The organism is Rhodanobacter sp. C03 (assembly GCF_002001175.1).
In the GTDB taxonomy this organism is placed as follows: domain Bacteria; phylum Pseudomonadota; class Gammaproteobacteria; order Xanthomonadales; family Rhodanobacteraceae; genus Rhodanobacter.
In genome coordinates, this window is record NZ_MUNT01000011.1 from 286268 (window position 1) to 340632 (window position 54365).

Below are 54365 nucleotides of genomic sequence, written 5' to 3' on the forward strand. Positions count from 1 at the left end.
GATTGCTGCAGCGCCGCCGCGGATTGGCCGATCAGCTGCGAGGCGGCGGCACCGTTTGGCTTGCGTTTGCCCTGGCCATATTGCAGGTGAAACATCATCAGCGAGCTGATCAGGCCGGAATGGGTGCTGGTCGAGGAGGCCGACCACGGCTCCAGCCATAGCACCTGGCCGTTGTAGAGCTTCCCCCACACGGGCAGTCCGCCCAGCAGGCTGATCAACACCGCCGCCAGCACGCTGCCGGCCAGCAACCGTTTGCCGCGGGTACGCCGCGCGAACAGCGGCGGCTCATAGCGCCACATCGCGATGATCAGGGCCACACCGCCCAGCAACCCCAGGTACGGCCACGGGCTGTGCGGCAGGTAGCCGAACAGCAGATGCGCGCCGCCTTTGCGCAACTGACCCACCATGCGAAAGTCATCCGGCAGCAGCGGCGTGCCGAGGTTGGCCACCTTGAGCACGTTGACGGCGTACACCAACCCCTGCAGCAGGAAGGCCAGGCCGAACGACAACAGCACGCGGCGACTGATCACCAGCAGCACAGCAGCCAACAGTAACCCGGGCCACGCGTTGGCCAGCGGGAAGCGTGGTTGATCGAACAACTGCAACGGCGCCACACCGGCGCCACCATCCAGCAGGCCGGTCAGCAGCACGAACGCCAGCGCCAGCAACAGTAGCAGCGCGATACGCGGGGCCAGCACGCGCCAAGGGCGAGATGGGCTAGTGGAATTCAACAACATGGCAGTCCTGCGTTGCTGTCATGGGGTGGACACGAAAATGTAATCGGGCCCAGATGAACCAAGTGTTGGTGCCGGATCGGCGAATTTCGGGCTCACGGCTGGGTGGTACAACGCGCCGCCGGTCGCGTCGGTATACCCGCCTGAGGATGATCGTTCAGGCCGGCATCGGTTGCCGCACTGCGGCACAATGGCCGGATGCCCTTTCATGAATCTGCCGCGCTGCGTGCGCTGATTGACGACCGCTACGGCGAGCTTGCTGTCCGCTGCCGCGCCGCCGGCGTGCCGCTGCACGACGACGCCGGCGTGGCCGAACGGATCCGGCGCACCTTGCTGGCCAGCGATTTCGCGTTCGACGTGTGGTGCCGCCAGCCGCAACTGCTGGCGCCGCAGGGGCTGGAGCGACTGCGTTCGGGCAGCGATGCCAGCGCGCGCATCGATGCGCTGAAACTGCCCGGTGATGAAGCTGCCTGCATGGTTGCGCTGCGCCGCTTCCGCCATGCCGAGGCGCTGCGGCTGGTGTTCCGCGACGTCAACGGGCTGGACGAGCTGCCGGAAACCCTGTCCGCCACCAGCGTGCTGTACGAGGCACTTCTTAGCGTGGCGCTGGACTGGTCCGAGCGCGCGCTGGCGACGCGCTACGGCCACAGCCGCACGCATGACGGTGCGCGGCAGCGGCTGCTGGTGATCGGCTTCGGCAAGCTCGGCGGCAGCGAGCTGAATTTCTCTTCCGATATCGACCTGGTGCTGGCCTATCCGCACGGTGGCCAGACCGATGGCGTACGCCCGCTCGACAACAGCGAATGCTTCATCCGGCTCGGCCGCCAGCTGGTGCGGCTGCTGAACGAGCCAACCATGGACGGCATCTGCGCGCGGGTCGACCTGCGTCTGCGCCCGTTCGGCAATGCCGGGCGCCTCGCGCTGTCGTTTGCCGCGATGGAGCAGTACTACCAGAGCGAGGGCCGCGACTGGGAGCGCTATGCCTGGATCAAGGCGCGTCCGGTCGCCGGCGATCTTGCCGCCGGCAAGCAGCTGCAGGAACTGCTGCGGCCGTTCATCTACCGCAAATATCTCGACTACACCGCGTTTGCCGGCTTGCGCGAAATGAAGGCGTTGATCGATGCGGAAGTCGCGCGCAAGGATCTCGCCGACAACCTCAAGCTCGGCCCCGGTGGCATCCGCGAGATCGAATTCATCGTGCAGCTGACCCAGTTGATTCGCGGCGGCCGCGAACCGAGCTTGCGCGTGCGCGGCCTGCTGCCGGCGCTGACCGCATGCGAGGCGCGCGGGCACATCGGCGCTGCGCGTGCGCGGATGCTGCGTGAGGCCTATGTATTGCTGCGCCGGGTGGAAAACCGCGTGCAGATGCTGCGTGATGCGCAGACCCATGACATCCCCGATGACGCGCTCAGTCGCGAGCGCATCGCGCTGAGCCTGGACTATCCAGACTGGGACACGCTCAATGCGGCACTGGCGAAACACCGCGCGATCGTCAGCGAGGAATTTGCTGCCGTGCTGATGCCGCAAGGCGGCCGTGCCGCCAGCGTGCCAGCGGCCGACATGGTGCTGTGGCAACGCGCCTGCGATGAATCGCTCGATGCCGCTGTGCTGGAAGCCTCCGGTTTCGTACCCGGTGCCGAGCTGGCCGACGCCTTGTCGAAACTGCCGCAGGCCGCGCCGGTGCGGGCGATGTCCGCGCGTTCGCGCGAGCGGCTCGATCATCTGATGCCGCAGTTGTTCAGTGCCGCGCGAGGCACCACCGCGCCGGTGCCGAGCCTGCTGCGGCTGTGCCGGTTGATGCAGGCGGTGGCGCGACGCTCGTCGTATCTGGCGCTGCTGGAAGAGCAGCCGGCTGCACGCAAGCGGTTGGTACGCCTGTTCGGCGACAGCGCCTTCCTCGCCGAGCGCGTGATCGCGCAGCCACTGTTGCTGGACGACGTGCTCGATCCGCGCATCGATCAACTGCCGTTCAAGCGCGCCGACATCGCCGCCGAGATCGCCCGCGTGCTGACCACGCTGGACGAACGCGAGGCCGAGGCCGAACTCGACCGGATCAACGAATTCAAGGCATCCACTGCGTTCCGGCTCGGGCTCGCGTTCAACGATGGCCGCGCCGATGCGGTCGCCACCGCCCGCAGGCTCGGTGCACTGGCCGAATCGGTGGTGGGCGCGGTGCTGGCGCTGGCCGAGCGCGAGCTGATCGCCCAGCACGGGCGGTTGCCCGGCGAGGGTTCCGGTTTCAGCGTGCTCGGTTACGGCAGCCTGGGTGGCGAGGAGCTGGGCTTCGCCTCGGATGTGGATCTGGTGTTCGTCTTCGACGGCCGTCGCGCGCAGATGTTGAGCGACGGTGCACGTCCGATCGAGGGTTCGCGCTGGTACCAGCGCCTGGCCCAGCGGGTAATGAACTGGCTCACTGTGCTGACCCGCGGCGGGCGTCTGTATGACGTCGATACGCGATTGCGTCCGGACGGCTCCAAGGGCCTGCTGGTCAGCAGCCTGGACGCGTTTGTCGCGTACCAGAAAAGCCGCGCCTGGACGTGGGAGCATCAGGCCTTGCTGCGCGCCCGTCCGGTGGCCGGCGATGCGGCGCTCAACCGCGAGCTGGCCGACGTGCGTCGCGAAATTCTGGCGGTGCCGCGCGATCTTCCTGCGGTGCTGACCGACGTCAGCAGCATGCGGCAACGCTGGCGTGCCGAACGCGATCGTTCCGATGCGCGCCAGCTCGACCTCAAGCAAGGCCATGGTGGCCTGCTCGATATCGAATTCGCCCTGCAGGGCCTGGTGCTGGCACATGCGACGCAGCGACCCGACTTGCTGGGTGTCACCGCGAATGCCGGCCTGATCGAAGCGTGCCGCACGGCTGGCTGGCTCGATGCCGATCAGGCCGCGATCCTGAGCGTGGCGCATGCGGACCTGCTGCAACGTGCACTGGCCTGCACGCTCGACTTGCGTCCGCGCGTCGCACCGCGTGATGCCGAGCTGGAGCAGTTATGCAACGGCGTGCAAGAAGTCACGAATGCGCTAGGTTTTGCGTTTGGTATGCCCCGCAGCCCGGCGTAGCCATGCTGGACGTCCGCAACGCTTGTCGGGCACGTCGCCAACAGGGCAAGATCGCCGCAAGCCAGCGGCGTCACCCAGACCGATGTCGACGCGGCTTGCTCAAGGGGAAGCATGACACGGGCGTTGTACGCGGTCCTGTTCGCGTTTTCGATCTGCATATCCGGTATGCGGTCCGCCGCTGCATTGGATCCGCAAATGCCGTTCCACGCCTTGATTCTCGATCACTGGAGTGTCGAGCAGGGCCTGCCGCAGATCACCGTGCTCGGCATGGCCGAGGATCGCGCGGGCTTTCTTTGGGTCAATACGCAGATGGCGGTGGCGCGTTTCGATGGCACGCGGTTTGTCACGTTTGACCGCGCCAGCACCGGGGTCGACACCAGCATGCTTGCCGCGGTCTGGGCCGATCCACACGGAGACGTCTGGTTTGGCGGTGTGCACGGCTTGCTGCGCGAACGCGACGGGCACTTCACCGTCGTTGGCGGCAATGCGGTCAAGGCGATCATCGATGCCGGCGACGGTACTCCGCTGCTGGCTACTTCGCATGGTCTGGCGTGGCTGCGAAACGGTCGGATCACGCCCGTTACTGGCTACAGCGGTCCAGCGTTCAGTCTGTTGCGCGAAGGCAAGACGCTGTGGATCGGCGGACTGGGTCGTGTGTGCCGCCTCACGGGTACGCTGGATCAGCCGGACGTGGCATGTGTGCAGCAGGACGCCTCGCCGCATCAGCCAGCGGCGATCACCAGCATCGCCAGCACGCAGGGTGCCTTGTGGCTGGGTACGCACCTCGGACTGATGCGCCTGGACGGCAATCGCATCGTGCCCTCCGGTCTGGGTGACGGGCTCGACACCACGTCGATTGAAAGCCTGCTGCCCGATCGCGAAGGCGAGCTGTGGATCGGCACCGTGCCGGCGCTCTATCGACGCTTGCCCAGTGCCACGTTGGAACGGAACGACGACAACGATATCGTGCACCACCCATGGGTTCAGGCGCTGCATGAGGATCGCGCCGGCAATCTGTGGATGGGTACCCATATCAGCGGTCTGTATCGGGTCTGGAATGGCTGGGCACGGCGCGTGTCATCCCGCGACGGGGTAGTGGACTCCTTGGTCTGGAGCGTCGTGCACGGGCCGCACGACGAGATCGTGCTCGGCACTAATTCCGACGTGGAAACTTTCGACGGCCAGCGGGTGCACTCACTGATCCCGGGCAGCGCATTGCCCAACCCATCGGCCTACGAGTTGTACTATGACCATCGAGGTCGACTGTGGATCGGCACCCGTGCCGGCATCGCGGTTTACGACCACGGCAGCAAGGTCACGCCGGCTGCCTTGGCTGCGTTGGACAACTGGCAAATCAACGATATTTGCGAAGTCGCCGATGACGATTTCTGGATCGGTACTTCCGGCGGCCTCTATCACTGGCATGCGGATACGCTCAGCCGTGCCGATCCCGCAGCGTCGGTGGCCGCCGCGACGATCCGCTCGATTCTGCCGTTGGCGCCGAATCATCTGTATCTGGGCACTGAGGATGGTGTGCGCGAACTGCGCGATGGCAGCTTGACGCAACCTGCATGGGCGGCGCCGTTGCGCGGCCACTTTGTTTCCCGCGTGGCCATGCTGGACCGTGACAAGCTAGGCATTGCCACCACCGATGCCGGCATTGGCGTCATGCTGAACGGAAAGCTGCGCATGACCACTCAGAAGGATGGCCTGCCCAGCGACAATGCCTGGACGCTCGATGTGCTCGGCGGCGAACTCTACGTCGGTTCGATTGCCGGCGCATGGCGGCTGCCACTCGCGCAACTGCCGTTGCCAGGCTCACCGGCACGCCAGATCGCACCACAGCTGATTGCCGGTGAAGAGCGCGTCACCAGTCTGCACAACGTGCACTGCTGCAACGGGGGCGCAGGCGCACGCAGCCTGATCGATGGTGATGTCATCTGGTACAGCACGACCGATGGCGCGCTGGGGCTGAATACGCGCGAACTTGGCACGCTGCCGAAACCACCGGCGGCGGCGATTGAATCCGTCGAACATGCCGGACTCATGCTGCCGGGCGAACCCCTGGATCTGCACGATGATGCGCGTGATGTGGCGATTCATTACACGGCGCCGTATCTGCGGGTCGGCACGCTGCGGTTTCGCTATCGGCTCGAAGGTTACGACACGGACTGGCAGGATGCGGGTGTCCGGCGCAGCGCGTTCTACACGCACCTGCCGCCAGGCAAATACCGTTTCCGGGTCGCTGCCACGCTCGCCGGCGCGCCCGGATTCGGTCCCGAGGCGGAGCTGGCGATCCGGGTCGAACCGCTTTGGTACGAACGTGCGCTGGTGCGCGGCGCGGCGCTGCTGCTGTTGTGCCTGACGATCATCCTGCTGGTGGCGTGGAGCATGCGCACGCAACGCCGCCGCAACGCACGACTGGAAGAGCAGGTCATGCAGCGCACCGAGCAGCTCGCGCGCGCCGTCGAACGCTTGCGTGTGACCAACCTGGCGTTGGCCGAGGAGAGTCATACCGATGCCTTGACCGCACTGCACAACCGACGCTACCTGCTGAAACAACTGCCCCTCGTGCTTGCCGACGGCCAACCCATCGCGGTGCTGCAGATCGACATCGACTATTTCAAGCACGTCAATGACGGCTACGGCCATGCGGCTGGGGACGCCGTGTTGCGTGCGCTGGGTCGTCTTCTCACGGCGGCACGGCGCGACAGCGACATCACCGTGCGTTGGGGTGGCGAGGAATTTCTGTTGTTGCTGCAGAGCGTCGATGCTGCAGGCGCGCTGATCATTGCCGAACGTCTGCGTCGCGATATCGCCGCGCAGGACTTCGTGGATGGCCGTGGCGGCACGATCAAACTGACCTGTTCGATCGGCTTCAGCTTGCATCCCGTCGCCGCGCACGTTGATGACACGACGTTCGACGCGACACTGGAGCTGGCCGACCTTGCCCTGTACCGCGCCAAACAGGACGGACGCAACACCTGCGTCGGGCTGATCGCTACCGCGCCGGTACCAGCGGAAATCCTGCGCACTCCGCTGGCGCCACAACTCGAGGTACTGCTTGCTTCGGGCCAACTGTGCTGGGTACGCGAAGCGTCTTGAGGCACGTCTCCGACGGCTGCGATCGAGTCGCGTTGCTCAGCCTTGGTTGCGGCTTTCAATCCCTTTGCGCAAGATGCCCGCGATCGCGCCGGTCTCGCGCAGGGGCGGCGTGTGCTTCAGCGCCGCCACGTCGTCGATATCCTGCAGCAAGCCTGCGCTGCGCAGCGCGTGATGAAATCGTTCGATCTTTGTCGGTAGCGGCATAGTCACGAAGGTCTGCACCGGGCAGCCGACGGCGCAGGCTTCGCTGAGCATGTTCACTGAGTCGGGGGTGACGACGAGACGGTCGGCCCAGCCGAGTACGCCAGGGTAGGGATTGCGGCCGTCGTCGTGTCCGGCCCAGACCAGTCCGGGCACCTTCTGCAAGGCTTGTCGAAAGATCTCGATCAGCGTGGCTGGCGTGCGCCGGGAAGCCAGCACCAAGAGGCTGCCGCCTTCGTGTCGCCAACGATCAAGCAGGCGTCCGGCCAGCTGACGGGCATAGTCGGCATCGAGTGCGATGCCTTGGCGTGGGCCGCCAAGCAGCACGCCGACGCGTGGTTGCGGCAGCTCGGCGAAGTGCGGGCAGGATTCGCGGCCGTCGGCCAGCCACGCGTCGTCGACCGAATTCAACGAACCGAGTGGCTGCAGTACGTTGGCACCATCGACCCGGTCGTGCCGCGGTGCAATCACCGTGTCCCAATGTGCGGGGTCGATACGTGGGTCGAGGATCTGCACCGTATGACACTGGCCGGCGGATAACCGGCGCAGCATGCGGGTAAACAGGGCGGCGGCGCGACCGCAGCCGATCGCCACGCTGGGCCACGGTGGCGCAAACACCGCACGCTGGTCGACCGGCAACGCAAGCGTGCCGCCGATAGTGAGGCGCGGCGCCAGCCATGACCATGGCGCGCGCGGCTCCAGTACCAGATGGCGGAACGGCATCTGCAGCTGTTCGGCCAGCGCCAGCGCTTGCCGCTGGTTGCCGGCCGCCATGTCCGTGATCACCCAGCATTCGCCATGAAGCTTCAGCATCGGCGCAGGCGGCGTGGCATTGTTTCCCTGATCAACACAGTACGTTCCTCAGATCGTGATCTGCTGGTGCGCGGGCACCTATACACTTGCAGGGTGTAGCGTCATGCCGGCGCGCCTTCTGCAGAGGATACCCATGAGCGAGTTGCTTTCCGAGACCAGTCTCGATCAGTTGTTCCGCAACGCCCGTACGTTCAATGCCTGGTTGCCCAAGGACGTGAGCGACGAACAACTGCACCAGCTCTACGAACTGGCCAAGTTCGGCCCGACCAGTGCCAACGCCTCGCCGATGCGGCTGGTGTTCGTGAAGTCGAAGGAAGCGAAGGCGAAGCTGGCGCCGTTCCTGTCCGACGGCAACCGTGCCAAGACGATGGAAGCGCCGGTGACCGCGATCATCGCCACCGACCACGAGTTCTACGAGCATCTGCCGAAGTTGTTCCCGCACGCGGATGCGCGCAGCTGGTTTGTCGGCAACCAGCCGCTGATCGACACTACCGCATTCCGCAATGCGACCCTGCAAGGTGCTTATGTGCTGATGGCAGCACGCGCGCTCGGGCTCGATTGCGGCCCGATGTCCGGTTACGACCAGGCTGGCGTGGATGCGGCGTTCTTCGCCGGAACTGCAGTCAAATCCAACTTCCTGATCAATATCGGTTACGGCGATGCCAGCCGTAATCTGTTCCCGCGCAGCCCTCGTCTTGCGTTCGACGAAGCCTGCAAGATCGCCTGAAGCCGCGCCACAACCCATCATTCCCCAAGGAGGCACTCCCATGCGTGCACTGAAATATCTCGTACTCGCCGGCCTGCTCGGCGCCGCTGTATCGGCGCAGGCCGCACCGGTCACCTACAAGCTCGACCCGGGCCACACCATGGTCCTGTTCAGCTGGAACCACTTCGGCTATTCCAATCCCGTTGCCGATTTCGGTCTGGGCGACGGCACCGTGGTGTTCGACGAACAGCATCCGGCCCAGTCCAGCGTGGAGGTGACCCTGCCGCTGGCCAACCTCGACACGCATGTGCCCGCGCTCGACAAGCACCTGAAAGAGGCCGACTTCTTCGACGCCGACAAGTACCCGACGGTGACCTTCAAGAGCACCACGGTGCAGCCGCTGGGTGGCCACAAGTTCAAGGTCACCGGCGACCTGACCGTGCATGGCGTGACCAAATCCGTCGTGCTGGATGCCACGCTGAACAAGGTTGGCCCGCATCCGATGACCAAGGCGCAAGCGATCGGTTTCGATGCCACGGCGACACTGAAGCGCTCGGACTTCGGCGTCGGCGCCTATGTGCCGAACGTCAGCGACGAGATCAAGATCCGCATCACCACCGAAGGTGCGGTGCCGAAGGACGACGCGGCCAAATAAAGTCAATCGGACACAAAAAAACCGCGCCAGTGATAGCGCGGTTTTTTTGTGGACGGGATCCGGCGGGATCAGTTGGATTTCACGCCGGCATCCTTCATCGACTCCAGCTTGCTCAGGTCGACGCTGGCAACCGCCTGCTTCAGCTGATCGATGCTGTCCGCGTTTCCGGTCGCCTTGACCGTGAAACGCTGGCCGAGTACCACGCTGTATTCGCCGGATTTGGACTGGGTGTCCCATGCCTCGTGCACCAGGTTGCCGTCGACGGTGTGGGTCTTGTCATAGCCGTGGTCGGTCTCCTTGTCCTCTTCCGGTGCCATCGCAGCGGCCATCGCCACGAAGCCCTTGGCGCCGCCGGTGTCGGTAACATCCAGCGTGATGTGCTGGTTACTGTCGTTACTGTATTCGGCACTGGCATCGGACACCTGCATGCCCATCGCGCTGTTGCGCTGGGCCGAGATGCTGGTGCGCTTGAGGCTGCCCAGACTGTCGGGCAGGAAGGTCTTGATCTGATCCGGGGCGAGTGCCTCGACGCTGCCGTTGGTACCGGATACCGCGCCCATCATCTTGCCCATCGCCGCCGATTGCGCGGCGCTGTCGCCGGATTTCTGCGCGGCATCGAGTTGCTTGCTGGCCTGCTCCGCCTGCTGGCCCATCGCCGCGAGTTTGCCCAGCGCGCTGTTGCTGTCGATGCTGACGCTGCTGTTGTCGCCGTTGCTGCCGCTGATGTTCATGCCGCTCATCGCGCCGCCGGTCAGTGCAGCGGTGCCGATGACACCGGCGACGACCAGTCCGATGATCCAGCCGAGCACGATGGCCACCACCACGGTCACTGCGGTATAGCCGGCAGCCTTGTCCGGCGGGCACTTCATGGTGTGGGACAGGCCCAGGTAAAGCAGGTAGATCGAGTAGACGCCGCCGGCGATGCCGATCAGCCAGCCCAGCCATGGCACGATGCTGCCGATGGAGGCGATCCAGTAGGCAGTCCAGGCGTAGGCGATGGTCTTCAGGGCCTGGGTCTGGTCCTTCTGGCCGCCAAAGGAGGGCGCAAACGCGTTGACGATGAGCGCGACCACGTAGGTCATCACCAGACTCAGCACGTAGCCCAGCACCATGGCGGTGATGCCGAGGGTGAACGGCGTGCGTATGGTGATGCCGAACCCGCCGTAGCCGATCAGGCTGCCCTTGATGAACCCGGCAATCGACGGCAACGCGGCGACGATCGCGATGTAACCGGCATACAGGCCACCGACGCTGGCTGGTTCGGCGGCAGCGATTGGCCATTCAGTCCTGGGCGTGGTCAGGATGGCCTTGATGCGTTCAATGATCTTTCCGAAATCCATGAGTGTGTCCCCTCGATGCCGGTGGTTTCGATGCGAAACCGCACCCGGATTCTCGGCCCGGTTGAACACAATCTGTATTGACCGCACGGGCTATGTCCTTCGGTCTGTTCGGGCTTCCCGCACGCGGGCGACGGCAACGGCCTGCTACCATCGGCGGCCTGCTATCCAGTCTGGAGTTTGCCCATGTCGGGTTCCCCTTCTGCTGCCGCGCCGCTGGTGCCGGCAAATGCCGAAAATCGTTACGAAGTGACGCGCACCGACCTGCCCTTGTCCTGCCCGATGCCCGGCATGGAGTTATGGAATTCGCATCCGAAGGTGTATCTGCCGATCGTCGATGACGGCGGCGAGTCAACCTGTGCCTACTGTGGCGCGCATTACATCCTGCGCGACTGATCGACGGGCTGCACGCGGGTGGCGGGCGGCATTGTTCTTGCTTGTCTCGGTAAATGAAAGCGTCCAGTCCAGAGCTCATGTCCAGCATCGTCGTTCCCGCCAAGCTGCTGACTGTGGTCCAGTTGATCCCCGCACTGCATTCGGGCGGTGCGGAGCGCTCGGCGCTGGAGATCGGTCGGGCGCTGGTGCAGGTCGGCCATCGCTCGGTGGTGATCTCGGCCGGTGGCCGGCTCACCGAACAGTTGCTGGCCGAAGGCAGTGAGCACATCACGCTCGACCTCGGCCGCAAGTCGCTGAGTACGCTGGCCCGGCTAGGTTCATTGCGCCGGGTACTGCGTGAACTCAAGCCCGACATCGTGCATGCCCGTTCGCGGTTGCCGGCGTGGATGGGCTGGTGGGCGTTGAAGGGGATGACGCCGCGGCCGCATTTCATCACCACCGTGCATGGACTCAATTCGCCGAGCGGCTACAGCGCGATCCTGTTGCGCGGGGAACGGGTGATCGCGGTCTCGCAGACCGTGCGCGATTACGTGCTCAGCCATTACCCCTGGCTAGAGCCGGCGAAGGTGCGGGTGATCCCGCGCGGCATCGATCCGGCGGCGTTTCCGTATGGCCACCGCCCGGACGACAGCTGGCAGAAGGCCTTCTTTGCGGAGTTTCCTGCGCTGGCCGGCGCGCCGCTGCTGACCCTGCCAGGGCGCGGCACGCGTCTGAAGGGTCACCATGACGCGATCGAGTTGCTGGCCGACCTGAAGCGACGCGGGATCGAGGCACGGCTGCTGCTGCTGGGCGTGATCGAGCCCGGTCGCGAGGCCTACGTCGAGGAATTGCGTGAGCTGATCCGAGTGCGTGGGGTAACCGCGCACGTCGTACTGACGCCACCGCGCCACGATATCCGCGACATCTATGCGGTGTCGGCGCTGGTGCTGCAGTTGTCGAACAAGCCCGAATCGTTCGGGCGTACCGTGATCGAGGCGTTGTCGCTGTGCCGTCCGGTACTCGGCTATGCCCACGGTGGCGTCGGCGAGTTGCTGGCAGAACTTTACCCGGCCGGCCGCGTACCGCAGGGGGATCGCGAGCGACTGGTGGAGCGTGCCGCGGAGTTGCTGCGGGTGGCGCCGCCGATTTCGCCGCTGTCGAGCTATCGCCTGATCGACATGCAGCTGGCCACGCTGGCGCTGTACGACGAGGTGACCGGCGGCTGAGGTCGTTGTTTCGAGTCCACAGCTGTTTGTGCACGCCTACAATGGGTGATCGCCCTCGCCCGATTCGCCCATGACTTCTTTCGGTACCTCGCTCAAGGCCGCACTGCATTCGCCGCTGCTGCCGTACTGGCTGGTGGTCGCCCTGCTGCCGTTCGGGCGCAGCTCGGAGCTGGGCACGTTCCTGTGCCTGCTCGGCGTGATCCTGCTGTTTGCGCGGGATCCACGGGCAGTGCAGGAGCATCCCGGCGCGCAATTGCTGTTGTGGCTGCTGGCGGGCTACATCGCCGCCGCGCTGCTGTCGTCGTTCGACTCGGTGGCACTGGGCAAGAGCTGGGGTACCGTGGCAGCCCTGCTGCGCTATGTGCCACTTGGCCTGTATGCGTGTTTCGCGATCCGCCGTGAGCGCAAGCTGCAGGCACTGTATGTCGCCGTGGCCCTGGTGCTGGCGCTGTGGACTGCCGATGCCTGGGTGCAGGCGCTGACCGGCTGGAGCGTGGCCGGACATGCCGAGGCCGAACGCGTTTCCGGCATCTTCGGTGCCACCGATCTCAAGCTGGGTCCAACCCTGGCGGTGTTGTCGCCGTTTGCGTTGTGGGCGGCGCGGCGACGCTGGGGCCTGCCGGGTCTGCTGCTGGCGTTCGTGCTGGTGCTGGGGCCGGTGTTGCTGGCCGGCTCGCGTGCGGCATGGCTGTGCTATGCGCTGGTGGCATTGGGTTTTGCCTGGCGTGAAGCGCGCTCGCCGCTGCGCTTTGCCGGATTTTGCCTGATCGGCATCCTGCTGCTGGGGCTCGCCGGCGGTATCGCCTGGAAAACCTCCAGCCGCTTTCAGCTACGGATGGATCGCACCCTGCTTGCCCTGCACGGCAGCGATCAGTCCATCGATACCGCGCTCAGCGGCCGGCTGGACATCTGGCACACCAGCGTGAAGATGATCGCGGCGCATCCGGTCAACGGTGTCGGCGTGCGCGGCTTCCGCTATGCCTATCCGCAGTACGCGCCGGCGGATGATCACTTTCTCACCGCGGAGTCTTGTGGTGTGGGCGAAGGTGCCTGTCACGCGCATCAGCTGGTGCTGGAGATCCTCACCGAGACCGGTGTGCTCGGCCTGTCGCTGTGGCTGGCCGCGGTCGTGCTGGCATGGCGCATGTGGCGTCGGGTCGGTGCAGTGGCGCGCGCGCGCGCGTTTCCGGTCACGCTGGCGCTGGGTGTGATGCTGTTCCCGCTGAATACCCATCTGGCCTTCTATTCGGCCTGGTGGGGGTTGTTGTTCGCCTGGTTGCTCGGCTTGTGGTGTGCCGCGCTGTACGTGGTGGAGGGCGGCGATGAGCTCGCGTGAATCGCTGTCGGTGGTGGTGACCACGATGAACAACGCCGCCACCCTCGACGCCTGCCTGCGCTCGGTGGCCTGGGCCGACGAGATCGTGGTACTGGATTCGGGTTCGACCGATGCCACGCTGGCGATTGCCGCGCACTATGGCGCGCAGATCCATGCTCAGCCATTTGCCGGCTACAGCGCGCAGAAGCAGGCGGCGATCGACCTGGCCAGCCAGCGCTGGGTGCTGCTGCTCGATTCCGATGAATCGCTCACGCCGGCAGGCGCCATCATCCTGCAACAGGCGCTGCAGGCGCCGAACCATGCCGGCTATCAGCTGTGGCGACGCGAGTGGCAGTTCTGGCGCTGGCAGTCCTCGGGCAGCCGGCTCAATCATTACGTGCGGCTGTTCGATCGACAGCGTGCGCGGATGAGCGATCATCAGGTGCACGAGTCGGTGCTGGTGGACGGATCGGTCGGTGTGCTCGATGTGGTGATCGACCATGTCGGCGAGCCTGATATCGCCGGGCGTGCCGCCAAGGCCAACCGTTACTCCACCATGCAACTGGCTGATCTGGCCCAGCGCAAGGTGTCCTGGCTGCGCATGCGCATGGTGTTCTACCCGACCGCAGCCTTCCTGCGTTACTACGTGCTGCGTGGGCATTACCGCTCGGGCTGGGCCGGCTTCATTGCGGCCCGCATCCACGCGTTCTACGCGTTCCTGAAATACGCCAAGTTGTATGAGGCCCGTCACCAGAAAACACGCTGACGGGCAGCGCATGGCAAGCCGCGCGATGTGTGCGCGGCTTCGCATTTATCGGCATTCTTTCAATGTGTCGTCGTAATTTTGCCTCACTGTTCAGCATGAATTCATGATGGATTCATGCTCCAATCATTTCTCGATTTGAGATCGCAAAATATTGCGCATCCGTTGAGGGGGATGAATCCGCGCCAGCCCGCATTCTGGCAATAGATTCAATACGAATTCGCAAATAATTGCGATCAATCGCAGAATGGCAATACGCCTTCGCATATCCGCAACATATTACATATTATTGAATTTATTGTGATTTACCTCGCAATTTAACTGTGCGCTGATTATTGGCGAATGCCATTGCAGACTAGTGATGCCACGTTGCACACTCGACAAGGCACAACGGCGCATCAAGAGTGCGGGGGGTAAGGGGTATTAATGCCACGCTGTTGTATATCGAGGGGGCTTTGACCAGCTAATTGATCGCGCGCGGCTTATTTAGAGCCGCGTGTTCAGCTGGCTTATTCCTTTTGTTGATTGAGCGCTGGGTTGCCGCACGGTCAAGCGCTGTGGTGAGACAGAAACAGGCATGGACGTAGATGTTGATGCCAGGTGTCTGGATGGAAGACGGAAATTCAAAATCCGCCGAAGGGGCGTAGGTTCTGCACGCAATGTGCTGTTCGCAAAGTAGATCCGGCTAATGCGCCATCAACTTTTTGACCAACTTACAGGGTAGGGAGCTATACATGAAGCAGGGTTATCTCATTCTCAGCGCGTCCATTGCAGCTGCGCTGTCCGGCGCACCGGTTCTGGCGCAGCCGGTAGCCGCAAGCAATCTCGTCACGGCAGCCCGCACCAGCGAGGCGCCGCGCATCACCCAGACGATCAACAACCAGCTGGTATCCCCCGTTGCGAAGACTCACCTCAAATTCGTTGAAACGAAGGCACCGGCCAAGCGTCTGGCCGATACGTTCAAGATGAACCATCTCCAGCTGGTGCTCAAGCCCAGTGCCGAGCGTCAGGCCGCACTGACCAGCCTGATCGCCGACCAGCACAACCCGAAGTCGTCCAGCTTTCACAAGTGGCTGACCCCGGAGCAGTTCGGTGCATCGTATGGCGTGGCCGATAGCGATATCGCCGCCGTCACCGCATGGCTGAAGTCGCAGGGCTTCACCGTCAACAACGTCTATCCGAACAAGACCCAGATCGATTTCAGCGGCACCGTCGGTCAGGTGAACGCGGCGTTCCATACCCAGGAAAACATTTACGCGCTCGGTAAAACCGGCACAAAGAAACAGCACATCGCCAACGCCGGCGACGTCAGCATCCCGGTGGCGCTGAAGGATGTGGTGGCCGGCGTGATGGGCCTCAACGATTTCCATCCGAAGGCGATGAACAAGCCGATCAAGGGTGCCAAGTGGGACGCCGCGAAGAAGGGCCTGGTGCTCAGCCAGCCGAAGGCTTCCGGCAAGCTCGGTGGCAAGAGCCAGGCGATCAGCATCGGCTATTCGGGAAATAACCCGCAGGGCGTGATCCGTGGCCTGGTGCCCAACGATCTGGCGACCATGTACGGTATCCCCACGATCCGCGCCAATGGCGTGACGGGTAAGGGTGTCACCATCGCGGTGGTCGAAGACGACTCGATGGTGCCGGCCGACTGGACCAATTTCACCAGCACCTTCAACCTCGTCAAGTTCGGCGGCACCTTCAACCAGATCCAGCCGGCGCCGAGCAGTGGCGTCAACAACTGCGCGGATCCGAACGTGATCAACGGCGCTGGCCAGGACGACGGTGAAACCTTGCTGGACGCAGAATGGTCCACCGCCATCGCGCCGGGCGCGAACATCGTGGTGGCTTCCTGCGCGGACGAATACCAGAATAATGGCTATTACTACGACGCGACCTCCAACTTCTTTGGCGGTGTCTTCGTTGCTGCGACCAATCTGATCAACGAAACGAGCGGTCGCCCTGACATCATCAGTGCCAGTTATGGCTTCGGTGAACAATTCACCGACAGCGCCAGCAAGACGGCGATCGACCTGATGTGGGCGCAGGCCGACGCCGAGGGCATTTCGGTGTTCGTCTCCACCGGTGACTCCGGTTCCAACCCCAGCTTCAACGGCGGCCTGATCAACGGCTACTACGGCAACACCGCGGTCGATGCCAACTCGTTCGCGACTTCGCCGAACGACACCGCCGTCGGTGGTACCGATCTGGCCGACATCATCGATGGCACCACCAGCAAGTACTTTGCAGCCACGCCGAGCGTCGTGGGCGGCTCGGCACTGTCCTATGTGCCTGAGATTCCGTGGAACGAGTCGTGCGGCAACGGTGTGGCGGCACAGTCGATGGGCTACGCCAAGGTAGTCGGCTTCTGCAATGACGCCATGCGTTACGCGATGAACCCGCCGGCTACGCCGACCAATCTGCAGTACTACGCTGGCACGTTCGAGACCTCCGAGGCCGGCAGCGGCGGCCCGTCGTCCGTTGATCGCAAGCCGACCTGGCAGCGTCAGGTCTACAACACGGCAACGGACCAGTCGCGTGACCTTCCGGATGTGTCGTTGTTCGCCGGCTCGTTTGGCGATGACACCTTCGTGGCGGTGTGCTCGGCGTACTACGTGTGCACCCCGGATTTCACCCCGGGCGTCTCCGGCGGCACGTACGCACAAGCTAATCCGAGCGGCGTCGGCCTCAGCGGCGGCACGTCGCTGGCCTCACCGATGTTCGCGGGCATCCAGGCGTTGATCGATCAGGGTCTGGCGGCGCGTGGCCTGCCCCAGGATCAGGGCAATGCGGCACCGACGCTGTATGCGTTGGCGGCCAACGAGTACGGCGCCGCTGGGCACCCGAACTCGTCGAGCCTGACCACCTGCAATGCCGACAATGGTGCCACCGGCACGAGTGGCTGCGTGTTCCACAACGTGACCCGCGGTTCAATTTCCACTGCCTGTTACAGCGAGACGGCTGCCGTGGGTGACGTATTCAATTCGTTCATTACGCCGAATTGCTACTACTACAACTCATTTGTTGTCGCCACGTCGGGTGATGACACGTTGACCGTCAATATCGGCCTCACCACCAGCGACGCCAATCCCACCGGCTACACCCCGGCGAACAAGGCGTTCAGTGCCCAGCCGGGCTGGAGCTTTGCGGCCGGTCTGGGTTCGGTGAACACCACGAACCTGCTGATCGCATGGCGTGCCTTCGTGGGGGCTCCACCGGCGCCACCGGCACCGTAATGAAATAACGCTTGAAGGTGATGTTTGATTGAAGCCTCTGGCTGCTGAGCAGCCAGAGGCTTTTTTTATTCATCAAGAGAAAATATGGCGTTGAGGCAAGCTATTTGTGTAATTCGCAAAATATTGCGACTTGTTAATCAGATGCGCGACTTATTACGACTTCAAGCCACCCTGTTTCTTCACATAAATTCCATTGCAGATTGAGAAAACAGGTCGCACACTCAAAAACCGCAGGAAGTATTGTCATCAAGTTCGGGGAATGATAGGGCAGGCAGGCCGTAAGGGGTACGACGATTATGTGTTAAGGCCGTGGCAAGCCGCCACGGCTATGCGATTTCCATGAATCTGCCATTCAGGCAGATCCGGGGTTTGTATAACCCGGGGCAGGCAATGCAATGCGTAGGGCGTGTGCGCAACAGGGTTCAGTTGGTGCAAACCAAATGAGCGCAGAAGTTGGGTAGAAGGTGGGGGGGTGTAGCAGGGCGGTAATTCTTAATTCTTAAGAAGACATGGCAGGCAAGCATGTAAGCAGATGTCGTGAGTGCTGTTCGCAAAGTGGAGCTGGCAAGTGCGCCATCAACTTTTTGATCAACTTACACAGGAGCTTCATCATGAAACAAAGGTATTTAATTCTCAGTGCGTCGATCGCCGCCGCGCTGGCTAGCACCTCTACCATGCTGATGGCGCAGCCCGGTGCTGCAGGTATCGGCGAAGCACCACAGGTCACTCAGACCGTCAACAACACCAGTCTTTACACGATCCCGAAGACCCATCTGGGATTCATTGCCAAGGCAACGGCGAGCAAACCGCTGGCCGGCACGGTCAAGATGAATCACCTGCAGCTGATACTCAAGCCCAGCGCGTCGCGTCAGGCCGCGATGGAGACGACCATCGCCAGCCTGCACGATCCCAAGTCGGCCCAGTTCCAGAAATGGCTGACACCGCAACAGTTCGGTCAGGAGTTCGGCGCGAACCCTGCCGATATCGCCGCCGTCACGGCGTGGCTGACGGCGCAGGGCTTCACCGTCAACACCGTCTATCCGAACAAGACGCAGATCGATTTCAGCGGCACGGTCGCTCAGGTGAATGCGGCGTTCCACACGCAGGAAAGCGTCTACACGCTAAGTCAAACAGTCAAGGATAGTACAACCGGAAAGCTCACCCAGACGCAGGTCAAGCACCTGTCCAATTCCAGCGACATCAGCATTCCGACTGCGCTGTCGTCGGTGGTAGCGGGTGTGATGGGTCTGAATGACTTCCATGCGAAGCCCCTTGCCAAAAAGCCGAAGGTCGCGCAATGGAACGCGTCGAAGAAGGGTTTTGTCGCCAAGGACGCCACCACCACGGCTCCGAAGGGGATCGGCCAGGCTGTCTCGTTCAACGGCGGCACCTTGCGTGGTCTGGTGCCGAACGACATGTCGACGATCTATAACGTCAAGACGATCCGTGGCAACGGCCTCACCGGCGCCGGCGTGACCATTGCGGTCGTCGAGGACGGCGACATGGTGCCGGCGGACTGGGCCAATTTCGTCAGCACCTTCAATCTTGGCCAGTACGGCGGTACGTTCAGCCAGATCAATCCAGCCCCGCCCAGTGGCACGAACAACTGCATGGATCCGGATGCCGTTTTTGGTTATTCCCAGGATGACACCGAGACTGTGCTCGATGCGGAATGGTCTACCGCGATCGCGCCCGGCGCGAACATCCAGGTGGCTACCTGCGCGGACTATTACTACCAGGGCAGCAACTTCTACTACGCGACCACCAACTTCTTTGGTGGTGTTTTTGTTGCGTCGACCAACCTGATCAACGAGTCGAGCGGCCGTCCGGACATCATCAGTGCGAGCTACGGCTATGGCGAGTACTTTACGGACCCCGCCAGCAAGACGGGTATCGATCTGATGTGGGCGCAGGCCGATGCCGAGGGTATTTCGGTGTTCGTCTCCTCCGGTGATTCCGGCTCCAACCCGAGCTTCAACGGTGGCGTCATCAATGGCTATGCCGGCAACACGGCGGTCGATGCCAACTCGTTCGGCACCTCGCCGCATGACACCGTGGTCGGTGGCACGGACTTCGCCGACTATCTCGAAGGCACCACCAGCCAGTACTTCGCACCGACACCGAGTGCGGTGGGTGGTTCGGCGCTGTCGTATGTACCGGAAATTCCGTGGAACACGTCCTGCGGCAACGGCCTTGCCGCGACGGCGATGGGTTTCAGCAGTGCCGTGGCGTACTGCCAGGAATACCTGAAGTACGATCCCAATGGTGACTACCTGACTTCCGAAAGCGGCAGCGGTGGCCCCTCTTCGGTGGATGCGAAGCCGGCGTGGCAGCGGCAGATCTACAACGCGGCGAAGGATACTTCGCGCGATGTTCCCGATGTCTCGCTGTTCGGCGGCTCGTGGGGTGACCACACATGGGTGATCCTCTGCTCCAACAAATATCCATGCACGCCGGGCTTCACTGGGGCTACCGCTTTGGAGGCGGGGACCTCGTTGTCGTCGCCGATGTTCGCCGGTATCCAGGCATTGATGGATCAGGGGCTGCACGCGCGCGGCCTGCCGTTGGATCAGGGCAACGCGGCACCGACGCTGTATGCGCTGGCTGCACAGGAATACGGCGGTTCGAGCGGAACACCGCCGGCCACGCTGGCCGCCTGCAACGCCAACAATGGCACCACGGGAACCAGCGGCTGCGTGTTCCACAACGTCACCAGCGGCTCGAACTCCACGAACTGCATTGAGGAGCAACCGGCATACGCCTTCACTACCAACAACTGTTATTTCTACGGAACCGTGGAAAACAACAATGTACAGGTCGGCTTGACCAGCGCCGTCGGTACACCCACCAGTTACACGGTGGCCAACAAGGCCTTCACGGCCCAGCCGGGCTGGAGCTTTGCCAATGGCCTGGGCTCGGTGGATGCCACCAACCTGTTGATCGCATGGAGGGCCTTTGACAACGCGCCACCAGCCGCACCGGCTGTAGTTACCATCAAGTAACGGTACCTTGCTTCAACGATGCCCTGGCCGCTGATGCTGCCAGGGCATCGTCCGTTTTGTGGCCTGGTCGCGGCCAGTTTCATTTTTCTGTCACATGCGTTTACCCTTGCCGGCCAGCGTAGCTTACGAAGCCTGCCGACTTGGGAATCGAATGACCATCATCTCGTTGCATTTGCCAAAGACGGCGGGAACGAGTTTCGGCATGTCACTGTCGACCCATTTCGGCGATCGATACCGGGAGGATTACGCCGATCAGGGCATCAGCAAACCCGTGGCTCAGCGCTGCGAGGCGGCGCTTGCGGCAGGTATCGAGATTGCTGCGCAAGGGCTGGGTGAGATCGAGTGCGTGCACGGGCACTTCCTGCCGGTGAAGTATCTGCCGTTGGCGGCCACGCGCGAGCTTACCTTCGTGACCTGGATGCGGGAGCCTCTGGCACGAATGATCTCGCATTATTACTACTGGCAGGAAAGCTACGATGAGAAAGCCTCCGCGCCCCATCATCGACAAGTCATCGAGCAGGGCTGGACGCTGGAGCAGTTCTGTCTGAGCGAACAGTTCAGAAATATCTATACCCAATACCTGTGGAATTTTCCGCTGGATAATTTCGCCTTTATCGGCATAAGCGAGCATTACCGGGAGGACTTGCAGGAGTTCTCCCGGCGCTACCTGTCCGTGAGCCTGGAGCCGCGATCGCGAAACGCGACGAAATACTCGGGCTTGCGTGATGCACCGGATGCCGCCTTCCTGGACAAGGTGCGTGAGTTCCATGCAGCCGATATAGAGCTGTATCAACGGGCGTTGTTGCGGCGCGCGCGAAGGCCACGCGGCTAGCGCGAGTGATGGTGCCGGGATTCGATCGAGTTCCTGAAATACACCAAGCTGTATGAACTGCAGCACAGGCAGCAAGGTTGATCTGGCACAGGATCAATCCTCGCTCAGAATCCGCTGGAATTCTTCGGCGATCACCGGCGTGCTGAAGTGCTGTCGCACGTAATCCTGCGCCGCCGCGCCCATCGACCTGCGCAGTGCGGGGTCGCACAATTTAAGGATGGCCTCGCGCCACGCGGTGACGTCGCCTGGCGGCAGCAGCAGACCGCTCACGCCGGCGTCCAGAGTCTCCGGAATCCCGCCGATATCGCTGCCCAGCACGGGAACGCCGGCAGCCTGCGCCTCGACCGAGACCCGACCGAACGTTTCGGTCGCGATCGACGGGAAGGCCAGCATGGAGAATGCGCTGTAATAGGGGTGGACGTCATGGATCCAGCCCGGGAAGTGATGCCGGCTCGCCGTTGGATGCGCGGCCGCGCGGTCACGCAGGGTCGGTGCATCCGGGCCATCGCCCAGCCACAGGCAGTGCAGTCGCGGCTGTTCCGACATGGCTGCGGTGACGGCGTCGAACAGCGGAAAGATGCCCTTGCCGTGGTGCATGCGGCCGGTATAGCCGAGCACGATCGCATCCTCGTCCACACCGAGCGAGCGCAGGATCTCGCTGCGCTGCTGCGGATCAAATCGGCACAGCTCCAGGTTCACCGGGTTGTACAGCACGCGCACCAGATGGCCCGGGGTGCCGCGATCCAGATAGGCCTGACGAGCATGTTGCGAGACGGCAAGGAAGCGCTGCGCCAGACGCGGGATCAAGTAGGCCGAAACGGGCTTCATCGCCGGCGTGCGATGTCGGAACAGCGCGACCGGCACGCGCAGCAGCCGTCCGGCCAGGATCAGCGGCCAATATTCCTTGCCGAAGTTCCCGACCAGCCAGTCGGGTTTCAGATCCCGCGCGGCCTTGAAGACGGCGGCATAACCGCGCAGGTCGAGCACGTTGCGGAATTTCGCCTTGTACAGCCGCACACGGGACTGCGCCAGCCCCTGCCAGATCAGGCTGTCGGGATGGACCACCGCACTGACTTCATGCCCGGCCTCGGCCATCGCCTGCACCAGCGCGACGAAGTGGCTGGCGGCCCCGGTGTTCTCAGGGTTGGTGCCGACAAAGAGCAGTTTCACGCGCGCCGATCCTCGTACCCCGACATCACGCGCATGGCGAACTGTGGCAACAGGTGATGGCGTGCGATCTGCACCCGCGGTAGTTGCCACAGGTCCATGCCAACACTGGCGCGCCCACGTGCCGTGGTGGTGGCGGCGGCGAAGCCCGCTTCGCGTACCACGCCGGCCACGCGATCGTCGGCATCGCCGTACGGGTAGCAGAACTGCGTGACCGGTGTGCCGAGGTGATCCTCCAGCGTCGACTTGCTGCCGTGAATCTCGTCGCGCAGTTGTGCGTCGCTGCATTGGGTCAGGCGGGGATGGCTTCGCGTATGCGCGCCGATCTCCATGCCGCCGCGTTGCCACTCACGCAGTTGCTCCACCGACATCAGCGGTTTGCGTACGCCCAGCCGCTCGGCATCCCACTGGTTGTATTGGCCGATGCCGCCGCTGACGACATAGCAGGTGGCGCTGAAACCGTAGCGCTGCAGTACCGGCAGGGCAGACTGCAGGTTGTCCACGTAGCCATCGTCCAGCGTGATGATCGCGATGCGACCGCTGCGCTCGCCTTGCAGGTAAGGCATCGCGGCGGACATGGACAGCCCGGTGTAGCCGAATCGCCGCAGCAGCCACATCTGTCGCGCGAATGTGCCGGGGGTTACATACAGGCTGCGCCAGCGGCGGATGTCGCGCGGGGCGTTCGCGATGTTGTGATAGGTGAGGATCGGCAGCGGCGTTGCCGGTGTATCGCGGCTCATGCCATACCCCATGCATCACGATGTGCCGGCTGCGTACCAGCCAGGGCGCAGGATTGGCTGAAAGAGGCGCACCCGCACCGGCGGATGTGCGGCCGATACGGGCAGGGATGAGTCGACATGGTGTGGAAGCCTTCGGATACAAGTGCAATTTCACACAGGGCATCCTTTCGGCGGCCTGTCGGGCTCAATAAGGTGCAGGGGTGTCCGCTGGTCGCGTCTTGAAGCGCTTGTGCACCCACAGATACTGTTCTGGCGCCTCGCGCACCATCTGCTCGATGCAGACGTTGACGCGCGCGGTGTCGGTCAGTACATCGGTGCCCGGAAAATCTTCCAGCGGCGCGCCCAGGCGCAGGGCGTAGCCCTGGCCGTCCGGCAGCCGGCGATGGAAGAACGGGATCACTACCGCGCCGGACATCCGGGCCAGATGATGGGTGGCGGTGATGGTAGCCGCCGGCACGCCGAAGAACGGCACGAACACACTGTCCTTGCTGCGCATGTCCTGGTCCGGCGCATACCATAGCGTTCCGCCGCCGCGCAGGTGTTTGACCGTGCCGCGGATGTCGTCCTTGTCGAACATCGCCTCGGCGTAATGCAGGCGCGAGCGCAGCACGATCCACTCGAACACGGCCGAATCCATCTTGCGGTACATGCCGGCAATCCGGATGCGCTGCGAGACCAGCCGCGCGCACAGCTCCAGATGCGAGAAGTGGCCGCCGACCAGCAGCACGCCCTTGCCGTGTGTACGCGCGGCTTCCAGATGCTGTAGTCCCTCGATGCGGGTCGGGATGCGTGCCATGCGGCGGTCGCTGCCCATCCAGCCCAGTGCGAACTCGACCAGCATCAGGCCGATGTCGCGCAGGTTGGCATCGACCAGTGCAGCCTGCGCAGCTGCATCGAGTTCGGGAAAGCACAGCGCGATGTTCGTTTCGGCGATATGCCGTCGTTCCGAGGGAACGCGCAGCACCAGGGCGCCGAGCCGGCGGCCGAGCCATAGCAGCGCAGCCTGCGGCAGCTGCGCGATCAGCCAGATCACGGCTACGCCCAGCCACGCCGGCCAGTGGCGCGGTGCAAGCAAGGAACGGGTGAAGGTGGGGCGGGGCGTGCCGGGCATCGTGCGTATTGTAGCGGGCTGCCCCGAATCAGGCGTGCTTCGATCCGGCTCGTGCTGGCCGCTCTCGCTATACTCCCGCGTTGCCGGCAAGGATCGACCGTTGCGCTATCTCTATACCCTCGCGATGTTCCTGGTGACGCCTTTGCTGGTGTTGCGTCTGCTCGCGCGCGGCGTGCGCTCGCGCCCGTACCCGCGACGCTGGCCGGAGCGTTTCGGCTTCTTCGACGCACCCGGTTTCAGCGGCAGCCTGTGGGTGCATGCGGTATCGGTTGGCGAGGTGAATGCAGCCGAGCCGCTGATCAAGGCACTGCGCCAGGACTATCCGGACGCGCCGCTGGTGATCACCACGATCACGCCGACCGGGACTGCGCGGGTGCATCAGCTGTTTGGCGACAGCGTGTTCCATGTCTATCTGCCATACGACCTGCCGTTTTCGGTGAGCCGCTTCCTCAGCCGGGTGCGGCCACGGCTGGCGCTGATCGTGGAGACCGAGATCTGGCCGAACCTGTATTTCGCCTGCCGTCGCCGCGGCATCCCGCTGATGATCGTCAACGCGCGCTTGTCCGAGCGATCGATGCGTGGCTATCGGCCGCTGCGCGCACTGGCACGTTCGGCGTTGCGCTGCGTACACCAGATTGCCGCGCAGTCACGCACCGATGCCGCGCGCTATCGGTTGCTGGGTGCCGATCCGCAAAAGATCGTGGTCACCGGCAACATGAAGTTCGACATGCCGATCCCGGAGGGCGCCGTGGCCGATGGTGCCGTCATGCGCAATCACTGGGGGCCGCGACGACCGGTATGGATGGCCGCCAGCACGCATGAAGGCGAGGAGCTGGCCGTGCTGGAGGCGCATCTGCAGGTGCTCAAGCGCTTGCCGGACGCGTTGCTGTTGCTGGCACCGCGTCATCCGGAGCGCTTCCGTCTGGTCGAGCACTCGGTGCGCAGCCTCGGCTTCACGGTTGCCACGCACAGCGCCGACGGCATCCCGTCGCCGTCGAACCAGGTGTTCGTGATCGATGCCATGGGCCAGTTGATGCCGTTCTTCGCGGCTACCGATGTAGCCTTCGTCGGCGGCAGTCTGGTGCCGATCGGCGGTCACAACGTGCTGGAGCCGGCGGCCCTGTCGGTCCCGGTGCTGGTGGGGCCGCACACCTTCAACTTCGAGGAGATCACGCACAGCCTGATCCAGCAGGGTGGCGCGGAGCGGGTGCAGGACAGCGGGCAACTCGGCCACGACGTGTTGCAGTTGCTGCGCGATGCCACCAAACGCGAGCGGATGGGACTTGCTGCACAGCAGGTGTTCGCGCGTGAACGCGGCGCGGTGCAGCGGATCATGCAGATGATCGACTGCCTGCTGCAGGAATAACGGCAAAAAAAACGGCCGGGTTCGAACCCGGCCGTTTCCATCCGCGGCATGCGCGAGTGCGCTTTACTGCAGCAGCGCGTTGATCCCTTCGATGTCCTTCAGATCCGCGGTGCCGGCGGCCTGTTGCAGCAGCAGTTTGTTCAGCACGAACTGATGCCGCGCCTGCGAGTAGCTGCTCTCCGAGGAGGTCAGGGTCTGGATCGCCAGCAGCACATCGGTCATGGTCTGGGTGCCCACCGAATAGCCGGCGCGGGTGGCGTCCAGTGCCTCCTGACCCGACTGCACCGAAGCCTTGGCCGACTGCACCTGGGCGATGCCGGCCAGCACCGAGCGGTAGTAGTTCAACGCACTGGCCTTGACCTGGCGACGTTCGGATTCCAGCGCATCCTGGGCAGCATCGCGCTGGTAGATCGATTGGCGTACCTGCGACTGGGTCAGGCCACCAGAGAAGATCGGCACGCTCAGGGTCAGTCCGATCGTGGTCGAGGCGGGCGTGTTCGAGTGGATGTCGGAGTTCTGATACCAGCTGGCGCTCTTGCCGTAGCTGACATTGGCGCTGATCGTCGGCAGGTGACCGGCACGCGCCGCGCTGATGTTGTGCTCGGCAGTCTCGACGTTGTCTCGCTGTGCCTGCAGGCTGGGGTTGGATTCCAGCGCGGTCTTCACCCAGACGTCCGGATCGGTTGGCACGGGCGGATCGAGCGGCAAGTCGTCGCGCAACTTCTTCAGGTCGCCGGTGGGCTTGCCGGTGATCTGGCTCAGTGCCTCACGGTCGTTGTCGAGAGTGTTCTGCGCGACCACCGTCTGTGCCTTGGCGGCCTCATAGGCAGCCTTGGCCTGATAGGAGCCGGTAATCGCTGCAATGCCGACCTTGTACTGCTGGTCGGCCTGGTCGTACTGCCGCTTGAGGGCTTCCTCGTTGGCCTTGGCAAAGGTCAGCTGATCCTCATCGGTCAACACGGTAAAGTAGGCGGTGGTGACGCGCACGAACAAGTCCTGCAACGCAGCCTGGTAGGTCTGGTCCTGTGCGTCTGCGGCCGAGTGGGCCGCCTTGAGGTTGGCGTACTTGCTGAAGTCGAGCACGCTCTGGCTGAGCTGGGCGTTGACGTCGCGCGTGCGGGTGTGGCCGAAACCGCTGGTGCTGATGAACTGGCCCGGGTTGTTCGGGTCCTCGAAGGTCTGGCTGCCGCCCGAGCTGCTGCTCTGGCTCAGCGACAATCCGGCGGAGATTTGCGGCAGCAACAGCGCACGCGCCTGATCCACGCCTTCGCCGGTGGACAAGCGGGTGGCGTCGGCTTGCGCCAGCACCGGATCGTTGGCGCGCGCTTGCTGATAAGCATCGAGCAGATCCTCGCCATGGCTGGGCAGCGAAGTGGCGGCCAGCGCCAGGGCCAGGGTGAGCAGCTTCAAACGCATGGGTTGCCTCGTGGGAATCGGTCGGGGAGCGTCATCAGAACACGAACCGCGACGGCGGTTCGGCGTGGGTCAGATAGGGCAGGTCGGTCTCGAACAACGTTTCTTCGCGGTAACGGCCAGCACCTTCATGGGTCAACAAAGTGGCCTGCTGCACGGGTGACTGACCGTGCACGATCAGCGCGCGGCCACCAGGTTTGAGCCAGGTCAGCCAGCGAGCAGGAATCGTAGCCACCGCACCGGTCACCACCAGCGCGTCGAACATGCCTTGCGGCTGCCACGCGTTGACCGCTTCACCGGTGATCAGGGTCGCGTTGGCAATGCTTGCCGCGTGAAGACGCTGGGTGGCGGCCACGGTGAAGTCGGCGTGGATGTCGACACTGGTCACCTGGCCCGACAGGTTGGCCATGCAGGCGGTGAGATATCCCGAGCCGGTGCCGATTTCGAGCACCTGGTCGGTCGACTGCAAGTCCAGCGCCTGCAGCACGCGGCCTTCCACCACCGGTTTCATCATTACCTCGCCGTGACCCAGCGGCAGGCACAGGTCGGCAAAGGCGAGCTGGCGGTGGGCTGCGTCGACGAAATCCTCGCGGCGTACACGGCTGATGACATCCAGCACGCGAGCGTCCAGCACCTCCCACGGGCGCACCTGGTTTTCCACCATGTTCAGCCGTGCCTGCTCGAAGTTCATCGCCATCTGCTGGTGTCCCGTACGGATCGAAAAAGGTCAAAAAGGATAAGCGCTTGAGCCCGGCCCCACAACGATGGTCTGCGATCATGACAAGCCTGCCGGTTGTCCGTGGGGTCACGAAGTGCCGGAAGTCATCGCAAGCAGCTGACGGGCGTCACCCGGCACAAGGAGCCTGGAAACGGAGCATCGGAATCGCGAGAGAAGTGCCGTTCTGGAAAATAATTGAACCGGCTCGTATAATAAAGTCTGGAATTCCATTTGTGAAGGTGTCCCCCATGGCTGCCAGCGCGCAAAGCAGACCCCAGCAAGGCCCAGGCCGTCCCAAGGACATGGAGAAGCGTGCGGCGATTCTGGCGGCGGCTAAGGCACTGTTCATCCGCAATGCGTTTGCCGGTACCAGCATGGACGCTATCGCCGCCGATGCCGGCGTATCCAAGCTCACCGTGTACAGCCATTACGGTGACAAGGACAACCTGTTCCGCGAAGTGATCCGCTCGCGCATCCAGGACCTGCTGCCGGAAGAAACCTATTTCTTCGATGCGCAGGTGGATATCAAGGAAACCTTGCTGCGGGTGGCGTTGACCCATGCCCATCTGGACTGCAACGCCGAAACCGTGGGCACCTTCCGCGCCATCCTCAGCGATTGCCGCCAGGGCAATCCGCGCTATGGCAAGCTGATCTGGGAGGAGGGCGCCACGCGTACGCATGGCTTGATGGAACGCCTGCTGCAACAGGCGGTTGACGCCGACCAGCTGGAGATCGAGGACGTGCCCCGTGCCAGCGGACAGTTCCTGGCACTGATCAAGGGCAACCTGATGATGCGTCAGATGTTCGGCTGCGCCGATTGCCCCGAAAGCTACGCCGAGGAAATCGAAGCCACCGCGCGTGCCGGTGTCACCATGTTCCTGCGCGCCTATCGGCCGCGCTGAGCCGCGCAGCCACCTGTCGCATACATGCTCCAGTTGAAGCGCAGGTACCGACCGATAGTCAGTTGAGATTGTCTCTTCGGATCTGATCCGGCGAATACCGGTGTAGAACACATCGTCGCACGATGTCACCCGTCGCGCGTCCAGCACCGTCGCGTACCTATTGTTTCATTTGCGCTCCTCGCAAAGGAGCCTCGCATCCCTGTGCCGGCGTTTGAACAGAAGCCGGAACCACGCCGATCAATGTCCTGCCCTACGATCTTGCGCACAGACCAGGGACTCCACGCGGCCGTTGTTCGCTCGATTTCAGGTTCGTGCAAGATCTACGTGCAGGGCGGTCGGTTCAGCCTGCACGTGTCACAGCGTGAAATCTGCCAGATGCCGATCCTGCTCGATGGCGAGAGCAGTCTGTGGATCACGGTCTGCGCCACTTCCTGGACGTTGCCAAAGGTCGCACGCAAAGGTGCACACTTTCCTCCATGTGTGGCCCGAAGTTCTACTCGATAAAGCTCGTCCAGGACGTACGCGGCTATGCTGCGGGACACGGCATTCAAGCATGTCAGGCAATCGACAAAGGCATGGGCGAGAAAGCTGCGCAGTTTCGTGCCACTGGCAGCGAAATCTATTAACGCTAGTAAGGGTCGCCGATGAAACTTTCAGTTCCGTTCGTCCAGTTGCCGCTGCATTTCGACGCTGAACGGTTGTCTGAGGAAGTGCGTGCTTTCGACACATCCTGCTGGCGCCTACATCCACAGAAGTTTGCCGGCAATTTTGCGTTGCCGCTGATTTCGGTGAACGGCAATCCCGATGTTGACGCCATCAACGGCCCAATGGGGCCAACACCCTATCTCAAGCAATGCCCCTACCTGACCCAGGTGCTGCATCGGATTGGCGCCGTGTGGGGGCGCACGCGCCTGATGAAGCTGAGCGGTCACGCCGAGGTCACGCCGCACGCCGATGTCAGCTATTACTGGCGTGAACGCACGCGCGTCCACGTACCGATCGTGACCAAGCCGACGGTTCGGTTCATCTGCGGCGAAGCTGAAGTCAATATGGCAGCCGGTGAGTGCTGGATTTTCGACACTTGGCGCGTTCACCAGGTGATCAATACCGACGGGGATGAGCGAATTCACCTGGTGGCAGACACGGTCGGCAGTGATGGATTCTGGGATCTGGTCAGCCGCGGCCGGGCGCCAGGGCATGCCGGCTTCGAGAGCTGGCGCGAAGAGGCTGTTGCGGCGACATCCGAGGTTCGTTCCGAGCTGGCATATGAGTCAGTCAATGTGCCCGTGGTGATGACTCCATGGGAACTACAGGAACATCTGATCTTCCTTCTCGGGGAAGTACATCCCCACCAGCAACTGGCTTCAGCGCAGCGAGTAGCGTCGCAATTCATTGCCAAATGGAAGCCGTTGTGGATGCAATACGGCACTGCTCGCAGTGGGTGGCCGTTCTATCGTGAAACGTTGAACGCATTCGAGCATGCCATGGAACAGGTTGCGGCACCGCTCACAGCATTGAATGGCGTAAAGGTCATGAACATCCTGCGCCCCATGCTGCTGGATGTGGCTATCGCTGATTCCGGCAAAGATGTGGGTGCCTATGAGCCACGGAAACCCGTGATGTCCGGACCACGCGCTGCCGTCGATGATCGCGATGAAGTATTCGATCGTCCGGTGTTCATCGTCTCACCGCCACGTTCGGGCTCGACCTTGCTGTTCGAAACATTGGCGCAGGCGCCTGGCCTGTTCACGATTGGCCAAGAGAGTCATGCCTTGATCGAGGGCATCCAGGGTCTGCATCCGAAGCAGTATGGCTTCGACTCCAATCAGCTTGATCCGGTCGTGGCGACACCGGCCTTGAGCAAGGAGTTGCGCGATCGCTTCCTTGCCGAATTGCGCGACAGAGAGGGACGGCCAGCGGCACAGAGGCCCGTCCGCCTGCTGGAGAAAACTCCAAAGAATTCATTGCGTGTGCCGTTCTTGATGAAAGTTTTTCCGGAGGCCAGGTTCGTCTACCTTCATCGCGATCCGCGCCAGACGCTGAGCAGCATGATCGAGGCCTGGCAGTCTGGTCGTTTCCGCATGTACCCGGACCTCCCTGGCTGGAATGGCCTGCCGTGGTCGCTGCTGCTCGTGCCGGGCTGGCGTGAGTTGATCGGACTACCGCTGCAGAAGATCGTGGCAGCGCAGTGGGAGACCACCACGCGTATCCTGCTGGATGATCTCGAAGCGCTGGCGCCCGGTCGTTGCCATGTGGCGCGATATGATGCCTTCCTTGTGGATCCGGCGGCCGAGATGACTCGACTGTGCGGCGCGCTCGAACTTGAATGGGATCGTTCGCTCGATGGGGTGCTTCCGCTTTCGCGCTATACCGTCACCGAGCCTGCTTCCGACAAATGGCGTCGGCATGAGGAGCTGATCGAACAGGTTGTTCCGGACCTGCAGGCCACGCTCGATCGGGCCGAGCGGTTCGCTGCGCGCTGAACGATCAAGTCCTGCAGGCGCCAACCGGCCTGTTGCAAGCCTTTACGAGAGAAGCCAGCTGAAGTGATCTTCACCTGGCTTTTCCATGCGCATTCCTACGCTGTCCTGACTTTCGGCGGAAATACTCGCCAATGCCCATTCCCACGTCCCGCAGGAGCAAGCCATGGCCAAGATCAAGCCGTTCGTCAGCGACATCGAGAACATCCGCAAGCGCGCCCGCAAGGACATCGAGAAAGGCGCGATGACCGCGGGCTACAGCGCCGACCGCGCCACTGTGGTCAAGCTGCTCAACCATGCGCTGGCGACCGAGCTGGTCTGCGTGCTGCGCTACAAGTATCACTACTACATGGCGTCGGGCATCAACTCGCAGAGCGTCAAAGCCGAGTTCCTGGAACACGCCAACGAGGAACAGGGCCATGCCGACCTCATCGCCGAGCGCATCACCCAGCTCGACGGCAAGCCGAACCTGTCGCCGGAAGGCCTGCTCAGCCGCAGTCATTCCGACTACGTCGAGGGCGACGATCTGGTCGACATGATCAAGGAAAATCTGGTCGCCGAACGCATCGCGATCGACAGCTATCGCGAGATCATCGACTACATCGGCACCGACGATTCGACCACCCGTCGCATGCTGGAAGGCATCCTGGCGATGGAAGAGGAACACGCCGAAGACATGAACACGCTGCTGGAACAGCTGGGCAAGAAAGGCGAGCCGGCCAAGCCGGCGCCAGACAAGAAGTCGGCGACCAAGCGCGGTTGATCGGATGGGTACGGATGGCGCGCACCTGCGTGCCATCCGTCAATTGACAGAGATCACCAGCCGGCCAGAGCCAGCTTGCCGATCGTCGTGCCCGATTCCAGTCGACGATGCACCTCGCGCAGATTAGCGGCATTGATCGGTGTCAATGTCGCGGTGCGCGTGCCGCGCAATTCACCGGCATCGATCAAGGCGGCCACGCGTTCGAGGATGTGCCCCTGCTCGGCCTGATCCGGCGTCTTGAAGCGCGGGCGAGCAAACATCATTTCCCAGTGGATGCCGATGCACTTGGCTTTGTACGGGTCACCGATCTTCAGTGCGCCGCTGGGTTCCACAATCAGGCCGACATGGCCTTGCGGCGCCAGCAGTTCGCCCAGCGTTTCCCAGTAACGGTCGGTGTCGGCGAGATTGATCGCCGCGTCGATCTGCGTGAAACCCGATGCCGCCAGTTGCGGCGCCAACGGTTGACGATGATTGATCACATGTTGCGCGCCCATGCTGCGGCACCAGTCGATGCTTTCCGCGCGCGATGCCGTGGCGATCACCGTGAAGCCGGCGCGTCGCGCCAGCTGGATCGCGATCGAGCCGACCCCGCCGGCACCGCCGATGATCAGCAGTGACTTGCCCTCGCCGCCGTGCTCGCTGTCGAACGGCATGCGCTGGAACAGCAGTTCCCATGCGGTGATCGTGGTCAGCGGCAGTGCTGCCGCGTCGGCCAGCTCGATCGACTTCGGCGCGTGGCCGACCAATCGCGCATCGACCAGCTGGTACTCGGCATTGCTGCCGGCGCGAGTGACATCGCCGGCGTAGTACACGCGATCGCCCGGCTTGAAGCCGCTGACCGTTTCACCGATCGCTTCGACGGTGCTGGCGGCGTCGTAGCCGAGCACTTTCGGTTGCGCCTCGACCTGTGGTTTCGGCGAACGGATCTTGGTGTCGACCGGATTCACCGATATGGCTTCGACGCGAACCAGCAGGTCGTGTCCGCCGGGTACCGGCTTGGGCAGTTCGACATCGGTCAGCGACTGCGGATCATCGATGGGCAGATAACGGGTGAGGGCAACGGCTTTCATGGCGACTCCATAACCTGAGGTGTGGCTGATTTCGGACGGTACTTGCTCAGCGTTCCGTAACGGAAACATGAAGCATAAGCCGATGTGCGTGAGTGGCGATGTTGGCAAAACCGAAGCTGTTCTAAAGCGCTGTGTCAGTACATGCCAACGCGATGGTGCGGCGCGATCGGTGGATGTCCAAACGCACACTCCACAGCGCGACGGCAAGTCCAAGCACTGGCAGCAGCGCTGCCACCCAGGTCACCGCGCCGAGGCCTGGCCCGTGGCTGATCACCACGCCGCCCAGCCATGCACCGATCGCGTTGCCGAGGTTGAATGCGGCGATGTTGAAGCTCGAAGCCAGCACCTGGCCGCCGGTGGCCTTCTGCAACACACGCAACTGCAGCGGCGCCACGGTGGCGAATGCGGCGATGCCGAGCAGGCCGCTGAACGCAATCATTGCCGGCTTGCTGTGCAGCGCGAACGTCATTGTGCCGAGCACGATGGCCAGCGCGGCCAGCGATCCCAGCAGGGTCGCCACCAGCCGTTTGTCCGCCAGCCGGCCGCCGAGCAGGTTGCCGACCACCATGCCGCCGCCGAACACCAGCAGGATCGGCGACACCGCAGAGTCGTCGAAGCCGGTGACGCGGGTCAGGATCGGCTGGATATAGGTGAACACCGCGAACACGCCGGCGAAGCCGAGCACGGTCATCAGCAAGCCGAGCAGCACCTGTGGATGCGCGATGCCCTTCAGCTCCTCGACGAACTTCATCGGCGCGCTGTCGCTGCGGTCGGCCGGCACCAGCGTGGCGATGATCACGGTGGCCAGCACACCGATTGCACTGACCGCCCAGAACGTGGCACGCCAGCCGAAGTGCAGGCCCAGCCACGCGCCGGCCGGAACGCCGAGCAGGGTGGCCACGGTGAGGCCGGTGAACATGATCGAGATCGCCGAGGCCTTGCGGTCCTCCGTGACCAGTCCTGTCGCCACCACCGCGCCGACGCCGAAGAAGGTGCCGTGGGCCAGCGAAGTGATCACTCGCGCAAGCATCAACACGCCGTAGCTCGGTGCCAGTGCGCTGGCCAGGTTGCCGATGGTGAAGATCACCATCAACGCGATCAGCGCCGTCTTGTGCGGCAGCCGGCTGGTTGCGGCGGTCAGCAGTGGCGCGCCGACGAACACGCCCAGCGCATAGCCGGAGATCAGCAGGCCGGCCGCGGCGATGCTGACGTGCAGGTCGGCGGACACCTGCAGCAGCAGGCCCATGATCACGAATTCGGTAGTGCCGATGCCGAACGCGCCGGCGGTCAGCGCGTACAGTGCCAACGGCGTGCGGGGCCGGGTGGTGGAAAGGGGGGGCATGACGACAGTCCGGGCAGAAACGATGCTTCAGCTTAGGCGGTTGCCTTTTCGCTAAAAACCGCCAAGATGGCTAATCATTATCAATAGACGTTTGATAATTATGGATCGTGTCGGCGACCTCAGCCTATTCCTGCGCGTGCTCGACCTGGGTTCGATCAGTGCGGCTGCGCGTAGCCTGGATCTGTCAGTGGCGGTAGCCAGCCAGCGCCTGAAGCGGCTGGAGCGCGACCTTGGCGTGCGCCTTCTGCACCGGACCACGCGCCAGCTGCACGCCACGCCGGAAGGTGCCGCGCTAGCCGAGCAGGGCCGTGCTTTGGTGGAGGATCTGGAAGCGTTGACCGGCGGCTTGCGCCAAGGTGCCACCGAAGTGACCGGCACTTTGCGCGTTACCTTGCCGGCCTCGTTCGGGCGACAGTACATCTCGCCGTTGCTCCCGGAATTCCTGGCGCAGTATCCGCGCGTGAAACTCAGCGTGAATCTCAACGACCAGATGCTGGATCTGGTCGGCTCCGGTTTTGACCTGGGCATCCGCGTCGGCGCACTGGGCGACTCTGGCCTCGTGGCGCGCAAGCTGGCGACGAACCGGCGCGTGCTGTGTGCGTCCCCGGATTACCTGCGCCAGCACGGCACGCCACGCACGCCGGCGGATCTGGCCGAGTACGACTGCCTGCTGCTGGTCGGCAGTCAGGGGCGACAGGACGTGTGGCATTTTGGGGATGGTCACGGCGGTGACATTGCGCAGCGCGTGCACGGCCGCTTCGAGAGCAATCAAGGCGAGTTGCTGCGTGATGCGGTGGTGGCCGGGTTGGGCATCGCCCTGCACTCGATCTGGCACGTGCATGAGGAGCTACGTGCAAAGCGGCTGCAGGTCGTGTTGCCGGATTATCCGATCGCCGAAACCGGGATCTACGCGGTGATGCCGCAACGCCGACTGGTGCCGCCGCGGGTGCGTGCCTTCGTCGATTTTCTGGCCGAACGGCTGGGCGAGAATCCGCCGTGGGAGCAAGCGCGCCACCGTCGAAAGTGACGCGCCGTCAACTTAGGCCTTGGCAGGCTGACTTGCCAGGTAACGTTCGACGCCGGCCACAATCTCGGCCTTCGCCGCGTCGGCGCCGACCCAGCCGTCGATCTTGACCCACTTGCCCTTCTCGAGATCCTTGTAGTGCTCGAAGAAGTGGCCGATGCGCTCCAGCCAGTGCGGCGAGACGCCCTTCATGTCGGTGATGTGCGCATAGCCCGGGAAGATCTTCGGCGCAGGCAGCACGATCAGCTTCTCGTCACTGCCGGCCTCGTCGGACATCTTCAGCATGCCGACCGGGATGCAGCGAATCACCGAACCGGGGATCAGCGACAGCGGCAGGATCACCAGCGCGTCCAGCGGATCGCCGTCGCCGCCCAGCGTGCCCGGCACATAGCCGTAGTTGCACGGGTAACGCATCGGGGTGGACAGGATGCGGTCGACGAAGATCGCCCCGCTTTCCTTCTCCACCTCGTACTTGATCGGCTCGGCATCCTTGGGGATTTCGATGATGACGTTGATTTCGTCCGGCACGTTGCGACCGGCGGGGACAAGATGCAGACCCATGGGATGTCCTTGCACTGATGAGAAAGTTGGCCTGCAAGGATACGCCAAACGCTGCTGCGTCGCAGCAATGACCACATCAAGCCGGGCTTGGACTCATGCTTGGCGTTGCTTCCGGAAAGGCCGTTCGCGCAGCCATTTGGTGGCGATCCATTTCTCGCCACGCAGTACTGGCAGGCCGGCATGCAGTGAACTGCGGTCGCCGCCTTCATAGGCGAAGTAGATGGCCGAGCCGCGGCGGGCGGTGATGGTCAGGCCGATCTCCGGGAAGGCGGTGCCACCGCCTTGCTCGGGCGTATTCAGATACATCACCACACTGGCGACGCGCTGGCCGCCGGTCGCGGTCACCGCGCCGTAGCCGGGCTGATCGGGATCGAACCAGTCGTAATGCGGCTCGTACGCCTGCCCGGGCAGGTAATGCAGGATCTGCAGGCCCTCGCCGTGATTCTCCGGTACGCCGAGCAAGCTCGCCAGGCGCTGCTCGATCCGGCCGATCAGCGGCAGTTCGTTCGGCGTGAAGAACATCCCTTCACTGGTGCGCCGCTGATCCACCTGCTGCCTGCCCTCGGTGTCGACGGTGAGTGCACGCTGCAGGCGTGGCCGCGCCAGCGCGATCAGCTCGGCGCATTCCTGGTCGGTGAGGATGCCGTCCAGTACCCGCAGTGCTGGTGTGTCGACGCTGAGCGTGACGTGGACGGTGTGGCCGTCGATCGTGACATCGGGTGCTTCGGGATGTTGCGTGCGCAGCCCCTGCGGCACCGGCTGGTCGGTGCTGGCGTGCAAGGCGGCCAGTGGCAGCTTCAGCACTTCGGCGACGATGCTGCGACTCTGTCGCGGGTCGTAGCCGCTCTCCTTCATCAGCCGCAATACGTCCGGCACGCCATGCCCGGCCAAGGTCGTGGCAAGAATCCATTCGCGCAGTTCGGGGCTGATCGTGGTGCGAGGGTGCATGGTGGCGTGCGTGAGGCGAGGATTCTGAAAGACTACTTCACTGGTGGCTTAGGGCGAAATCCATCGTGGCTGCCAATGACGCGAGCCGGCAAAAGCCGGCTCGCGGGTGTCGCATGAGGTCGCTCGACTTACTTCAACTGATCCCACAGGAAATCGTAGGCCAGCGCATGCATCAGTGCCGCCTGCTTGTTGTCGGCACCGGCGCCATGGCCGCCTTCGAGGTTCTCGTAGAACCACACGTCTGGAATGCCCATCGCCTGCATCTTCGCCGCCATCTTGCGTGCCTGCACCGGGCCGACGCGGTCGTCGCTGGTGGTGGTGTAGAACAGCACTGGCGGGTAATGCGTTTCCTTGTGCAGGTTCTGGTAGGGCGAGAAGGTCTTGATGAAGTTCCAGTCCGCGGTATCCGGATTGCCGTACTCGGCCATCCACGAGGCACCGGCGGAAAGGTGGGTGTAACGCTTCATGTCGAGCAGCGGCACTTCGCAGGCGATCGCGCCGAACAGCTGCGGATACATCGTCAGCATGTTGCCCATCAGCAGGCCGCCATTGCTGCCGCCTTCGGCACCGAGATGCTTGGCGGAAGTCACGCCGCGCTTGACCAAGTCTCCGGCAACTGCCGCGAAGTCCTCATAAGCACGCGGACGATTTGCCTTCAGTGCGGCCTGGTGCCATTGCGGGCCATATTCACCACCACCGCGGATATTGGCGACTACATAGACACCGCCACGATCCAGCCACGCGCGCCCGACGCTGCCGCTGTAGAACGGCTGCAGCGAAACCTCGAAACCGCCGTAGCCGTACAGCAAGGTGCGGTTGGAGCCGTCCAGCTTCATGTCTTTCGGGGCGATCTCGAAGTAGGGCACGCGGGTGCCGTCCTTCGAGCTGACGAAGTGCTGGCTGACCTCGAATTTCGAGGCATCGAAGAATGCAGGTTCCTGCTTGATCGTCTCGGCCGGCACGCTGCCGAGCACGCCACGCTGCAGCGATGCCGGGGTGAGGAAGCCGGCGACGCCGAGCCAGTATTCATCGCTGTTGTCGGGATCGGTATCGACTACGCTGACCGTACTCATCGCCGGTGCACCGGGCATGGTTTCGCGTTTCCAGTCAGCCGTGCCCTTTTCCGGCGGCGTCAGCACTTCCAGCCGGCTCTTGACGTCGTCCAGCACATCGAGGATCAGATGATGCCGGGTCCATGTGCCCGAGGCCAGCGAAGTGTGCGCGTCAGGCTTGAACAGCACGGTGAAATGCGGCTTGCCGGCCATGAAGTCATCGAACTTCGTCGCCAGCAGCGCACCGGACGGATAGGTGCTCCCGCCGATCGTCCACGTTGAGCGCGTCTGCACCAGCAGCCATTCGCGATGGGCGTCGGCGCTGGCATCGGTCGGCACGTCGACGCGGATGAGCTTGTCGCCGACGCGCTGGTACAGCTCGCTGTGGAAGAAATCCTTGGCGACGGAAACGAAGTCGCGCTCATAACCTGGCGTGCGGTCATGCGAGGCGCCAATGGCGAGATCGGTCGGCTTGCCGGCATAAACCGTGGTGGCTGCAGTCAGCGGAGTGCCGCGCTTCCATTCCTTGACGATGCGCGGGTAGCTCGATTCAGTCATCGTGCCGGGACCGAAATCGGTGCCGACATAGATCGTGTTGTCGTCGATCCAGCTGGCTTCGGTCTTCGCCACCGGCAACTCGAAGCCGTCCTTGACGAAGGCTTTGCCGGGGATATCGAATTCACGCACGGTCACCGCGTCACCACCGTCCGGCGACAGCGAGATCAGGCAGCGTGCGTAGTTCGGTTTCAGGCATTGCACGCCCTTGAACACCCAGCGCTTGTCCTCGGCCTTGTTCAGCGCGTCGATATCCAGCACGACGTCCCATTTCGGTTCGGCCTTGCGGTACTCGGCCAGCGTGGTACGCCGCCAGACGCCGCGTGGGTGCGCCTTGTCACGCCAGAAGTTGTAGAGGTAGTCGCCCATGCGGCCGACGTCGGGAATGCGTGCGTCCGAGTCGAGCACTTCGAGGATGCTGTCGCGGGTCTTGACGAATTCGGCGTTGTCGACGAACTGCTTCGTCGTCACCGCGTTCTCTTGCTTTACCCAGTCCATCGAGCGGGTGCCGCGGATGTCTTCCAGCCACAGGTAGGGGTCGTCGGTCACCTTGGTGTCCGTGGGAGCCTTGGTGGGTTTGTCGTTCTGGGCATTGGCGTTGCTCATGCCCGTGAGTGTGACGCCGAGTGCCAGCATCAGCCAGACCGATTTCATCGTGTGCCCCTCGTGTGCGGATGGATGCAACGGGCGTGGCCCGCGACTGATCGAGCGTAGCCGCATGATCATGCGGGCGCCTGTGACTAAAGTCAGGGTGAGCTGACTGCGTTGCCTTGAAACGAAAAGTCCCGCCGGAGCGGGACTTTCGCTGTCGCGAGACGTTTGGCTTACAGCAGCGGAATCAGCAGCAGCGCCACGATGTTGATGATCTTGATCAGCGGATTCACCGCGGGACCGGCGGTGTCCTTGTACGGATCGCCGACGGTGTCACCGGTGACCGCGGCCTTGTGCGCCTCGGAACCCTTGCCGCCGTGGTGGCCATCCTCGATGTACTTCTTCGCGTTGTCCCATGCACCACCACCGGTAGTCATCGAGATCGCCACGAACAGACCGGTGACGATGGTGCCGATCAGCACGCCGCCGAGCGCCTTCGGCCCCAGCAGCAGGCCGACCACGATCGGCACGGCAACCGGTAGCAGCGAGGGCACGATCATTTCGCGGATCGCCGACTTGGTCAGCATGTCCACCGCGCGCGAGTACTCCGGCTTGGCCGTGCCGGCCATGATGCCGGGAATGTCGCGGAACTGCCGCCGCACTTCGACCACGACCGCACCCGCCGCACGACCGACCGCCTCCATCGCCATCGCACCGAACAGGTAAGGGATCAGGCCGCCGATCAGCAAGCCGATGATCACCATGTGGTCGGACAGATCGAACGCGAAGGTCTGGCCTGGATGACTGGCCTGCAGGTTATGCGTGTAATCGGCAAACAGCACCAGCGCGGCCAGTGCGGCCGAACCGATCGCGTAACCCTTGGTCACCGCCTTGGTGGTGTTGCCGACCGCATCGAGCGGATCGGTGACACCGCGCACTTCCGGCGGCAGGTCGGCCATCTCGGCGATGCCGCCGGCGTTGTCGGTAATCGGGCCGTAGGCATCCAGCGCCACGATCATGCCGGCCATCGAGAGCATGGCAGTGGCGGCGATCGCGATGCCGTACAAGCCACCCAGGGCGTACGCCCCCCAGATCGCCACGCAGATCACGATCACCGGCATCGCGGTCGACTTCATCGACACACCGAGGCCGGCGATGATGTTGGTACCGTGGCCGGTGGTGGAGGCAGCAGCGATGTGTTGCACCGGCTTGTACTGGGTGCCGGTGTAGTACTCGGTGATCCACACGATCAGGCCGGTCAACGCCAGTCCGATCAGCGAGCAGCCCCACAGGTTCATAGCACCACCGGTGAAGCCGCCCATCAGCTGCATGGTGATCGGATAGAACGCGGCAGCGGCGAGCACCGCCGAGACAACCACGCCCTTGTACAGCGCGCCCATGATCGAGCCGCCTTCCTTCACCTTGACGAACAGCGTGCCGATGATCGAGGCGATGATCGACACCGCGCCGAGCAGCAGCGGGTACAGCACCGCGTTGGGCCCCACGTCACTGACCATCAGGCCACCCAGCAGCATGGTGGCGATCACGGTCACCGCATAGGTTTCGAACAGGTCGGCCGCCATCCCCGCGCAGTCGCCGACGTTGTCGCCCACGTTGTCGGCGATCACCGCCGGGTTGCGCGGGTCGTCCTCGGGAATGCCGGCCTCGACCTTGCCGACCAGGTCGGCACCCACATCGGCACCCTTGGTGAAGATGCCGCCACCCAGCCGCGCGAAGATCGAGATCAGCGAGCTGCCAAAGGCGAGACCGACCAGCGCATGCAGCGCCGCTTCGTCGGTGAGGCCCATGCATTTGAGGATCAGCCAGTAACCGGCGACCCCCAGCAGGGCCAGCCCCACCACCAGCATGCCGGTGATCGCGCCGCCGCGGAACGCCACGTCCATCGCCGGGCTCAGGCCGCGCCGGGCCGCTTCGGCGGTGCGCACATTGGCGCGCACCGACACGTTCATGCCGATGTAGCCGGTCGCGCCGGACAGCACGGCGCCGAGCAGGAAGCCGATCGCGGTCGGCCAGTTCAGAAAGAAACCGATCAACAGCAGCAACACCACACCGACGATCGCGATGGTGGTGTATTGACGGTTGAGATAGGCGCGGGCGCCTTCCTGGATGGCTGCAGCAATTTCCTGCATCCGCGCATTGCCCGGCGATTGCGCCAGGACCCAGCGCGACGAAAACGCGCCATACAAAACCGCCACTACCGCACAAGCCAAAACGATCCACCAGCCATACTGCTGCAGCATCGGAGCCTCCCCATGGGTTGTATGCGGCCGCCCGGAACGGGCGGTCTCACGGAGTATAGGCAGACCTTGTTGCACAGGCTGTTGTGCGGCGCAGCGCGTTGGTGTTCGTCCATTGCGGAAAGAAAAAGGCCATGCGCAGTGGCATGGCCCTGGGTCATTCGGGTAAACGCGGACTCAGTGCAGCGCGACGTCCAGAATGATGCCGGTGGCAACCGCGACCAGCAGAAAGTCGTTGTCCGCACGCACCCAGCGATAACCGCGCGGTGGTGGACGCAGGCGGTAATAACCGTAGTTGCGCACGACATAGGTCGGGCCGTTGTAGCGGTGGCCACGTTCCCAGCGCGAGTGGCGCGGGCCGCCATCGCGATAGCCGTAGCGGCGATGATCATCGCCGTGACCGCGGTGGTCATCGTGACCGCGGTCGTGGCCGCGATGGTCGCGATCATGGCGGCCGTGGTCGTCATGATCCGGGGCGGCCAATGCCAGGCTGCCGGTGCTAAGCAGGGCGGCAGCAATAAGCAGGCGGTTGATGAATTTCATCGTGGTTTCCTCCACGGAGATCGTGGCCGCAACGGCGCGGACATCGACTCGGGCGTGGTGGATCGTAAAAACATTCGGCTGAACGCAGGGCAGCCGGGCCACAGCCGTTTCAGGCTGGACTCAGCAGGGCGTGACGCGTCGCAGGTAATTACGACTCAGCGCTGGAACGCCGGCAGCTTCTGCGCAACCGCCACGTTCTTCAGTTGCACATAGCGCGGCAGGCCATCCTTGCCGTAGGGCAACGGCGCTTCGCCATGAATCAGTGGAGCAAGGTAACGGCGCGCGGCGGCAGTGATGCCGAAGCCGTCGCGGCTGATGAAGTTCTTCGGCATCTTCTTCTCGCGATTGGCGATCTTCGCCAGCGGTGCCGGCTCGATCTTCCAGCGATAGGGCGCATCGCTGGTGCGCACGACCACCGGCATCACCGCATTCATGCCGGCCAGCGCGAACTCGATCGCAGCCTTGCCGACCGCGTAGGCCTGCTCGGCGTCGACCTTCGAGGCGGCATGCCGGGCGGAGCGCTGCAGGTAATCGGGCAGCGCCCAATGGTATTTGTAGCCGAGCTTTTCCTTCACTAGCGCGGCAAGCACCGGCGCCACGCCACCGAGTTGTGCATGGCCGAAGGCGTCGCGTGTGCCGGCCTCGGCGAGGAACTGACCGGCCGCATTGCGCACGCCTTCAGAGGCGACCACGGTGCACCAGCCCACGCGCTCGACGGTGGCCTTCACCTTGGCCAGGAACGCGACTTCATCGAAGGTGTTCTCGGGAAACAGGATGATGTGTGGTGGCGCATCCGCGCCTTCGCCGGCGAGCCCGGCGGCGGCGGCGATCCAGCCCGCGTGGCGCCCCATCACTTCGAGAATGAACACCTTGGTCGAGGTCTCGGCCATTGAGGCGACATCGAGACTCGCTTCCAGCGTGGAGATCGCGGTGTACTTGGCCACCGAGCCGAAGCCGGGGCAGCAGTCGGTGACGGCCAGGTCGTTGTCCACGGTTTTCGGCACGCCGATGCAGCGGATGTCATAGCCCATCGCCTTGCCCAGCTGCGAGATCTTCAGTGCGGTATCGGCCGAGTCGTTGCCGCCGTTGTAGAGGAACCAGCGGATGTCGTGTGCGCGGAATACATCGATCAATCGCGCGTACTCGGCGCGGTTGTCCTCCAGCGAATTCAGCTTGTAGCGGCAGCTGCCGAACGCGCCGCCCGGCGTATGCCGCAGCGTGGTGATGGCCGTCGTCGACTCCTTCGAGGTGTCGATCAGCTCCTCGCGCAGCGCGCCGAGGATGCCGTTGCGCGCGGCGTACACCTTTACACCCTTGGTACGTGCGGCCTCGATCACGCCGGCGGCGGTAGCGTTGATCACCGCGGTGACGCCGCCGGACTGGGCGTACAGCAGGTTGCCGGTAACGGCTGGCGGACGACGGTTCGGGCTCATGGGCATCCTCAATCGGGCAGTAGCGGACGGGTCGACGATCAGCGGCAAAGCTTTTCGCAACAATCACTTGGCGGCGGTCGGCGGCAGCCGCCGTTTGACGGCATCCGGTGCAGCGGCTAATTTGACGGTCAATTCTGGGAATCTGGCGAGCTGCCGCAGTGTGCGGCAGCTCGCCAAACTTGTGGAGCATTATGCGACTCGTCCTACTTGGTGCGCCCGGCTCGGGCAAAGGTACGCAGGCTGCCCGGCTGAAGGTGGAACTGGGTGTGCCGCATATCTCGACCGGCGACATGTTGCGTGCCGCGGTTGCGGCAGGCACCGCGATGGGGCTCAAGGCCAAGGCGGTGATGGATGCCGGCCAGCTGGTCTCCGACGACATCCTGCTCGGCATGCTGGAAGAGCGTCTGGCCCAGGCTGATGCGAAGGCCGGTTTCATTCTCGATGGTTACCCGCGCAATCTGGTCCAGGCCGATGCACTCGATCACCTGCTGGCCAAGCTCAACCAGCCACTGGATGCGGTGGTGAAGCTCGATGTGCCGAACGAGGCGATCATCGCCCGCTGTGAAATCCGCTTCAAGGCGGAAGGCCGTGCCGATGACAATCCGGACACCGTGCGCAAGCGCCTGGCGATCTATGCGGAGCAAACTGCGCCGGTAGCCGACTTCTACGCAAGGCGCGGCAAGCTGCAGGTGGTCGACGGTGTCGGTGAACTGGCCGATGTTACGGTTCGGGTCAAACGTGCGCTCCAGCAAGAATCGGCGGCGGCGAACGGCTGAGCCGGATTCTCCGGCGGGCCGAGAGTTTCAAGGATTTCTTCCAGCATGCGTATGCACATCCTCGGCATCTGCGGCACCTTCATGGGCGGTGTCGCTGCGCTGGCGCGCGAGCTGGGCCACACGGTCGAAGGCTCCGACGCCAACGTCTACCCGCCGATGAGCAACCAGCTCGAAGCGCTCGGCATCGAATTGATGCGCGGCTATACGGCGGACCATCTGAAGCCGGCACCGGATCTGGTCGTGGTCGGCAATGCGATGACTCGCGGCAACCCCGCCGTCGAATACATGCTCGATGCGCAGCTGCGCTACATCTCCGGCCCACAATGGCTGGGCGAGACGCTGCTGGATGGGCGCGAGGTGCTGGCGGTGGCCGGTACGCATGGCAAAACCACCACCACCAGCCTGCTGGCGCATCTGCTCGAAGAAGCGGGACTAGCGCCGGGTTTTCTGGTTGGCGGCGTGCCGGGCAATTTCGGCGTGTCGGCGCGGCTGGGGCACGGCAAGCCGTTCGTGATCGAGGCGGACGAATACGACACCGCGTTCTTCGACAAGCGCAGCAAGTTCGTGCACTACCGGCCGCGCATCGCGATCCTCAACAACCTTGAATACGACCACGCGGACATCTTCCCGGATGTCGCGGCGATCCAGCGCCAGTTCCATCATCTGGTGCGCACCGTGCCGGGCAATGGACGCCTGATCGTCAATGCTGAAGATGCGCGGCTCGCCGAAGTGCTGGCGATGGGTTGCTGGACGCCAGTGGAAACCTTCGGCATCGGCTGCGGCGACTGGCAGGCCACACTGGTCGAAGCGGATGGCTCGGTCTTCACCGTGCATCGCAACGGCGAGCCGATCGGTGACGTGCGCTGGTCCCTGCTCGGCAACCACAGCGTGATGAACGCACTGGCGGCACTGGCGGCGGCGACGGCGGCGGGTGCCGATCCGCGCGCGTTGCTGCCAGCCTTTGCCACATTCGAGAGCGTCAAGCGCCGAATGGAGCTGGTCGGCGAAGTGAATGGCGTGCGCGTCTACGACGACTTCGCCCATCACCCCACGGCGATCGCCACCACGCTGGCCGGGCTGCGTGCGAAGGTTGGCTCGGCACGCATCCTGGTGGCACTGGAGCCGCGCTCGAACTCGATGCGCCAGGGTGCGCATGCCGAGGCGCTGGCGCCATCGCTGAGCGACGCCGATGCGGTGGTGTTCCTGCATCGCCCCGAGTTGCCGTGGGATGCCAGCCATGTCACCGCGGCGCTGGGTGGGCGCGGCAGCACGGCACCGACCGTGGACGCACTGATCGAGGCACTGCACGCGCAGGCACGACCAGGCGACCAGGTGATCTTCATGTCCAACGGTGGCTTCGAGGCGGCACCGCGGCGTTTCGTTGAGCGTCTGCGGCAGGATTGAGTCGACGGCGCGCCGTGCGCTGACCGGATGCGCTGGCACTCGTTACACTCGCCGCATGGCCACCCAGTCGCCACTCATCGAGATGCCGTTGTTTCCGCTGGCCAGCGTGCTGTTTCCCGCCGGCCAGCTGCATCTGCGCATCTTCGAACCACGCTACCTCGACCTGGTGCGCGAGTGCACGCGTCATGGCACCGGCTTCGGCGTATGTCTGATTCTTGAGGGGCATGAGGCGGGCTCTCCCGCGGTGCCGGCGGCGATCGGCACGATCGCGCGGATCAACGATTTCCATCGTGGCGAGGACGGCCTGCTCGGCATCGTGGCCGAGGGCGGTGCGCGCTTCCGCGTCGCGCGCAGCCGGGTGCGCGCCGATGGCCTGTTGCGTGGCGATGTGGAAGTCTGGCCAGCCGAGCCGGAGCTGGAAGTGCCGGTGGAGTTTGCCCTGCTGCAAAGCATCCTCGAACGGCTGATCGAGACGATGGCGCCGCATTGGCGGCATGCTCCGCGCAGCGCGTATGACGATGCCAGCTGGCTGGGTTTTCGCCTGGCCGAGCTGCTGCCGCTGGACGCGACCGAGCAACAGCACATGCTCGAGTTGAACGATCCGCTGCTGCGGCTGGCGGAGCTGCGTGACATCCTGCCGCGCTTCCAGAAGCCGTGAACCGGCGACCGGTACACTGACGTCTTTCAGACGGAGTCGATGCGCATGGCCAATCTTGCCGGCAAGACCTTGTTCATCACCGGTGCCTCGCGCGGCATCGGCCTGGCGATCGCCCTGCGCGCCGCCCGCGATGGCGCGAATATCGTGATCGCTGCCAAAAGTGGCGTGCCGAATCCGAAATTGCCCGGCACCATCCACACCGCGGCCGCGGCCGTCGAGGCGGCCGGTGGCAAGGCGCTCGCCTTGCAGGTGGACATCCGCGAAGAGGAGCAGGTGCGCGCTGCTGCAGCACAGGCAGCCGAACATTTTGGCGGTATCGATATCGTGGTCAACAATGCAAGCGCAATCTGGCTGGCCGGCACCGCCGATACGCCGATGAAGCGCTACGACCTGATGCATCAGGTCAACACGCGCGGCACCTTCCTGGTGACCCAGAGCTGTCTGCCGTATCTGAAGCAGGCGTCCAATCCGCATGTGTTGATGCTGTCGCCACCACCTAACCTCGATCCGAAATGGTTTGCCCCGCACACTGCCTACACCATCGCCAAATACGGCATGAGCCTGTGCGTGCTGGGCATGAGTGCGGAATTCGCGCCACTCGGCATTGCGGTGAACGCCTTATGGCCGCGCACGGTGATTGCCACGGCGGCGATTGCGATGATCGACGGTGTGCAGTCTGCGCAATGCCGCAAGCCGGAGATTGTCGCCGACGCTGCGCACGCGATGTTGACCCGCGTGGCGCGCGACTACACCGGCCACTTCGCGATCGATGAGGAGGTTCTGCGCGAAGCGGGGATCAGCGATTTCGATGCGTATGCGGTGCAGCCGGGTATGCCGCTGCTGCCGGATTTGTTCCTCGACTGAGGGTACAAATCGCCATCCGCATGAACCTGCGAAATCAGGACGCCAAGTTCATGTCCTTGGTCAGATGGCTGATGCGATATCCAGCTTTTGGCCGAGCTGTTTTTGGCCAAGTTGTCAGTTTATCGTCATCGGAACGGCTGTATAGTGATGATCCATGTTTCATCTATGCAGCGGTCCAAACGGCCATTTGCGCTGACCTGAACAGTACGGTGTTGCATGGAGCTTGCATCGCATCTGGCCGAAAGCCCGTAACCCATAGCCCATAGCCCGTAGCCCAGGGGCGGGGAGGGGAGCCATGACGGTGGTCAGGGAAGTGCCCAGACGTTGTGTCGTCTGGTTTGGTCAGCCGGAGAGCCATGAGCAGGCGGAGCTGATCCGCGCAGGCTGGAATCTACGCATTGCGGATGTAGCCGAGCCGGGTGGCGTCGGCATGCGCCGCGGCGATACGGTGGTGGCGCTGGCCGATCTGCGACAAGGCGGCGCAGACAGGCTGCATGCGTTGGAACTGATGATGGCCGATCATGCATGGCTGCCCTGGCTGACGCTGCTTTCGGCGGAGCTGCCGACACAAGATCCGCAAGTGGCGCGCGTCCTGCTGGCCAGCGTGGATTTCTTCACCGCGCCGCTTGATCTGCAGCGACTGCTCGACAAGCTCACCCTGATTGGCAGCAACCATCTGCCTGTCGGCCATGCGGATATCGGTGGCATGACCGGGCGTAGTGCGGCCATCCAGGCGGTGGTGGCCAGCATCCGCAAATATGCGCCGGTCGACTTGCCGGTATTGATCACCGGCGAGACGGGTGCCGGCAAGGAAGTGGCGGCGCGTGCCTTGCATGAATTGTCGGCACGTCGGCATCGCCCGTTTGCGGCGATCAATTGCGGTGCACTGGCGCCAAATCTGGTGCAGTCGGAGCTGTTCGGCCACGAGCGCGGCTCGTTCACTGGCGCGAATGCCCGTCGGATCGGTCATTTCGAATCGGCAGCAGGAGGTACCGTATTTCTCGACGAGGTGGGTGACCTCCCGCTGGATGCACAGACCAACCTGCTGCGTTTCCTGCAGGAAGGGACGCTGGAGCGTGTCGGCAGCAGCCAGTCGATCAGTGTCGATGTGCGCGTGCTGGCGGCGACCCATGTCAACCTGGAGCAGGCGGTGGAGCAGGGTCGTTTCCGTGAGGACCTGTATTACCGCCTCAACGTGCTGCGCCTGCATATGCCGGCGCTGCGCGAGCGCGAGGATGATGTGGTGCTGCTTGCGCAGCATTTCCTGGATAGTTTCCGCGAGCATCACAACAGCTGCGCCCGTGGATTCAGCCATGCGGCACGCCAGGCGCTGCGCAGTTTCGCGTGGCCCGGCAATGTGCGCGAGCTGCTCAATCGCGTGCAGCGCGCTGCCGTGGTGGCGGAGGATGTGATGATCACGGCAGCCGATCTGGATCTTGAAGACGCCGCGCAGCTGCATGCCATGCGACTCAGCCTGGGCCTCAGCCGCATCTCCGCGGAGCGTGATGCGGTGGTCGCCTGTCTGCGCGAGAGTCGTTTCAACATCAGTGAATGCGCACGCCGGCTCAAGGTGTCGCGGGTCACGGTGTACCGGCTGTGCAAGAAGCATCAGCTGGAACTTGAGCAATTGCGCTGACCACCCTTCGACTGCGGGCGTTTGCTGCCTTCAGCGCAAGACGGATGCCGGGTGTGACTACCGGAAGGTGTATTTGTCGAGTATGCGTGTCGCACGGCGGCTCCGCATCGCGGTGCGGCGCGCCGCAGTCATCTGGTGCGCGACATGCACAGCCGATGCTGCCCATTCGAAGGAAGTCCCCGGCCCGCAGGGGTCGGGCCGGGGGTTCCATGGGTGCCCGGCGCACAGGAGTTCGCCGGGTTGCCGCCCTCATCGCCGCACGCGCGGCTTGAACGCAGAGGCAACAGGTCGGTGCCCGCCGCAGGCACCGACCTGATGGCAAAAGTCAGCAAAGGCTGTGCCATGGCGAGCCAATGCCTGTCCTGCAAGGGTTTCGCCATGTTCTGGCGGCTGCCATGTCGCCGGCGGAGGTGTTGCGGGGTTTACAACTAAGGTTCCGTACCACTCGGCGGGACGGCCCTGAGTGGTTGCAGTTGTAGAGCGGGCGTCCGATGTAACGGTATCGATACAGGGCGATGGCAAATCAAGCATGCATTCGTCTGTGCAAGCGTGGGCGCAGGTTTTACGATGTGCACCAAAGCGTGCCAACGCCTCCGCGTCCGCATCACGCCGTGTCTCTTTCACCCCTATCGACGGTATTGCCCACCGCGGCAATGCCCGGAGTACGCCATGTCTTCGCACGACGCATCCCATCCATCCTTGATCGACCCGTCCCTGATCGAGCTGGGCAAGCGCTACTGGCTGCCGGTGTACAAGCCGCGCGAGCTGGTGCTCGATCACGGCAAAGGCGCGCGGGTGTGGGATACCGAGGGTCGTGACTACGTGGATTTCGGTGCGGGCATCGCGGTGAACGCGCTCGGTCATCAGGATCCGGATCTGCTTGCTGCACTCAACATGCAGGCGCACAAGCTCTGGCACAGCAGCAATGTGTTCTATACCGAGCCGCCGCTGCGGCTGGCCGAGGAGCTGGTACGCGCTTCGCACTTTGCCCAGCGGGTCTTCCTGTGCAACTCCGGTGCCGAGGCGAACGAGGCGGCGATCAAGCTGGTGCGCAAGTGGGCAGCCTCGAAGGGGCGTACTGCCGAGCAGCGCACGATCATCACTTTCAAGGGCTCGTTCCACGGACGCACACTGGCCACGGTCACCGCGACCGCGCAGCCGAAGTACCAGGAAGGCTATGAGCCGTTGCCGGGTGGTTTCCGTTATCTGGAATTCAACGATCCTGTCGCGCTGGAGGCCGCGTTCGCCGAAGGCGGCATCGCCGCGGTGATGCTGGAGCCGGTGCAGGGCGAAGGTGGCGTGCTGCCGGCGGCGCCGGGCTTCCTCAAGCGCGTTCGCGAGTTGTGCGATCAACACGACGCACTATTGGTGCTGGACGAAATCCAGTGCGGCATGGGTCGTACCGGCACCCTGTTCGCGCATACCCAGGATCATGTGACGCCGGACATCGTGACGCTGGCCAAGGCACTCGGTTGCGGCTTTCCGATCGGCGCGATGCTAGCCGGATCGAAGGTGGCCGAGGTGATGCAATACGGTGCGCACGGCACTACCTTCGGCGGTAATCCGATGGCGGCGGCGGTCGCCCGCGTCGCGCTGGCCAAGCTCGCTTCGCCGGCCGTACTGATGAACGTGGAGCGGCAGGCGAACGATCTGCGCGCCGGACTAACGCGGATCAATCACGATCTGCATTTGTTCGCCGAGGTGCGTGGCCGTGGCCTGATGATCGGTGCGGTGCTGGCCGATGCCTACAAGGGCAAGGCGGGCGAGATCCTCGATCACGCCGCCGCCCATGGCCTGCTGTTGCTGCAGGCCGGCCCGGACGTGCTGCGTTTCGTGCCGTCGCTGACGATTACCGATGATGAACTGGCCGAAGGGCTCGCCCGCCTGTACACCGCACTGAACGATTTCGCCGCGGTCTGAATCCGCGCACCGCATTAGGAGCATTCCCGATGAAATACCTGCACAGCATGGTGCGTGTGCGCGACCTCGACGCCTCGCTGCGTTTTTACTGCGAGGGCCTTGGCCTGCGCGAGACGCGCCGCACCGAAGTCCCTGCGGGCAAGTACACATTGGTCTTCCTCGCCGCGCCGGATAGCCCGGAAGCGGAAGTCGAGCTGACGTACAACTGGGGTTCGCAGGAGGACTACGGCTCGGCGCGCAACTTCGGCCATCTGGCATTTCGCGTGGAGGACATCTACGCCACCTGTGCGCGCTTGCAGGCAATGGGCTATACCATCCATCGCCCGCCGCGCGACGGTCACATGGCCTTCGTGCGTTCGCCCGATCTGATCTCGATCGAGTTGCTGCAGGAAGGACATCTGCCGCCGCAGGAGCCGTGGACGTCGATGCCGAATATCGGCAGCTGGTAAGCGGCCACGCCCGCGTCGCCGAGCGACGCGGGCGGATGCGTTACATACGTGCTTCGCGCAGTGCGCCGCGTGCCGCTTCCAGCGTATCGGCAATGTCCTGTTCGCTGTGCGCGCTGGACATGAAGCCGGCTTCGAAGGCCGACGGCGCAAGATACACGCCACGCTTGAGCATGCCGTGGAAGAAGCGGTTGAACAGTGCGGCATCCGTCGCGGTGGCCTGTGCGTAGCTCTCCACCTGCTCGCGCGTGAAAAACAGGCCGAACATCGCGCCCACGCGGTTGGTGCTGAACGCGACGCCTTCACCGTCGGCAACCGACTGCAGGCCGTCGCACAGCAGGCGTGTGCATGCGGCAAGCCGGTCGTGGAAACCTGGCGCCTGGATCAGTTCCAGCATCGCCAGACCCGCGGCCATCGCCACCGGATTGCCACTCAGCGTGCCGGCCTGATAGATCGGGCCGGCCGGTGCGATCTGTTCCATAAGGTCGCGCCGGCCGCCGTAGGCACCCACCGGCATGCCGCCGCCGATGATCTTGCCGAACGTGGTGAGGTCCGGCGTCACGCCGTAATGCGCCTGCGCGCCGCCGAGCGCGACGCGGAAACCGGTCATCACCTCGTCGAAGATCAACAATACGCCGTGCTGCGTGCACAGTTCGCGCAGTCCCTGCAGATAGCCGTCCTTGGGCAGGATGCAGTTCATGTTGCCGGCGACCGGCTCGATGATCAGGCCGGCGATCTCGTGCCCTTGTTTGGCGAACAGCGCTTTCGCTGCATCGAGATCGTTGAAGGGAAGGGTCAGCGTGAGATCGGCATTTGCCTTCGGCACGCCCGGCGAGGTGGGCACGCCGAAGGTCAGCGCGCCGGAGCCGGCCTTTACCAGGAAGCTGTCGCCGTGACCGTGATAACAACCCTCGAACTTCACGATCTTCGCGCGACCGGTGGCTCCGCGCGCCAGCCGGATCGCCGACATCGTCGCCTCGGTGCCGGAGTTGACCATGCGCACCATCTCGATCGACGGGATCAGCCGGGTGATCGTCTCAGCCATGGTCACCTCGGCCGCGCACGGCGTACCGAACGACAGGCCGTTCTTCACTGCGCGCTCGACCGCCTCGCGCACAGCGGGGTGATTGTGGCCGACGATCATCGGGCCCCATGAGCCGACATAGTCGATATAGCGCGTGTCTTCGACATCCCACAAATACGCCCCGTCGGCACGCGCGGTGAAGAACGGCTCGCCGCCGACCGACTTGAACGCGCGCACCGGTGAGTTCACGCCGCCGGGCATCAGTTGCTGGGCACGCTGGAAGAGTTCGCGATTGGTCGTCATGCGGATGTTCCGGAAAGGGATGAATACAGTTGGGCGAAGCGCTGCGCCGTGGCAAGCACATCGGCGGCGCCGAACAATGTCGAGATCGAAGCCAGAAAGTCTGCGCCGGCCGCGACCAGCGCTGCGCCATTGTCCGGCGTGATCCCGCCGATCGCCACCCGTGGCACGCCGAACGCGGCACTTTGCCCCAGCAGATCGATGGACGCGCGCGGTGCCAGCGGCTTGGTCGGCGAAGCAAAGCACGCGCCGAACGAAATGTATCCCGCGCCAGCTTGCACTGCCGTGCGTGCGCGTTGCAGCGAGTCGCGGCACGACACCCCGATGATCGCGCGGCTGCCCAGCAGCGCGCGCGCGGCGCCGATGTCATCTTTGTCATTGCCCAAGTGCACGCCGTGCGCGCCAACAGCCCGAGCCAGCGTGACATCCTGTTCGATGATCAGCGGTATGCCGAAGGCATCGCACAGCTGCTTGAGCGCGGTCGCTTCGGCCATGCGACGGGGCTCGTCGTCGCTTTCATCGCGGTACTGCAAAACTCGCGCGCCCCCGGCCAGCGCCTGCCTGGCGACTTCCAGCAAGTCATGACGGGGGCCGTCGGTAATGGCATACAGGCCGCGGCCTTCCAACTGGGCGAACGTGTTCAAACGTGTGGTCCTCGGCGTGGGTGGAGAGGGTGGTTGGGCGAGACGATGCTTTCGCAATGTCGGGCGAGTTGCGAGAATACGGAATTCAACCGTAAGCAAAGAAGTCCGATCATGAGCCAGAGTTCCACCGAAACCGCAGCCTTGCGCAAATGGATGTGTGTCGTCTGCGGCTATATCTACGACGAAGCCGTGGGTGTACCCGATGAAGGCATCGCCGCCGGCACGCGCTGGGAGGATGTGCCGGATACCTGGACCTGTCCTGACTGCGGTACTACCAAGGACGATTTCGAGATGATCGAAATCGACTGAAAGCCACATCCTGCCTGCAAACGGCCCGATCCCGTCAGCGGACTGACCGGGCCGTCTGCTCTGATGTTCCAGCGCACCTTCAGCCGGTGCGCCCTACCGAGGAACATCCCATGCGACAGTTCATTCCGTTCGAAGACGATTGGGACGCACTGGAAAAACTGCGCCCCGAGGATCTGATTCCCTTTCGCGTAGGCCTGCTGGATCCGCCAGGAGCGGTTGCTCAGTGCGCCGGCCCCACGTCCCCAGTGATCTTCAGCTCATCGCCCGCTTTCGCGCCAATGCGACGTGCCGTTCCGCTTGAGAGTTCCAGCACGTAACGAGCTGGGGCATTGCTCGGGTAGATCGAACACGGATCGGCCTCGCACGGAGGCACATCCAGCTGCATCGAAACCAGCCGGCGGTCCGCGTCGAAATACAGGATGTCGAGCGGGATCAGTGTGTTTTTCATCCAGAACCCCCGTGGACCTGTATCCGGAAATACAAACAGCATGCCGTGATCGGCGGCGAGCGTGCTGCGCATCATCAGGCCATGCTCGCGGCTGGCATCGTCCGTGGCGAATTCGACCGTAAAGCGCTGCCCATGCAGCTGCACGGTAGGCGCTGCATGACTTGTAGGAGTCGCGTTGGTGCAACTGGCCAGCAAGAGCAACAGGGGTGCGAGGATCAGTCTCATCGTGGGCGCTCATCAATAGCTGGGTGGATGTCGTGCGAAGTGTAGTGTTGCCGCTGCGCGCAGCTTTCGTGACAGAAAAACGCACGCGCCCCTTCCCAGATCTGCGCCGCGGCGCTATGATTCGTCCCCCTTCGACGAAACGCCCTTTCGCGAAGGTCTCCGCAACAACCGACGACGAAAAAATTTCTTCGCCGGGTGTTGACGGTCACTAAAAGCGATGTAGAATGGGCGGCTCACCTAGGACGAAACGTTCTGGGGCGTCACCGAGAAATCGGCGACAAGCGAATGATCTTTGACAGTGTGCGCAGGTGAATTGTGTG

Annotated in this window: 43 protein-coding genes (1 of these 43 cut by a window edge); 24 read left to right on the forward strand and 19 right to left on the reverse strand. The window is 63.5% G+C overall.

Features of this window, described 5'->3' with window-relative positions:
• A protein-coding gene (locus B0E48_RS15955; protein WP_077519130.1) for an LTA synthase family protein crosses the window boundary here: on the reverse strand, positions 1-737 show its start. Its footprint begins 1162 nt before the window's first position; the window shows 737 of its 1899 coding nt (coding positions 1-737); its start codon is at positions 735-737; its stop codon lies beyond the left edge, outside the window.
• A gap of 195 nt (positions 738-932) precedes the next feature.
• Between B0E48_RS15955 and glnE the strand changes: the two genes are divergently transcribed.
• Both glnE and B0E48_RS15965 read left to right on the forward strand, forming a co-directional pair.
• Positions 933-3794: a bifunctional [glutamate--ammonia ligase]-adenylyl-L-tyrosine phosphorylase/[glutamate--ammonia-ligase] adenylyltransferase gene (glnE, locus tag B0E48_RS15960; RefSeq protein WP_077519131.1), complete on the forward strand. Its 2862-nt coding sequence runs from the start codon at positions 933-935 to the stop codon at positions 3792-3794.
• A gap of 195 nt (positions 3795-3989) precedes the next feature.
• Positions 3990-6899, forward strand: a complete 2910-nt coding sequence (locus B0E48_RS15965) for a ligand-binding sensor domain-containing diguanylate cyclase (protein ID WP_168170389.1) — start codon at positions 3990-3992, stop codon at positions 6897-6899.
• A 36-nt stretch (positions 6900-6935) separates the two neighbouring features.
• On the opposite strand, the gene B0E48_RS15970 is transcribed toward B0E48_RS15965, so the two are convergent.
• Complete coding sequence (locus B0E48_RS15970; RefSeq protein WP_077519133.1) at positions 6936-7913, reverse strand: mitochondrial fission ELM1 family protein; 978 nt, start codon at positions 7911-7913, stop codon at positions 6936-6938.
• A gap of 133 nt (positions 7914-8046) precedes the next feature.
• Between B0E48_RS15970 and B0E48_RS15975 the strand changes: the two genes are divergently transcribed.
• Entirely contained in the window at positions 8047-8640 is a 594-nt protein-coding gene (locus B0E48_RS15975) for a malonic semialdehyde reductase (RefSeq protein WP_077519134.1), read from the forward strand.
• A 40-nt stretch (positions 8641-8680) separates the two neighbouring features.
• Positions 8681-9274, forward strand: a complete 594-nt coding sequence (locus B0E48_RS15980) for a YceI family protein (protein ID WP_077519135.1) — start codon at positions 8681-8683, stop codon at positions 9272-9274.
• 68 nt (positions 9275-9342) lie between these two features.
• Here the strand turns inward: B0E48_RS15980 and B0E48_RS15985 are convergent, their stop codons facing one another.
• Entirely contained in the window at positions 9343-10614 is a 1272-nt protein-coding gene (locus B0E48_RS15985) for a Yip1 family protein (RefSeq protein WP_077519136.1), read from the reverse strand.
• A gap of 183 nt (positions 10615-10797) precedes the next feature.
• Between B0E48_RS15985 and B0E48_RS15990 the strand changes: the two genes are divergently transcribed.
• From B0E48_RS15990 to B0E48_RS16020, 7 genes are all read left to right on the forward strand, one after another.
• Complete coding sequence (locus B0E48_RS15990; RefSeq protein ID WP_077519137.1) at positions 10798-11007, forward strand: zinc-finger domain-containing protein; 210 nt, start codon at positions 10798-10800, stop codon at positions 11005-11007.
• Positions 11008-11084: 77 nt separating this feature from the next.
• Complete coding sequence (locus B0E48_RS15995) at positions 11085-12212, forward strand: glycosyltransferase (protein ID WP_077519138.1); 1128 nt, start codon at positions 11085-11087, stop codon at positions 12210-12212.
• Between the two features lie 70 nt (positions 12213-12282).
• Positions 12283-13548: an O-antigen ligase family protein gene (locus B0E48_RS16000; RefSeq protein ID WP_077519139.1), complete on the forward strand. Its 1266-nt coding sequence runs from the start codon at positions 12283-12285 to the stop codon at positions 13546-13548.
• On the forward strand, positions 13535-14293 hold the full coding sequence (locus B0E48_RS16005; protein WP_077519140.1) for a glycosyltransferase family 2 protein: 759 nt from the start codon (positions 13535-13537) through the stop codon (positions 14291-14293). The genes B0E48_RS16000 and B0E48_RS16005 overlap by 14 nt, the downstream gene beginning before the upstream one ends.
• Positions 14294-15024: 731 nt before the next feature.
• Complete coding sequence (locus tag B0E48_RS16010; RefSeq protein ID WP_077519141.1) at positions 15025-17520, forward strand: protease pro-enzyme activation domain-containing protein; 2496 nt, start codon at positions 15025-15027, stop codon at positions 17518-17520.
• 611 nt (positions 17521-18131) lie between these two features.
• Positions 18132-20522 carry a protease pro-enzyme activation domain-containing protein gene (locus tag B0E48_RS16015; RefSeq protein WP_168170390.1) on the forward strand — a complete coding sequence of 797 codons (2391 nt, stop codon included), beginning with the start codon at positions 18132-18134 and terminating at the stop codon, positions 20520-20522.
• A 151-nt stretch (positions 20523-20673) separates the two neighbouring features.
• Positions 20674-21354 carry a sulfotransferase family 2 domain-containing protein gene (locus B0E48_RS16020; RefSeq protein WP_077519143.1) on the forward strand — a complete coding sequence of 227 codons (681 nt, stop codon included), beginning with the start codon at positions 20674-20676 and terminating at the stop codon, positions 21352-21354.
• Between the two features lie 93 nt (positions 21355-21447).
• Here the strand turns inward: B0E48_RS16020 and B0E48_RS16025 are convergent, their stop codons facing one another.
• From B0E48_RS16025 to lpxL, 3 genes are all read right to left on the reverse strand, one after another.
• Positions 21448-22524, reverse strand: coding sequence for a glycosyltransferase family 4 protein (locus B0E48_RS16025; RefSeq protein ID WP_077519144.1), 1077 nt, complete (start codon positions 22522-22524; stop codon positions 21448-21450).
• Positions 22521-23261, reverse strand: coding sequence for a polysaccharide deacetylase family protein (locus B0E48_RS16030; protein WP_139350319.1), 741 nt, complete (start codon positions 23259-23261; stop codon positions 22521-22523). Before B0E48_RS16030 ends, B0E48_RS16025 begins: the two co-directional genes overlap by 4 nt.
• A 184-nt stretch (positions 23262-23445) precedes the next feature.
• Positions 23446-24372, reverse strand: coding sequence for an LpxL/LpxP family Kdo(2)-lipid IV(A) lauroyl/palmitoleoyl acyltransferase (gene lpxL / locus B0E48_RS16035; protein WP_077519146.1), 927 nt, complete (start codon positions 24370-24372; stop codon positions 23446-23448).
• A 100-nt stretch (positions 24373-24472) separates the two neighbouring features.
• Between lpxL and waaA the strand changes: the two genes are divergently transcribed.
• Entirely contained in the window at positions 24473-25738 is a 1266-nt protein-coding gene (gene waaA / locus B0E48_RS16040; RefSeq protein WP_077519147.1) for a lipid IV(A) 3-deoxy-D-manno-octulosonic acid transferase, read from the forward strand.
• Between the two features lie 63 nt (positions 25739-25801).
• Here waaA and B0E48_RS16045 read toward each other — a convergent pair whose 3' ends face one another.
• Both B0E48_RS16045 and B0E48_RS16050 read right to left on the reverse strand, forming a co-directional pair.
• Positions 25802-27154, reverse strand: coding sequence for a TolC family outer membrane protein (locus tag B0E48_RS16045; RefSeq protein ID WP_077519148.1), 1353 nt, complete (start codon positions 27152-27154; stop codon positions 25802-25804).
• A 34-nt stretch (positions 27155-27188) separates the two neighbouring features.
• Positions 27189-27848, reverse strand: coding sequence for a protein-L-isoaspartate O-methyltransferase (locus B0E48_RS16050; protein ID WP_077519149.1), 660 nt, complete (start codon positions 27846-27848; stop codon positions 27189-27191).
• A 269-nt stretch (positions 27849-28117) separates the two neighbouring features.
• Between B0E48_RS16050 and B0E48_RS16055 the strand changes: the two genes are divergently transcribed.
• The 3 genes from B0E48_RS16055 (at position 28118) to B0E48_RS16065 (ending at position 32014) form a co-directional block, all read left to right on the forward strand.
• On the forward strand, positions 28118-28771 hold the full coding sequence (locus B0E48_RS16055; protein ID WP_077519150.1) for a TetR/AcrR family transcriptional regulator: 654 nt from the start codon (positions 28118-28120) through the stop codon (positions 28769-28771).
• Positions 28772-29442: 671 nt separating this feature from the next.
• Entirely contained in the window at positions 29443-31254 is a 1812-nt protein-coding gene (locus B0E48_RS16060) for a sulfotransferase (protein WP_168170391.1), read from the forward strand.
• Positions 31255-31417: 163 nt separating this feature from the next.
• Positions 31418-32014 (forward strand): DUF892 family protein, encoded by a 597-nt coding sequence (locus tag B0E48_RS16065; RefSeq protein ID WP_077519152.1) that lies wholly within the window; start codon positions 31418-31420, stop codon positions 32012-32014.
• A 53-nt stretch (positions 32015-32067) separates the two neighbouring features.
• Here the strand turns inward: B0E48_RS16065 and B0E48_RS16070 are convergent, their stop codons facing one another.
• Both B0E48_RS16070 and B0E48_RS16075 read right to left on the reverse strand, forming a co-directional pair.
• A complete protein-coding gene (locus tag B0E48_RS16070; protein WP_077519153.1) occupies positions 32068-33084 on the reverse strand; it encodes a zinc-binding alcohol dehydrogenase family protein in 1017 nt (338 codons plus the stop codon).
• A 121-nt stretch (positions 33085-33205) separates the two neighbouring features.
• On the reverse strand, positions 33206-34426 hold the full coding sequence (locus B0E48_RS16075) for an MFS transporter (protein ID WP_077519154.1): 1221 nt from the start codon (positions 34424-34426) through the stop codon (positions 33206-33208).
• Between the two features lie 100 nt (positions 34427-34526).
• Between B0E48_RS16075 and B0E48_RS16080 the strand changes: the two genes are divergently transcribed.
• Complete coding sequence (locus B0E48_RS16080; RefSeq protein ID WP_077519155.1) at positions 34527-35453, forward strand: LysR family transcriptional regulator; 927 nt, start codon at positions 34527-34529, stop codon at positions 35451-35453.
• Positions 35454-35465: 12 nt separating this feature from the next.
• Here B0E48_RS16080 and ppa read toward each other — a convergent pair whose 3' ends face one another.
• The 6 genes from ppa to B0E48_RS16110 form a co-directional block, all read right to left on the reverse strand.
• Positions 35466-36011: an inorganic diphosphatase gene (gene ppa / locus B0E48_RS16085; RefSeq protein WP_077519156.1), complete on the reverse strand. Its 546-nt coding sequence runs from the start codon at positions 36009-36011 to the stop codon at positions 35466-35468.
• 93 nt (positions 36012-36104) lie between these two features.
• Positions 36105-36959 (reverse strand): 2OG-Fe(II) oxygenase, encoded by an 855-nt coding sequence (locus B0E48_RS16090; RefSeq protein WP_077519157.1) that lies wholly within the window; start codon positions 36957-36959, stop codon positions 36105-36107.
• Between the two features lie 128 nt (positions 36960-37087).
• On the reverse strand, positions 37088-39172 hold the full coding sequence (locus tag B0E48_RS16095) for a prolyl oligopeptidase family serine peptidase (protein ID WP_254424000.1): 2085 nt from the start codon (positions 39170-39172) through the stop codon (positions 37088-37090).
• 218 nt (positions 39173-39390) lie between these two features.
• Entirely contained in the window at positions 39391-41418 is a 2028-nt protein-coding gene (locus tag B0E48_RS16100; protein WP_077519159.1) for a sodium-translocating pyrophosphatase, read from the reverse strand.
• A gap of 174 nt (positions 41419-41592) precedes the next feature.
• Complete coding sequence (locus tag B0E48_RS16105) at positions 41593-41958, reverse strand: RcnB family protein (protein WP_077519160.1); 366 nt, start codon at positions 41956-41958, stop codon at positions 41593-41595.
• A gap of 155 nt (positions 41959-42113) precedes the next feature.
• Complete coding sequence (locus tag B0E48_RS16110; protein ID WP_077519161.1) at positions 42114-43391, reverse strand: 6-phosphofructokinase; 1278 nt, start codon at positions 43389-43391, stop codon at positions 42114-42116.
• Positions 43392-43582: 191 nt separating this feature from the next.
• Between B0E48_RS16110 and B0E48_RS16115 the strand changes: the two genes are divergently transcribed.
• The 7 genes from B0E48_RS16115 to B0E48_RS16145 all read left to right on the forward strand — a co-directional run bounded on the left by B0E48_RS16115 (position 43583) and on the right by B0E48_RS16145 (position 51098).
• On the forward strand, positions 43583-44167 hold the full coding sequence (locus tag B0E48_RS16115) for an adenylate kinase (RefSeq protein ID WP_077519162.1): 585 nt from the start codon (positions 43583-43585) through the stop codon (positions 44165-44167).
• Between the two features lie 45 nt (positions 44168-44212).
• Positions 44213-45571, forward strand: coding sequence for a UDP-N-acetylmuramate:L-alanyl-gamma-D-glutamyl-meso-diaminopimelate ligase (gene mpl, locus B0E48_RS16120; RefSeq protein ID WP_077519163.1), 1359 nt, complete (start codon positions 44213-44215; stop codon positions 45569-45571).
• 55 nt (positions 45572-45626) lie between these two features.
• Positions 45627-46229 carry an LON peptidase substrate-binding domain-containing protein gene (locus B0E48_RS16125; RefSeq protein WP_077519164.1) on the forward strand — a complete coding sequence of 201 codons (603 nt, stop codon included), beginning with the start codon at positions 45627-45629 and terminating at the stop codon, positions 46227-46229.
• 45 nt (positions 46230-46274) lie between these two features.
• Positions 46275-47093 (forward strand): NAD(P)-dependent oxidoreductase, encoded by an 819-nt coding sequence (locus tag B0E48_RS16130; RefSeq protein WP_077519165.1) that lies wholly within the window; start codon positions 46275-46277, stop codon positions 47091-47093.
• Between the two features lie 295 nt (positions 47094-47388).
• Entirely contained in the window at positions 47389-48729 is a 1341-nt protein-coding gene (locus tag B0E48_RS16135) for a sigma-54 dependent transcriptional regulator (protein WP_077519166.1), read from the forward strand.
• A 669-nt stretch (positions 48730-49398) separates the two neighbouring features.
• Entirely contained in the window at positions 49399-50649 is a 1251-nt protein-coding gene (locus tag B0E48_RS16140; RefSeq protein WP_077519167.1) for an acetylornithine/succinylornithine family transaminase, read from the forward strand.
• Positions 50650-50678: 29 nt separating this feature from the next.
• Positions 50679-51098, forward strand: a complete 420-nt coding sequence (locus tag B0E48_RS16145) for a VOC family protein (RefSeq protein WP_077519168.1) — start codon at positions 50679-50681, stop codon at positions 51096-51098.
• 40 nt (positions 51099-51138) lie between these two features.
• Here the strand turns inward: B0E48_RS16145 and hemL are convergent, their stop codons facing one another.
• Together hemL and thiE are read right to left on the reverse strand one after the other, a co-directional pair.
• On the reverse strand, positions 51139-52422 hold the full coding sequence (gene hemL, locus B0E48_RS16150) for a glutamate-1-semialdehyde 2,1-aminomutase (RefSeq protein ID WP_077519169.1): 1284 nt from the start codon (positions 52420-52422) through the stop codon (positions 51139-51141).
• Entirely contained in the window at positions 52419-53063 is a 645-nt protein-coding gene (thiE, locus tag B0E48_RS16155; protein ID WP_174566750.1) for a thiamine phosphate synthase, read from the reverse strand. Before thiE ends, hemL begins: the two co-directional genes overlap by 4 nt.
• A 111-nt stretch (positions 53064-53174) precedes the next feature.
• On the opposite strand from thiE, the gene B0E48_RS16160 reads away from it, so the two are divergent.
• Positions 53175-53372, forward strand: coding sequence for a rubredoxin (locus B0E48_RS16160; protein WP_077444990.1), 198 nt, complete (start codon positions 53175-53177; stop codon positions 53370-53372).
• Positions 53373-53592: 220 nt separating this feature from the next.
• Here the strand turns inward: B0E48_RS16160 and B0E48_RS16165 are convergent, their stop codons facing one another.
• Positions 53593-54045 (reverse strand): DUF192 domain-containing protein, encoded by a 453-nt coding sequence (locus B0E48_RS16165; RefSeq protein WP_174566751.1) that lies wholly within the window; start codon positions 54043-54045, stop codon positions 53593-53595.
• Between the last annotated feature and the right edge of the window lie 320 nt (positions 54046-54365).

Bases quoted from the DNA above. Each gene is read 5' to 3' on its own strand.
- B0E48_RS16010 (WP_077519141.1), top strand. From the start codon at position 15,025: ATGAAGCAGGGTTATCTCATTCTCAGCGCGTCCATTGCAGCTGCGCTG.
- B0E48_RS16065 (WP_077519152.1), top strand. From the start codon at position 31,418: ATGGCCAAGATCAAGCCGTTCGTCAGCGACATCGAGAACATCCGCAAG.
- B0E48_RS15985 (WP_077519136.1), bottom strand. From the start codon at position 10,614: ATGGATTTCGGAAAGATCATTGAACGCATCAAGGCCATCCTGACCACG.
- B0E48_RS16075 (WP_077519154.1), bottom strand. From the start codon at position 34,426: ATGCCCCCCCTTTCCACCACCCGGCCCCGCACGCCGTTGGCACTGTAC.
- B0E48_RS16090 (WP_077519157.1), bottom strand. From the start codon at position 36,959: ATGCACCCTCGCACCACGATCAGCCCCGAACTGCGCGAATGGATTCTT.
- ppa (WP_077519156.1), bottom strand. From the start codon at position 36,011: ATGGGTCTGCATCTTGTCCCCGCCGGTCGCAACGTGCCGGACGAAATC.
- B0E48_RS16110 (WP_077519161.1), bottom strand. From the start codon at position 43,391: ATGAGCCCGAACCGTCGTCCGCCAGCCGTTACCGGCAACCTGCTGTAC.
- B0E48_RS16165 (WP_174566751.1), bottom strand. From the start codon at position 54,045: ATGAGACTGATCCTCGCACCCCTGTTGCTCTTGCTGGCCAGTTGCACC.
- B0E48_RS16145 (WP_077519168.1), top strand. From the start codon at position 50,679: ATGAAATACCTGCACAGCATGGTGCGTGTGCGCGACCTCGACGCCTCG.
- B0E48_RS16030 (WP_139350319.1), bottom strand. From the start codon at position 23,261: ATGAGCCGCGATACACCGGCAACGCCGCTGCCGATCCTCACCTATCAC.
- B0E48_RS16095 (WP_254424000.1), bottom strand. From the start codon at position 39,172: ATGAGCAACGCCAATGCCCAGAACGACAAACCCACCAAGGCTCCCACG.
- B0E48_RS16125 (WP_077519164.1), top strand. From the start codon at position 45,627: ATGGCCACCCAGTCGCCACTCATCGAGATGCCGTTGTTTCCGCTGGCC.
- B0E48_RS16130 (WP_077519165.1), top strand. From the start codon at position 46,275: ATGGCCAATCTTGCCGGCAAGACCTTGTTCATCACCGGTGCCTCGCGC.
- mpl (WP_077519163.1), top strand. From the start codon at position 44,213: ATGCGTATGCACATCCTCGGCATCTGCGGCACCTTCATGGGCGGTGTC.
- B0E48_RS16020 (WP_077519143.1), top strand. From the start codon at position 20,674: ATGACCATCATCTCGTTGCATTTGCCAAAGACGGCGGGAACGAGTTTC.
- B0E48_RS16080 (WP_077519155.1), top strand. From the start codon at position 34,527: ATGGATCGTGTCGGCGACCTCAGCCTATTCCTGCGCGTGCTCGACCTG.
- B0E48_RS16135 (WP_077519166.1), top strand. From the start codon at position 47,389: ATGACGGTGGTCAGGGAAGTGCCCAGACGTTGTGTCGTCTGGTTTGGT.
- glnE (WP_077519131.1), top strand. From the start codon at position 933: ATGCCCTTTCATGAATCTGCCGCGCTGCGTGCGCTGATTGACGACCGC.
- hemL (WP_077519169.1), bottom strand. From the start codon at position 52,422: ATGACGACCAATCGCGAACTCTTCCAGCGTGCCCAGCAACTGATGCCC.
- B0E48_RS15975 (WP_077519134.1), top strand. From the start codon at position 8,047: ATGAGCGAGTTGCTTTCCGAGACCAGTCTCGATCAGTTGTTCCGCAAC.
- B0E48_RS15970 (WP_077519133.1), bottom strand. From the start codon at position 7,913: ATGCTGAAGCTTCATGGCGAATGCTGGGTGATCACGGACATGGCGGCC.
- B0E48_RS15995 (WP_077519138.1), top strand. From the start codon at position 11,085: ATGTCCAGCATCGTCGTTCCCGCCAAGCTGCTGACTGTGGTCCAGTTG.
- B0E48_RS16115 (WP_077519162.1), top strand. From the start codon at position 43,583: ATGCGACTCGTCCTACTTGGTGCGCCCGGCTCGGGCAAAGGTACGCAG.
- B0E48_RS16140 (WP_077519167.1), top strand. From the start codon at position 49,399: ATGTCTTCGCACGACGCATCCCATCCATCCTTGATCGACCCGTCCCTG.
- B0E48_RS16000 (WP_077519139.1), top strand. From the start codon at position 12,283: ATGACTTCTTTCGGTACCTCGCTCAAGGCCGCACTGCATTCGCCGCTG.
- B0E48_RS15990 (WP_077519137.1), top strand. From the start codon at position 10,798: ATGTCGGGTTCCCCTTCTGCTGCCGCGCCGCTGGTGCCGGCAAATGCC.
- B0E48_RS15965 (WP_168170389.1), top strand. From the start codon at position 3,990: ATGCCGTTCCACGCCTTGATTCTCGATCACTGGAGTGTCGAGCAGGGC.
- B0E48_RS16055 (WP_077519150.1), top strand. From the start codon at position 28,118: ATGGCTGCCAGCGCGCAAAGCAGACCCCAGCAAGGCCCAGGCCGTCCC.
- B0E48_RS16100 (WP_077519159.1), bottom strand. From the start codon at position 41,418: ATGCTGCAGCAGTATGGCTGGTGGATCGTTTTGGCTTGTGCGGTAGTG.
- B0E48_RS16160 (WP_077444990.1), top strand. From the start codon at position 53,175: ATGAGCCAGAGTTCCACCGAAACCGCAGCCTTGCGCAAATGGATGTGT.
- B0E48_RS16015 (WP_168170390.1), top strand. From the start codon at position 18,132: ATGAAACAAAGGTATTTAATTCTCAGTGCGTCGATCGCCGCCGCGCTG.
- B0E48_RS15980 (WP_077519135.1), top strand. From the start codon at position 8,681: ATGCGTGCACTGAAATATCTCGTACTCGCCGGCCTGCTCGGCGCCGCT.
- B0E48_RS16045 (WP_077519148.1), bottom strand. From the start codon at position 27,154: ATGCGTTTGAAGCTGCTCACCCTGGCCCTGGCGCTGGCCGCCACTTCG.
- B0E48_RS16050 (WP_077519149.1), bottom strand. From the start codon at position 27,848: ATGGCGATGAACTTCGAGCAGGCACGGCTGAACATGGTGGAAAACCAG.
- B0E48_RS16005 (WP_077519140.1), top strand. From the start codon at position 13,535: ATGAGCTCGCGTGAATCGCTGTCGGTGGTGGTGACCACGATGAACAAC.
- B0E48_RS16105 (WP_077519160.1), bottom strand. From the start codon at position 41,958: ATGAAATTCATCAACCGCCTGCTTATTGCTGCCGCCCTGCTTAGCACC.
- B0E48_RS16070 (WP_077519153.1), bottom strand. From the start codon at position 33,084: ATGAAAGCCGTTGCCCTCACCCGTTATCTGCCCATCGATGATCCGCAG.
- lpxL (WP_077519146.1), bottom strand. From the start codon at position 24,372: ATGCCCGGCACGCCCCGCCCCACCTTCACCCGTTCCTTGCTTGCACCG.